Genomic DNA, 54,540 nt, shown 5'->3' with positions numbered 1-54,540 from the left:
TGACGGGAATAACGTGACGGCCTGTTTCAACTGAGGAGTGCGCGATGAAGATGTCCCGGAAGTTGTGTATTGCGGCCGTCGTGGCCGGCATGGGTGGCGTGGCCATGGCCCAGGAGCAGGTGATCCGCATCGGCCACATCGGCCCCGTGTCCGGACCCCAGGCCAATTTCGGCAAGGACAACGAGAACGGCGTGCGCATGGCCATTGACGACCTCAATGCCAAGGGCATGGAGATCGCCGGCAAGAAGGTCAAGTTCCAGCTGGTGGCCGAAGACGATGTGGCCGATCCCAAGCAGGGCACGGCCGCTTCGCAGAAGCTGTGCGACGACAAGGTCGCCGGCGCCGTGGCCTTCCTCAACTCGGGCGTGGCCATTCCCTCGTCCAAGGTCTTCCAGGACTGCGGCATTCCCATGATCACGGGCGCGGCCACCAACCCCGACCTGACCAAGCCCGGCTGGAACACCACCTACCGCGTGATTGCCAATGACAACGCGCTGGGCGCGGCGCTGGCCAAGTACGCGGCCGAAACGCTCAAGCTCAAGACCGTGGCCATCATCGATGACCGCACGGCCTACGGCCAGGGCCTGGCCAATGTGTTCAAGAAGGATGCGGAAAAGCTGGGCGTGAAGGTCGTGGCCTCGGAGTTCACGAACGACAAGGCCACGGACTTCATGGCCATCCTGACCTCGATCAAGGCCAAGAAGCCCGAAGGCATCTTCTACGGCGGCATGTATGGCCAGGCCGGCCCCATGCTGCGCCAGATGGCCCAGTTGGGCATGAACGATGCCAAGTACTTCGGCGGCGACGGCCTGTGCGTGCCCGAGCTGGCCAAGGTGGCCGCCGGCGCCAAGCCGCTGGACAACGTGATCTGCGCCGACGGCGGCGCCTCGCTGGCCAAGATGCCTGGCGGCACGGAATGGAAGAAGCGCTACGACGCCAAGTACCCCGGTCAGTTCCAGGTCTACAGCCCGTACTTCTACGACGCCACCATGATGCTGGCCGACGCCATGAAGCGCGCCAACTCCTGGGACCCCAAGGTCTACATCCCCTTCCTGCAGAAGGCCGACTACTCGGGCGTGACCTCCAAGATCGCTTTCGAGAAGAACGGCGAGATGAAGAACCCTTCGTACACGCTGAGCGTGTTCAAGAACGGCCAGAAGACGGCCCTCGACTGAGAGCCTGTCCTCCCTTCGTTTTCATGCCCGCCTTGTGCGGGCTTTTTTTATCGGCCCGGGACCTCGGCCGGGGCCTGCGCCGGCGCATCGACCACGCCGGGCAACTGCGCCAGATAGGCCTGTAGCGCGGCAATGGCCTGGCGCACCTTGGCGGGCTGGGCCTGGCGCTGCGGGGTGACGGCCCAGATGTCCAGGCCGCCGAAGTCCCAGTCGGGCAGCAGGCGCACCAGGCGTCCTTCGGCCACCGCGTCGGCAACGTCCATGCTGCCCAGCAGGGCCAGGCCCAGGCCGGCCTCGCACATCTGCTGGAGGGACAGTTGGTTGTTGCTGGCCACATGGGGCTGCACCTGCAGGCTGTAGGTCTCGCCCGTGGCCGGGTGGCGTGCCTCGGCCCGCAGGGCCTGGCCCTGGCCTTCGCGCGCAAGGCCCAGCCAGCGCGCGCTGGCCAGCGGTGCCGGGTGGCGCCAGGCCGCGCCGCCGCCGTGCTCCTGTATCCATGCGGGCGAGGCGCACAGCCAGTTGCGCATGGCGCCCAGGCGCCGGGCCGCCCAGCCTGAGTCGGCCAGACGGCCAAAGCGCAGCGCCAGGTCGATGCGGCTTTGGATGAGGTCGATGGGCGCATCGTCCACATCCAGGTGCAGGCGCAGTGCCGGATGCCGGGCCAGCCAGCTGCCCAGGGCCGGCGCGATGTGGCGCGCAAAGCCCACGGTGGCCGACAGGCGCAGTTCGCCGCCGGGCTCGTCGCGCGCGGCGGCCAGCTCGGCCCGCGCCTGGCTGGCGGCCTGTGCCATGGCGGCGCACTGCTGGTAGTAGCGCTCGCCCGTGTCGGTGAGGGCGATCTGCCGGGTGGAGCGGTGCAGCAGGGTGACGCCGCCGTCGCGCTCGAGCTGGCGCACCTGCTGGCTCACGGCCGAGGGGCTCATGCCCAGGGCGCGCGCGGCGGCGCTCATCGATCCGTGCTGCACCACGGCGGCGAAAACGGCCATGCGTTTGTAGTCGTCCATGGGCTGTATTGTGAAGTGGTGCTTCAAGCTGTTGGTGAAAACTGCTGTCTTCCGCAGTGATTGTGAACGGCGTAATCTCAATGCCATCGTGAACAGGCGCCCAGGCGCCGCAAAGGAATGAAGATGAAAGTGGCACTCATTGGCGCAACCGGCTTTGTGGGTTCGGCGGTATTGAAGGAGCTGCTGCAGCGCGGCCACGAGGTCGTGGCCCTGGTGCGCGACCCCGCCAGGCTGGCGGCCCAGCCGCATCTGCACGCCGTGCAGGCCGATGTGCTGGATGCCGCCGCCGTGCAGCGGGCCGTGGCAGGCGCGGACGCCGTGGTCAGCGCCTACAACGCGGGCTGGGGCAATCCCGACATCTATGAGGATTTCATGCGCGGCTCGCGCGCCATCGTGGCGGGCACGAAGGCGGCTGGCGTCAAGCGCTATCTGGTGGTGGGCGGTGCGGGCAGCCTCTACATCGCGCCCGGCAGGCAACTGGTGGACACGCCCGAGTTCCCGGCCGCCATCAAGCCCGGCGCCTCGGCTGCGCGCGATGCCCTCAACGATCTGCAAAAGGAGCAGGGCCTGGACTGGACGATGCTGAGCCCGCCGATTGCCCTGCACCTGGGTGACCATGGCGAGCGCACGGGCCAGTACCGCACGGGCAAGGATGAGCCGTTGATGCAGGCCGACGGCCAGCCCGGCACCATCTCGGCCGCCGATCTGGCCGTGGCCCTGGTGGATGCGCTGGACAAGGGCCTGCACCTGCGCGAGCGCTTTACCGTCGCTTACTGAGCACCGGGGGCTCCCGGCTGGTGCGCAGGCGGCCTCCATGGCATGCTGGTGCCTGTCACGAACAGGCAGGAGCGCCGCCATGATCGACCACACGGGAATCCTCGTATCGGACTTCGACCGCAGCCGGGAGTTTTATGCGCGGGCGCTGGCTCCCCTGGGCTACGAGATCCTGATGGAGCTGTCCGCCGAGCTCACCGGCCACGGCGACACGGCCGGCTTTGGCGAGCCGCCCAAGCCTGATTTCTGGATCACCGGCGGCGAGCCCAACCAGCCGCCCATCCATGTGGCCTTTCGCGTGGACAACCGCAACATGGTCGATGATTTCCACGCGGCCGCCCTGGCCGCAGGCGGGCGCTGCAATGGCGAACCCGGCCTGCGACCGCACTACCACGACGACTATTACGCAGCCTTCGTGCTCGACCCCGACGGCCACAACATCGAGGCCGTCTGCCACCTGCCTCCCGCCTGAGTCTCCCTGGCGGCACTGGGGCCTGCGCGGCAGCTGACATCAGGCGGTCGCATGGCGCAGCACAATATTGCGCTGCAACAAAAAAGGCCCCACGTTCCCCATGCCCCCTTCCGTTTCCGCTGCGGCCGGCTCCGTTTCCGCGTCATCCACACCCACGGCCGCCCAGGCCTGGCTCAGCGTGATCGCGCTGGCGCTGGGCGCCTTCGTCTTCAATACCACCGAGTTCGTGCCCGTGGGCCTGCTCAGCAGCATTGGCGCGAGCTTTGGCATGCCCACCGAGCAGGTCGGGCTGATGCTGACCATCTATGCCTGGATCGTGGCCCTGGCCTCGCTGCCCTTCATGCTGCTCACGCGCAATGTGGAGCGGCGCAAGCTGCTGATGGGCGTGTTCGCGCTGTTCGTGGCCAGCCATGTGCTGTCGGGCGTGGCCTGGAGCTTTGCCTCGCTCATGGTCAGCCGCATCGGCATCGCGCTGTCGCATGCGGTGTTCTGGTCCATCACGGCCTCGCTGGCCGTGCGCGTGGCGCCGCCCGGCAGGAAGGCCGTGGCGCTGAGCCTGCTGGCCACCGGCACCTCCATGGCCATGGTGCTGGGCATTCCGCTGGGCCGGATCGTGGGCGAATGGCTGGGCTGGCGCACGACGTTCCTGGCCGTGGGCGGGGTGGCCGCCATCGTCATGGTGGCCCTGGCCCGGCTGCTGCCGCGCCTGCCCAGCGAGAACGCGGGCAACCTGGCCAGCGTGCCCATGCTGCTGCGCCGTCCGGCGCTGCTGTCCATCTACATCCTGCTGGTGGTCGTGATCACCGGGCAGTTCACGGCCTACAGCTATATCGAGCCCTTCGTGCAGGACATCGCGGGCTTCGAGGGCAAGGTGACCACGGCCGTGCTGCTGCTGTACGGCGGCATGGGCATCGTGGGCAGCGTGATGTTCAGCTGGTGGGGCCTGCGCCATCCGCGCGGCTTTCTGCTGGCCGCCATTGGCGTGCTGTCGGCCAGCCTGCTGATGCTGGTGCCGGCCTCGGGCCATGAGGCCTCGCTCTATGTGATGAGCTCGGTCTGGGGTGTCGCCATGATCTGCTTCGCCCTGGCCATGCAGTCCCAGGTGCTCAAGCTGGCAGCCGACGCCACCGATGTGGGCATGTCCATGTTCTCGGGCATCTTCAACATCGGCATTGGCGGCGGCGCGTTGCTGGGCAGTCAGGTCAGCATGCATGCGGGCATGCAGAACATCGGCTGGATCGGCGGCGGCCTGGTGGCGCTGGGCCTGGCCTGGTGCGTCTGGGCCTTCGTGCGCTGGTCTGCCGGCTTCCAGGCAACGGCGCACTGAAGCGGGTCAGCCGCCGGGTGCCCGCATGGCCTGGGCGTAGCGCTGCGGTGCCAGGCGGGACACCAGTACGCAGACCACGAGCACGGCGGCCATCTGGGCCAGCCAGCCGGCGCCGAATCCGCCCGTGAACTGGTGCAGCCGGGCGATCACATAGGGCGCCAGCGCCGCAATCAGAAAGCCGCCGCCCTGCATCAGTGCGTTGAGCGCACCGGCCTGCGTGGGGTGGGGAAGATGGTCCAGCGCCACCACCATCATCAGCGCGAAGCAGCCACCCAGGCCGATGCCGAGGATGACGATGTTGAGCAGCGGCGCCGCATCAGGCCACCAGGCCAGCGCGGCCAGGCCGATGATCTGGCACAGCAGCGTGAACCCCAGCCATGGCCGCCGGTCGGCTTGGCGCGAAGCCAGCACGGGCAGGCCCAGCGCGGCGCCGGCCTGGGCCACCGACAGCAGGGCCACCAGACCGCCGCTTTGCGCGGGGCTCCAGCCGTGCGTCTGGTAGAAGGGCGCAAGCCAGGCCACCATGGCCGCATAGCCGCCGTTGATGAGGCCGAAGCAGGCCATCAGCATCCAGGTGCGCGGGCGCCGGCGCAGCCAGCCGGTGTCTTGCGTGGCGTTGGCCCCTGCCATGGGCGCCGGAGCCGGCAACGCACGCAGCGCATGCCGCGCCAGCGCCAATGCCAGCAGGGCGGGCGCAGTCCACAGCGCCAGCGCAAGGCGCCAGTCCAGTCCCCATTGCACGGCCAGCGGCGAAACCTGGGCGCCCAGGGCGCCGCCGCCCATGAGCGCGGCCGAGTACAGCCCCATCATCTGGGCCATGCGTGCGGGCGACTGGCGCTTGATCAGGCCCGGCAGCACGCCTTGCACCAGGGCGACGCCAGCGCCGCACAGCGCGGCCGTGGCCAGCAGGGTGGCCGCACTGGAGCCCGCCACGCGCAGCGCACAGCCCAGCGCAATCACCGCCAAGGACCCGACCACGGCGCGGCGCGGACCCAGGCGCCGCAGCGCGGCCGGGGTCAGCCAGGCGCCCACGCCCATCAACGCCATGGGCAGCAGGGTCAGCCAGGACAGCGTGGACAGATCCATGCCGGTGGCGGACTGGATCTGCGGTCCCAGCGGGCCGATGGCCGTGAGAAACGGGCGCAGGTTCAGCGTGACCAGCACGACGGTGGCCAGCCACAGCGCCGTTGGAATGGCGTGTGCCGCGGCAGGGGTCTCGGTGTGCGCAGGCGCAATGGACGACATGGCTTCAGGCCCAGGGGACGTTGCCGTACAGCTGGGCCGCCGTGATGCCCGTGTCCAGCCGCGTCAGGGGCAGCGGTGGCGGCTGCAGCGGCATGCGCAGCCGCTGGTAGGCCCCTTCGCTGGACAGGCCGTAAGGCTGGGCATCCGCGTTGTCGAAGGCGAAGAAGACCTGCTCGGCCCCGGCCATCACCAGCGCCGCCAGGCACATGGGGCAGGGGTGGCCGCTGGCGTAGATGGTGCAGCCGGCCAGGCTGGCGTTGGCCTGGGCGCGCGTGCCCGCGCGCAGCGCCTGCATTTCTGCGTGGGCGCTGGGGTCATGGCTTTGCACGATCTCGTTGACGCCCGTGGACAGGATCTGCCCCTCGCGCGCGAGCAGGGCGCCGAAGGGCCGGCCGCCCCGCAGGCGGTTGTCGTGCGCCAGCTGCACGGCATGGCGCAGCAGGCGGATGTGTTCTTGTTCTTGCATGGGGATGGCTGGGCAATCGGGAGCTGAGGCCGCAGTCTAGGACGGGGGCCATCAATTGGAAAATTAAATGATCAAATGCCAGGCAGTGACAAAGCCACTGAAATTCGCCCAAGCCCCATGCAGCCCTCTTCCATAGACCCCACCCTGCTGCGCAGCTTCTGCGCCGTGGCCGAAACCGGCAGCTTCACGCGCGCGGCGCAGGGCGTGCACCTGACCCAGTCCACGGTCAGCCAGCAGATCCGCAGGCTGGAGGAGCAAATGGGCTGCACGCTGCTGGACCGCAGCGGGCGCCATGTGGAATGCACGCTGGAAGGAGAGCGCCTGCTGGCCTATGCGCAACGCATCCTCGCGCTCATGGACGAGGCCGTGGAGCAGCTGGCAGGCGCCACCGAGGCCGTGCTGCGCATCGGCGTACCAGAGGACTTTGTCGGCAATGCCTTGATGCCCGCCTTGGGCGCGCTGGCGCGCAGCCAGCCGCAGTTGCGCCTGGAGCTGACCAGCGGGCTGTCGCAGGCGATATGGCAGCAGTTCCAGTCCGGCGAGCTGGACCTGGCCATCGTCAAGCAGCGCAGCGGCAGCACGCCCGGCATGGCGCGCTGGCCTGAACCGCTGGCCTGGATAGACAGTGCGCGGCATCCCTGCCACGGGATGGATCCCTTGCCTCTGGTGGTATTTCCGCAGGGCGGCCTGTACCGCAGCGAGATGACGCATGCGCTGGATGCCGCAGGCCGGCGCTGGCGCCTGGCCTATGTGAGCGCCAGCCTGGCCAGCCTGGAAGCCGCTGTGGAGCAGGGCCTGGGCATCAGCCTGCTTCCGCGCCGGCTGGTCCGGCCCGGCCACCGCCTGCTTGACGGCATGGCCGGCTTCGCCCCCGTGCCTGATGTGGAAGTGGCACTGCACGTGCGCGCCCAGTTGTCGGCGCCTGGCCGGCGTCTGGCCGGGCGCCTGTGTGAGGTGTGCGAGGCGTTGCTGGGCGTGTCTTAGTCGAACAGCTCGGCGTGCGTGCCGGCTCGCACGAAAATGATCGATTCGTTGGCGCCCTGGCCATCGAGCCGGTAGATCAGCAGGAAATCGCCCCCCACGTGGCACTCCCTGTGATCGGCCCAGTCGCCGGTGAGGGCATGGTCAAGCCACTGAGGCTCCAGGGGGGCGTCGTTGGCAATCAGCAGCAGCATGGCCTCCTTCAACCGCTTCATGTCATGGCGGCCGGAATGCGACAGCCGGACCCAGTCCTTGGCGAAAGCCTTGGTCCGGTCCGATGCGCGGGGAAGGACTGCGCGCTTACTGCTCGCTGCCTTTTTCGAGGTCATGGAGCAAATCGTCCGCGGTGGCAAAGCGTGCCTTGCGCATGGCGCGTGCCTCCTGCATGGCTGCGCGCGTCTCGGCGTTGGGTGCCCTGAGGTCGAAGGGCAATTGCTGGTCGGCCACCACGCGCATCAGGAAGACACGTACGGCATCCGACACCGTCAAGCCCATGCCGGCCAGGGTTTCGGCGGCCTGTGCCTTGATCTCTTCATCCACGCGCACGTGGATCATGGTGGTGGTTGCCATGGTGTGCTTCTGCAAAAATGGGTGAGATACATTGTATCTCGCAGGGCAGAAGACAGGTAAGCAGGCAGGTTGCTGGGATGTCGCTTGGCGGCTCCCGCCTTCGAGCCCTCCAGTAAAAATCCCCGCCGTGGCGGGGATGGTCAGTGGGTGACGCGCAGGCTCAATCCATCGTCAGGTTCTGCTTTTGCACCACGTCCTTGTAGACCGCCAGTTCGGCCTTGATCTCTTCAAAGAAATGCTCGGGTGTGTCGGCCACGATCAGCGAGCCGGTTTCCTCGATGCGCTTCTTGATGGCGGGGTCCTGCAGCACCTTGCGCGTGGCGGCATTGACCTTGTCCACGATGTCGCGCGGCAGGTTCTTGGGGCCGACGATGCCGTAGTAGGCCATGCGGTTGACGGGGGCCAGGCCCACTTCCTTGAAGGTGGGCACATCGGGCAGCGCTGCCAGACGCTGAGGCGCGGCCACCACGATGGGCACCAGGCGCTTTTCCTTGACGAAGCCCAGGGCCGAGGGCAGGTTGTCGAAGATCAGCGGAACCTGGCCGGCCACGGCGTCGTTCAGCGCGGGGCCGCTGCCACGGTAGGGCACGTGGGTGATGTCGGTGCCCGTGGACAGCTTGAACATCTCCATCATCAGATGGGTGATGCTGCCGTTGCCGGGCGAGGCGTAGGAGTACTTGCCGGGGTTCTTCTTCACCTCGGCCAGGAACTCCTGGTAGTTCTTGCCCGCGAACTTGGGGTGGGCCGCAATGATGTTGGGCGTGGCCGCGATGTTCACGATGGGCGTGAAGTCGGTCAGCACGTTGTAGGGGATCTTGGGATTGATCGCCGGGTTGGTGGCCGTGGTGGACACGGTGGCGATGCCCAGGCTGTAGCCGTCGGGCTGGGCGCGCGCCGTCTCGGCCGCGCCGATGCTGCCGCCGCCTCCGCCCTTGTTCTCGACCACCACGGGCTGGCCCAGGGCGCGGCCCAGCGGCTCGGCCACGATGCGCGCGATCAGGTCGGTGGTGCCGCCGGCCGCGAAGGGCACGAGCAGCTTGATGGGTTTGGCAGGGTAGCCCTGGGCATGGGCTGCGCCCGACAGCGCGAGGGCGCCGAGGATGCCGGCGAGCGCGATGCGAGTGGTGTGAGTCATGGTGTTGTCTCCTTGAATGGATGTTGTGAGCGTTTGTTGTGAGGCACCGACGGGTGGGAAGGCTGGGTTTTTTAAGACATTCGTATGGCGGTGCTTGAGGAAAAAGATTTGGAGGAGGCGGTGTTGCCTGGCGCAGGCGATCAGACCACGCCGCGCGAGCGCAGCGCCTGGATGGCCATGGGCGCCAGGCCCAGCTCGCCCAGCACTTCATCGGTGTGCTGGCCCAGGGAGGGCGGTGCGCTGCGCAGCACGGGCGGGGTGTCGCTCAGCCGCATGGGGCTGGCCACGCCGGCGATGCGCGAGATGCCGTCGCCGGCCTCGCGCGGCAGCTCTACGCGTATGCCGCGTGCGCGCACCTGCGGGTCGTCGAAGGCCTGGGCGATGGTGTTGATGGGGCCGCAGGGCACGGCCTTGTCTTCCAGCAGCGCAATCCATTCGGCCGTGCCGCGTGTCTTCATGAGGGGCACCATCCGCTCCAGCAGCGCCTGGCGATTGCGCACGCGCGCGGTGTTGGTGGCAAAGCGCTCGTCCTGCGCCCAGCCGGCTTCGCCGACGGCGGCGCAAAAGCGCGCGAACTGGCCGTCGTTGCCAATGGCCAGCAGCACGTTGCCGTTGGCCGTGGCGAAGTCCTGGTAGGGCGCCAGGCTGGGGTGGATGTTGCCGGCGCGGCCCGGCGATTCGCCCGTGGCCAGAAAGCCGGCGGCCTGGTTGGCCAGCACGGCCATGCCCACGTCGAGCAGGGCCATGTCGATGTGCTGGCCCCGGCCCGAGGCCTGGCGCGCATGCAGCGCGGCCAGGATGGCATTGCTGGCATACAGGCCCGTGAATACATCGATCACGGCCACGCCCACCTTGAGCGGGCCGCCTCCGGGCGCCTCGTCGGCATGGCCGGTGATGCTCATCAGCCCGCACATGGCCTGCACCATGAGGTCGTAGCCCGCGCGCTCGGCATACGGGCCGGTCTGGCCGAAACCCGTGACCGAGCAATAGATCAGGCGCGGGTTGAGCGCCTTGAGGCTTTCGTAGTCCAGCCCGTACTGCGCCAGGCCACCGACCTTGAAGTTCTCCACCAGCACGTCGGCCCCGGCCGCCATCTGGCGAATCAGCTGCTGCCCATCGGGGGTGGACATGTCGATGGTGACCGAGCGCTTGTTGCGGTTGCAGGCCGTGAAATAACTGGCCTCCTGCGTGGCCTGCCCATCGTCGCGCGGCAGGAACGGAGGCCCCCAGTGGCGCGTGTCATCGCCGGCCACGGGCCGCTCGACCTTGATCACATCGGCGCCCAGGTCGGCCAGTGTCTGCGTGCACCAGGGCCCGGCCAGCACGCGGGAAAGATCAAGCACCTTGATGCCAGCCAATGCGGCCGGCGCGGAGGATGTGGAGGACATGAGAGGGAAGAAATATGAGCGCGCCCGATGCCGCTGGTAGTTCAGCTCAGGGCTTGAGCTTCCATCACCCATAGCGTGTGACATGGGCGTGGAACAGGCCAGGGACGCCGAGCAAGAGCCGCCTCGCGGCGAGGGCGTCGTCCCCCTCCGCGAAGCGAGAAGGGGGAAGGCGCGAAGCGCCTCAGGGGGTCAGTTGGCAAAAGCTGCGATGCCGGTCTGCGCCCGGCCCAGGATCAGCGCATGCACATCGTGCGTGCCTTCGTAGGTGTTGACCACTTCCAGGTTGACCAGGTGGCGGGCCACGCCGAACTCGTCGCTGATGCCGTTGCCACCCATCATGTCGCGCGCCATGCGGGCGATGTCCAGCGACTTGCCGCAGTTGTTGCGCTTGATCAGCGAGGTGATCTCGATCACGTTCTGGTGCTCGTCCTTCATGCGGCCCACGCGCAGCGCGGCCTGCAGGCCCAGGGTGATCTCGGTCTGCATGTCGGCCAGCTTCTTCTGCACCAGCTGGTTGGCAGCCAGGGGGCGGCCGAACTGCTTGCGGTCCAGCGTGTACTGGCGCGCCGTGTGCCAGCAGAACTCGGCTGCGCCCAGGGCGCCCCAGGCAATGCCGAAGCGTGCGCTGTTCAGGCAGGTGAAGGGGCCCTTGAGGCCGCGCACCTCGGGGAAGGCGTTTTCCTCGGGAACGAAGACATCGTCCATCACGATCTCGCCCGTGATGGAGGCGCGCAGGCCCACCTTGCCGTGGATGGCCGGGGCCGACAGGCCCTTCATGCCCTTGTCCAGGATGAAGCCGCGGATCTCGCCCACATGGCCGTCCTCGGTCACTTCCTTGGCCCAGACCACGAACACGTCGGCCACGGGGCTGTTGGTGATCCACATCTTGTTGCCCTTGAGGCGGTAGCCGCCGTCCACCTTGTAGGCGCGGCTGGACATGCTGCCGGGGTCGGAGCCGTGGTCGGGTTCGGTCAGGCCGAAGCAGCCGATGAACTCGCCGCTGGCCAGCTTGGGCAGGTACCTGTTCTTCTGGTCTTCGGTGCCGAATTCATTTATGGGCACCATCACCAGCGAGCTTTGCACGCTGGCCATGGAGCGGTAGCCCGAGTCCACGCGCTCGATCTCGCGCGCCACCAGGCCGTAGCTGACATAGTTCAGGCCCGCGCCGCCGTACTGCGTGGGGATGGTGGGGCCCAGCAGGCCCAGCTCGCCCATCTCGCGGAAGATGCTCACGTCGGACTTTTCGTGGCGGAACATTTCCAGCACGCGGGGTGCCAGCTTCTCCTGGCAGTAGGCATGGGCCGCGTCGCGGATCATGCGCTCGTCTTCACTCAGTTGCTGGTCGAGCTGGAAGGGGTCATCCCATTGGAAGCTGTTGCGGGCCATGGCGTGGTTTCTCCAAAAAACAAAGAGGTCAAGGGCGGGTCGCTGCCATATGCCAAAGCCGGGCAGGCTGTGACCATGGAGCGTTGTTGCGACGCATCTTAGAAGCGGGCCTGCGCGTGGCGCAAACGATGTTTGTTCATCCATGAATGCGTAAAACGCATGTATGAATGGGTTGTTGCGGGTTATTCCCTATGATGTGAGGCTCTGAAGTGCATTGAATTCATGAGATATGCGTAGAGCCCTGCCATCCACCCAAGCCCTTGCCTGCTTCGAGTCGGCCGCCCGCCACATCAGCTACACGCGTGCTGCGCAGGAGCTGTCGCTCACGCAAAGCGCGGTATCGCGCCAGATCATTGCGCTGGAGGAGTTCCTGGGCGTGCAGCTGTTCCGGCGCACGCGCCACGGCGTGCTGCTGACGGAGGCCGGCACGCAGTACGCCCAGCAGGTCTCGCGCTGGCTGCACGGCCTGGAGCGCGACACGCTGGACATCATGGCCCACCAGGGCGAGGGAGGCCCGCTCAACCTGGCGGCCGTGCCCACCTTCGCCACGCGCTGGCTGCTGCCGCGCCTGCCGCAGCTGGCGCGCGAGCATCCCGAGGTCACCGTGCACATCGATGTGCAGACGCGGCCCTTCCTGTTTGCCGATACCGTGTTCGACGCTGCGCTTTATGCAGGCACGCCCGAGCAGGTGGCACGCTGGCCCGGTGTGCAGGCGCAATGGCTGATGGACGAAGAGGTGGTGCCCGTGTGCAGCCCGCAACTGCTGGCCACGGCCCAGGCGCGCGAGCCGGGCCGCGCCTGGCTGCCCGTGGGGGCGGATATCGTGGCCCGGATGCCGCTGCTGCAGCAAAGCACGCGGCCCTACGGCTGGCAGCAGTGGTTCGATGCCATGGGCGTGGCCGCGCCGCGCGCGCTGGATGGCATGCGGCTGGAGCTGTTCTCCATGCTGGCCGTGGCCGCCAGCCAGGGCCTGGGCGTGGCGCTGATGCCGCCCATGCTGATCGAGCAGGAACTGGCGCGCGGCGACCTCATCATTGCCTGCCCCCAGCCGCTGCGCGGCAACCGCGCCTACTACCTGGTCACCCCGGCCCTGGCGCCCGATGCCCAGCCCGCGCCCGCCCTGCGCGTGTTCTCTTCATGGCTGCAGCAGCGCGCCAGGGAGCACCGGCCTGCCTGAAAATTAAGCAGGCCTTGGATTGTTCAAAGATGACAGTCACTTAACTGACTTATCCTTGCTGCTGGCGGCGCTTGTCCACAGGCTTGTGGGGGTGTCTCTGGGGAAAACCCGCAATCGCGCTCAAAACCAGGGCAGCACGGCCAGGCACAGCGGCATGACCACGGCCGTGGCCACGCCGTTCAGGCCCATGGCCAGGGCCGAGAAGGCGCCCATGGTCGGATTCACCTGCAGCGCGCGTGCCGTGCCGATGGCGTGGGCCGTAAGTCCCAGGGCAAAACCCTGCACGGCCGGGTCATCGCTGCGCACCAGGCGGATCAGCAGCGGCGCCATCATCGTGCCCGCAATGCCGGTGATGGCCACGGCCACGGCCGCCAGCGAGGCCGGGCCGCCAAAGCGCTCGGCCATGGGCAGGGCGATGGGAATGGTGGCCGACTTGGGCGCCAGCGCCACCAGCGTCTGCACCGTCGCTCCCAGGCTCCAGCCGATCAGCAGTGCCGACAGCAACGCCACCACGCAGCCCACGGCCAGCGCCACGCTGATGGGCAGCCACAGCGCGCGGATGCGCTCGCGCTGGGCGTACAGCGGAATTGCCAGCGCGACGGTGGCCGGGCCGATCAGCAGTCCCAGCAGCGAGACGCCACTGCGGTAGCTGGCATAGGAGGTGCCCGTGGCCAGCAGCACGCCCACGATGACGACCACAGCCGTGAACACGGGAATCAGGAGCGGATGGTTGCCGCTTCGACGGTACAGCGCCATGGCCGCCAGGTAGACGGCCATGGTCAGCACCAGCCAGGGCAGGTGGGCGGTGGAGGCATTGCCGGACAGCGACTGCCAGGCGCTGTGCCAGTGGGTGGTGAGCGCGCTCATGCCTTGTCTCCCTGGTGGGCAGCCGCTTCCCGGGCGCGCTGGCGCTCCAGGCACCAGCGGAAGGTGAAGGCCGTGGCCAGGAAGGTAATGGCTGCACCCGCCACGCAGGCGATCACGAAGGGCTGCCATTCGCGCGACAGCCGGTCGAACTCCAGCATCACGCCTGCAATGACGGGAATGAACAGCAGCATCATGTTTTGCAGCAGCACGCCGGCGGCCTTCTCCAGCGACTCGGGCAGGCGACCGTGCAGCAGCAGCGCCGCCAGCAGCAGCAGCGTGCCCACGAGCGCTCCCGGAAGCGGCAGCCCCGTGAGCTGGACGATGGCCTCTCCCAGCAACTGGAAGGCGAACAAGGCGGTGATGGCGTACAGCATGAAAACCTGAATCCCTGGAGCAGATGGCAAGAGCGGAGAGCAGAGGGCGGCGGCAAGAGAGCGGGCTGCCCGTTTCCCGGACAGGGCAGTGCCCTGGCACCTGTGGGACGCCGCCGCAAAGCGTGCCATCATCGCCCACATCGCGAAAAAAGGTGCGGACACCGATTGCGCGGCGTCCCGGCCAACGCTATGTTGGGACCCATGCCTTGGGCAGTGCCGGGGCATGAGACTTTGAATAGCGAAGGAGTAGCGATGGCCGAAACCACATATCACGCACCCGTGTACGAGCCGACGGTGGATGAACTCGAAGTGCTCAAGAAGCTGGAAATGGGCGAGCCCGTGTCGCTGGAAAGCGCGGCGCGCGAGCATCTGTCCAAGAGGCTGCGCGAGCGTGGACTGGTCGAAGTGGACAGCAGCCATCAATGGCACATCACGGCGGCGGGCCGTGCCCAGATCCGCCGCTCCGATGCCTGAGGCGCGGCGCGGCAGGTGACCTCAGTTTCAAGGGTTTTCCCTTGGATTCAGGGGCTGCCTGATTTGCAGGCAGCCTAGCTTGCGGCCAGTGAATGCAAGCACTTGGACGCCTCGTTCACTTGCTGTTCACTGAATATCCACAGGGTTGTTCAAGGGTTCTGTGGAGAAAAAAAGCCACCCCAGGGTGGCTTTTTTCATGGGCATCACCAGGCTTTTGCAGCGGGCGCACCGGGCTGGTGCCCGCGCCGGAAATTGGCTGCATGGCGATGGTGCAGATACCGGTTTTCAGAGGGAAGGTGCCGGATTTCGCGCACTGGGCAAGGCTAGGGGGCAGGCCGCGGTGGGGGCGATTCGAGGCGGGCTGGACATGCGCCTGATTGCAGTCCGTTTTCGCCTTGGAGGTGGCTTGATGCCAAAGTTGTACACAGGTTGGGTGGTGTGCGGGTGAAAGCGCGCAGGGGCTATCCCGCCCAAGGCATGAGGACGCAGGATCTGGTCAGGCTGGAGGCCTTGAATTGCAGTGCAGCCGCTGAAAAGGGCTGGTGCAGGAAGGAGGGGTGTGCGGACACTGTGAAGACAGCGGCCGGAAAAGAAATAGCCGAAAAAGCAGCGGACTGCTTTTTCGGCTACGTAATCTCTGGTGCCCGGGGCCGGAATCGAACCGGCACGCCTTGCGGCGGGGGATTTTGAGTCCCCTGCGTCTACCAATTTCACCACCCGGGCTACTTAGCGCAGGGGCGAATTATGGCACAGTGTGAGGCTATGAAAATTTATCCGACCATCGAAGACGCCATCGGCCGCACGCCCCTGGTGGCATTGCAGCGCATCGGTGCGCAGTCTCGCCAGGAACGTGGCAACGTGGTGCTGGGCAAGCTGGAAGGCAACAACCCGGCCGGTTCGGTCAAGGACAGGCCGGCCCTGTCGATGATCCGCCGCGCCGAAGAGCGCGGCGACATCAAGCCCGGCGACACGCTGATCGAGGCCACCTCGGGCAATACCGGCATTGCGCTGGCCATGGCCGCCACGATCAAGGGCTACCGGATGGTGCTGATCATGCCCGAGGACCTGTCCATCGAGCGTGCCCAGACGATGAAGGCCTATGGCGCCGAGCTGATCCTCACGCCCAAGAGCGGCGGCATGGAATACGCGCGCGACCTGGCCGACCAGATGGTGGCCCAGGGCAAGGGCGTGGTGCTCGACCAGTTCGGCAATCCCGACAACCCGCGTATCCACTACGAGACCACCGGCCCCGAGCTGTGGGAGCAGACCGGCGGCGAGATCACCCATTTCGTGAGCGCCATGGGCACCACGGGCACGATCACCGGCGTGGCGAAGTTCCTCAAGGAAAAGAACCCTGCCATCCGCATCGTGGGCGCCCAGCCGGCCGAGGGCTCGCGCATTCCCGGCATCCGCAAGTGGCCCGAGGAATACATGCCCAAGATCTACGACGCCTCGCTGATCGACGAGACCGTGCTCGTGGGCCAGGACGATGCCGAGGACATGGCGCGCCGCCTGGCGCGCGAGGAAGGCATCTTTGCCGGCATCTCGGCTGCCGGCGCCTGCTGGGTGGCCCAGCAGATTGCCGAGCGCGAGAACAACGCCACCATCGTCTTCGTGGTCTGCGACCGCGGCGACCGCTATCTGTCCACGGGCGTCTTCCCCGCCTGACGCAGCGACAGGCCCGCCTTCCGGCGGGCCTTCCTGTTTGCATTGAGCCAGGACAGCAAAAAACCAGGAACAGCCCCATGCACTATGAAACCCGCTATTGCACGCACTGCGCCACCCCCCTGCAGTGGGTGATCCAGGCCGAGGACGGCGGCGATGTATCGCGCCTGCGCTGCCCCGAGTGCGGCTGGACGCACTGGAACAATCCCACGCCCGTGCTGGCCGCCATCGTGGAGCTGGACGGCAAGGTGCTGCTGGCGCGCAATGCGGCCTGGCCCGAGAAGGTCTTCGGGCTGATCACGGGCTTCATGGAGGCCGGCGAGTCGCCCGAGGAGGGCGTGGCGCGCGAGGTGGCGGAGGAAACCGGCCTGAAGGCCGAGTCGCTGGAGCTGATCAGCGTGCATGAGTTCCTGCGCATGAACCAGGTGATCATCGCCTTCCATGTGCGCGCCAGCGGCCAGGTCCGGCTGTCGCCCGAGCTGCTGGAATACCGCCTGCTGGAGCCCGAGAAAGTCCAGGCCTGGCCTTCGGGCACGGGCATGGCGCTGGCCAAGTGGCTGCGCAGCCGGGGGCATGATCCTGTGATCCGTGACTTCTGGAAGCGTGCCGAGCAGGCCCAGGAGGCTGAAGCGAGTCGCGCCGATCAAGACACTGCTGCCGGCCTCAGCCGCGATGCCGCCTAGAATCCCAGGCTCAAGAGGTGCATCCGATGGAAATTCACAAGGAAATCGACACGCGCGGGCTCAACTGCCCGCTGCCCATTCTCAAGGCCAAGAAGGCGCTGGCCGAACTGGACAGCGGCCAGCTGCTCAAGGTGGTGGCCACGGATACCGGATCGCTGCGCGACTTCCAGGCCTTCGCCAAGCAGACCGGCAATGAACTGGTGGAGCAGCAGACCGTGGGCGCGGAGTTCATCCACATCCTGCGCCGGCGCTGAGCGGCTGCACGCGGCTCGCTCCAAAGAAAAAGGCCTGCTTTCGCAGGCCTTTTGCATGGGGCGGGGGCGGCCCAGGGGCCCGGCCTCAGATGCTCAGGCCCTGCAGGTATTCGCGGAAGCTCGCACCCACATCCTCATGCTGCAGCGCCAGCTCCACCGTGGCCTGCAAAAAGCCTTCCTTGCTGCCGCAGTCGTAGCGCTTGCCCTGGTACTGGAAGGCGTAGACGGCTTCATGGGCCATCAGGCGTTCGATGGCGTCGGTCAGCTGGATCTCGCCGCCCACGCCCTTGGGCTGGTTGCGGATCTCCTCGAAGATGGCCGGTGTCAGCACATAGCGGCCGGCCACGCCCATGCGCGAGGGCGCCTTCTCGGGCGCGGGCTTTTCGACGATCTTCTCGATGCGCATCAGCGCGCCGCCGGCCGGCTCGCCGGCCACGATGCCGTAGCGCTTGGTCTGCTCCAGCGGCACTTCCTGCACGGCCAGCAGGGAGCGGCCCTGTTTCTGGAAAGCCGAGGTCATCTGGGCCATCACGCCCGGGCCGCCGGACTCGCCCACCATCAGGTCGTCGGCCAGCAGCACGGCAAAGGGCTCGTTGCCCACCAGCGGCTCGGCGCACAGCACGGCGTGGCCCAGGCCCAGGGAGCGCGGCTGGCGCACGAACAGGCAGTTCATGTCGGCGGGGCTGATGCTGCGCACCAGCTCCAGCATGGCCTGCTTGCCGGCGTTCTCCAGCTCGTTTTCCAGTTCGTAGGCGGTGTCGAAATGGTCCTCGATGGCGCGCTTGCTGCGGCCGGTGACGAAGATCATGTCGCGGATGCCGGCCTCGTAGGCCTCTTCCACGGCGTACTGGATCAGCGGCTTGTCCACCACGGGCAGCATCTCCTTGGGAGAGGCCTTGGTGGCGGGCAGAAAGCGCGTGCCGAGCCCGGCAACGGGAAACACGGCTTTGCGGACACGGGTCTGATTACTCATGAAAATCTTGGGATTCAGGTGATGGAAAAAGCGTGCGGCTTTGCGTCTTCTTCGCTAAGTGTCTCAGCTTTCATTGTGCGACTTGATGCCCTCGGACGATGAAACTGGCGCAGCCCAAGATCAGGGACACCGAGGAAGGGCCTGAGCCGGCCGCGCCGCCCCGCGCCGAGGGTGTCGTCCCCCTCCCGCGAAGCGAGAGAGGGGGAAGCGGCGCAGCCGCTCAGGGGGAGATTCCATGTCAACCCAGGCGGGCGAGTTGTTCCTGGATGCGGATCAGCGTGGCGCCGAAATCGGCCACGCGCTTCTTTTCCTGGTCGATGACGGCCGGGGGTGCCTTGGCCACGAAGGCCTCGTTGCCCAGCTTGGCATTGGCCTTGGTGATCTCGCCTTCCAGGCGTGCGGCCTCCTTGGACAGGCGGGCCTTTTCGGCAGCCACGTCGATCTCCACGAACAGCGCCAGGCGCGCCTCGCCCACCACGCAGACGGGCGCGGCCTGGGCGGCCTCGGCCCAGGCGGCTTCGTCGTCGAACACCTTGACTTCGCTGAGCTTGGCCAGGTTCTGAAGCACGGCGGCGTTGGTGCGCAGGAACTGCGCCTCGTCGGCCGAGCTGGCCACGGCCAGCAGCGGCAGGCGCTGTGCGGGCGACACGCCCATCTCGCCGCGCAGCGTGCGGCAGGCGTCGATCATCTGCTTGATGCGGCCCACGTAGGCGATGGCGGCCTCGTCGATCTTCTCGGGCTGGGCCTCGGGGTAGCGGGCCACGGCCACGGACTCGCCGGGCAGGCCGGCGACCGGAGCGACCTTCTGCCACAGGGCTTCGGTCACGAACGGGATGATGGGGTGGGCCAGGCGCAGGATGGCCTCCAGCGTGCGGATCAGTGTGCGGCGCGTGGCGCGCTGCTGGGCCTCGCTGCCGGTCTGGATCTGCACCTTGGCGATTTCCAGGTACCAGTCGCAGAACTCGTTCCAGACGAAGTCGTACAGCGCGTTGGCCACGTTGTCCAGGCGGAATTCGGCAAAGCCCTTGGCCACTTCGGCCTCGACCTTCTGCAGCTGCGAGGTGATCCAGCGGTCGGGCTGGCTGAACTGCATGTAGCCCGCGAACTCGCCGCCGGCCTGGCATTGCTCCTTGGTGTGGGGCAGCAGGCCGCAGTCATGGCCTTCGCAGTTCATCAGCACGAAGCGGCTGGCGTTCCACAGCTTGTTGCAGAAGTTGCGGTAGCCCTCGCAGCGCTTGCTGTCGAAGTTGATGGAGCGGCCCAGCGAGGCCAGGGCCGCGAAGGTGAAGCGCAGCGCGTCGGCGCCGTAGGCGGGAATGCCCTCGGGGAATTCCTTTTGCGTGTTCTTGCGCACCTGGGGGGCGGTCTCGGGGCGGCGCAGGCCCTGGGTGCGCTTGTCCAGCAGGGTGTCCAGGTCGATGCCGTCGATCAGGTCCACGGGGTCGAGCACGTTGCCCTCGGACTTGCTCATCTTCTTGCCCTGGGCGTCACGCACCAGGCCATGCATGTAGACATGGCGGAAGGGCACGCGGCCCGTGAAGTGCGTGGTCATCATGATCATCCGGGCGACCCAGAAGAAGATGATGTCGTAGCCCGTGACCAGTACCGAGCTGGGCAGGTAGAGGTTGTAGTCATCGTCGGCCGCCTCGGTCTGGTTCGGCCAGCCCATGGTGGAGAACGGCACCAGGGCCGAGGAGTACCAGGTGTCCAGCACGTCCTCGTCGCGCGTGAGCGTCTTGCCGGGGGCCTGGGCCTGGGCTTCTTCCTCGGTGCGGGCCACGTAGACCTTGCCGTCCTCGTCGTACCAGGCCGGAATCTGGTGGCCCCACCACAGCTGGCGCGAGATGCACCAGTCCTGGATGTTGTTCATCCACTGGTTGTAGGTGTTGACCCAGTTCTCGGGCACGAACTGCACCTGGCCGCTGGAGACGGCATCGATGGCCTTCTGTGCGATGGACTTGCCCGTGGCATCGCCTTCGCCCACCTTGTTCATGGCCACGAACCACTGGTCGGTCAGCATGGGCTCGATCACCTGGCCCGTGCGCGTGCAGATGGGCACCATGAGCTTGTGCTTCTTGGTCTCGACCAGCAGGCCGGCCGCGTCCAGGTCGGCCACGATGGCCTTGCGCGCCACGAAGCGGTCCATGCCGCGGTACTTCTCGGGCGCCTCGTCGTTGATGGTGGCCGTCAGCGTCAGCACGCAGATCATCGGCAGGCCGTGGCGCTGGCCCACGGCGTAGTCGTTGTTGTCATGCGCAGGCGTGACCTTGACCACGCCCGTGCCGAACTCGCGGTCCACGTAGTCGTCGGCAATGATGGGGATCTCGCGGCCCACCAGGGGCAGGATCACGGTCTTGCCGATCAGCGCCTGGTAGCGCTCGTCCTCGGGGTGCACCATCAGGGCTGCGTCGCCGAGCATGGTTTCCGGGCGCGTGGTGGCCACCACGAGCTGGCCCGAGCCGTCGGCCAGCGGGTAGGCGATGTGCCACAGCGAGCCGTCCTTTTCCTCGTTCTCGACCTCGAGGTCGGAGACGGCGGACATCAGCTTGGGGTCCCAGTTCACCAGGCGCTTGCCACGGTAGATCAGGCCCTGCTGGTACAGGCGCACGAAGGTCTCGTTGACGATGGAAGACAGCTTGTCGTCCATGGTGAAGTACTCGCGGCTCCAGTCCACGCTGTCGCCCATGCGGCGCATCTGGCCGGTGATGGTGTTGCCGCTCTGGTTCTTCCACTCCCAGACCTTGCTCACGAAGTTCTTGCGCGCCTCGGGAGGCGTCGAGCCCATGTCGTGGCGGCTGGCAATGCCCTGCTCCTGCAGCTGGCGCTCCACCACGATCTGCGTGGCGATGCCCGCGTGGTCGGTGCCGGGCACCCAGACCGTGTTGTGGCCCTTCATGCGGTGGTAGCGCGTGAGGCTGTCCATGATGGTCTGGTTGAACGCATGGCCCATGTGCAGCGTGCCCGTCACATTGGGCGGCGGCAGCTGGATGGAGAACGAGGGCTGGGATGCATCTGCCTGGCCCGTGCCGCGCACGCCGGCTGCGCCGTAGCCGCGCTTTTCCCATTCGGGGCCCCATTGGGCCTCGATGGCTGCGGGTTCAAACGATTTGGACAGGCTGTCGAGGCCTGGCTGGGCAATGGTGTCGCTCATGGCTTGCTTGCGGGGAATTGTGCGAATGGCGTTTGGCAAATGAAAACGGCATCCGTTGAAGGGATGCCGTCTGCATATGCGAAATGGATGACGGTTTGACGGGGATTCTACCGACCCCGTCCGCCTGCCTGTTCGCCGGGTCTTATTCAGGCCGCTGCGTCGGGGACGAACTCGGGCCGGTCGTTGCTCTGGGGCTTGAGCGGCTGGGCGGCCTTGCCTTCGGCGCGTTCCTTGCGCCATTGCTCCTTGCGTGCCGTCCACTCGTTCAGGCGGGCGTGGGCGGTGGTGCTTTCGCGCGCCATCTGCACTTCGTCGGCCAGCTGGGCCGACAGCTCCAGGCGGATGCCGTTGGGATCGAAGAAATAGATGCTCTTGAAGATGTGGTGGTCGGTCACGCCCAGCACCTCGATGCCATGCGCCACCAGGCGGGCCTTGGTGTTCTCCAGTTCCTCGACGGTGTCCACGCGGAAGGCGATGTGGTTGATCCACAGCGGCGTGTTGGGCGAGGGCAGGGCCTTTTCGTCGTCGCCGATGTCGAAGAAGGCGATGAACGACCCATCCTTCAGGCGGAAGAAGAAGTGCGTGTAGGGGCAGTACTCGCCCGTGCTGGGCACGTAGTCGCTCTGGATGATGTGGTAGAGCGGCAGGCCCAGGATGTCCTCGTAGAAGTGGCGGGTCTCCTCGGCATCGCGGGCCTTGTAGGCGTAGTGGTGCAGCTGCTGCACGGCGGCGGGCGGTGGCAGTGTGGACAGGTCGGGACGGGCGCTTGTGTTCATCGAATGTCTCCTTGGTGGATGTCTTGATTCTACTATTCGTAATCAATTTACCTAAATGAAATGTTGCGATGGATGCAGGGATATGCGCGCTGCGGTGTCCGGGCCACCTGCGGTGCCGAGTTACCGCCAGCACTTGACCTTCAAGTCACTTCACGCTTTCTCATCGAGGTCCGATCCCCCCGCTTGCCATGGTCGCCATGGATGCGGCGGCCCTCTGTTCACAACCGTTTTCAAGTCAAGGAACCTCATGAGCGACAGCCATCAGCACGGCGACGTGCGCGCCCTGCCGGAATCCCGTCTCTGGTTTGCCTTCGGATTGACCGGCACCTTCATGGTGGTGGAGATCATCGGCGGCATGGTCACGGGCAGCCTGGCCCTGATCTCCGACGCCATGCACATGCTGACCGACGCGATGGCGCTGCTGCTGGCCCTGGTGGCCATACGCGCCGGCCGCAAGGCAGCCGACCTGCTGCGCACCTACGGCTATGCGCGCTTCGAGATCCTGGCCGCCGCCGTCAATGCGCTGGTGCTGCTGGGAGTGGCCTTCTACATCCTGTATGAGGCCTACCGCCGCCTGTCGGCACCCGCGGAAATCCAGTCCCTGGGCATGATGGCGGTGGCGGCCGCGGGCCTGGTGATCAATCTGATCTCCATGCGCCTGCTGTCGGGCGGCAAGGACGAGAGCCTGAACGTGAAGGGCGCGTACCTGGAGGTATGGGCTGACATGCTGGGCTCGATCGGCGTGCTCGCCGGTGCCGCGCTGATCTGGCTGACGGGCTGGCGGTGGATCGACTCGGCGGTGGCCGTGGGCATCGGCTTCATGGTGTTCCCGCGGACCTGGACCCTGCTGCGCGAGTGCATCAATATCCTGCTGGAAGGCGTGCCCTCCGGGATGAACCTGCAGGCAGTGCGCGAGACGATTGCGGGCACGGCGGGCGTGGCAGCGATCCACGATGTCCACCTGTGGGCGGTCACGCAGAGCAAGCCCATGCTGACCGGCCATGTGGTGCTGCTGCCCGGCGCGGACGGCGAGCAGGTGCGTCGCGATATCGAAGACAGGCTGCAGGCCGGCTTCGACCTGCACCATACGACGCTGCAGATGGAGCGCGAGGACCGCTCCCCGGCAGAGCACATCCACTAGGATGCCAGTCTTCATGGACCACACCCGGAGTGCACCGATGCTTGAGCTTCGACCCAACTGCGAATGCTGCGACAAGGACCTGCCGCCAGAGTCTGCCGAGGCCCGCATCTGCACCTTCGAGTGCACGTTCTGTGCCGGCTGTGCGGATCATGTGCTGCACGGCGCCTGCCCCAACTGCGGTGGCGAGCTGGTGGCCAGGCCGCGCCGGCCGGCGGACAAGCTGGAGCGGTATCCGGCCTCGACGAAGCGGGTGCTCAAGGCCGGTGGCTGCGCTGTACGGGCCTGATCAGAGCACAGGCCTGGCTCTGCGGCCACGGAACGCAGCCTCCACCACCAGCACGGCTGCAAAACCCATCACATAGGCCAGCACATCCCACCAGTCGGCCGTGCTGCCCAGCACGATTCGCAAGGCGCGGTTGGGAATGTGCAACTGGAAGGTCGATGCCAGGAACTGGCCCAGCTCCACCAGCAGGCCCACGCACAGTGCGGCCGATGCCAGCGTCAGCACGCGCGCGGCGATCACGGTCTTGAACACGGCATAGACCCAGGCCACGGCCAACACGTCGCCGAAGAAGCTGCGCACCCAGCCCCAGCGTGCGCCGACGGTGGCCAGCAGCACGAGCAGGACAAACAGGGCCACCGCCCACACCAGGGAAACAGGATCAAAACGCCATCGCATGGCCGCCATCATCGGGCCAAAAGCGGGTCCGGTCAGCGAGCCGGGTGCGCAGTGCCTTGCGCAGCGGTGGCCAGCGGGTGCGCTATCCCGCCATCGCCGTAGCTGCCCACCACCTGGGCGATCACCACCTGGTAGCCCTTGAGCCAGCGCGCCTGCTGCCGCTTGGCCTCGATATGCGCAGGGTGGCGCATCAGCTCTTGCAGCGCCTCCCAGGTCTGCCAGTAGTAGACGTTGGAGACCAGGCCTGTGGCGGGGTTCTCCCAGGCCTCTTCGCCCAGGTAGCCGGGGATGGCGCGGGCGATCTCGGCGATCCGGCCGTCAAGGGCATGGAACTGCGCGTCGTATGCGCCCGGCGCGAAGGTGAAGGTGGAGGTGTACATCGGTGGGTGGCAACCTGTGTGAGGGTGGCTGGCGCTAGATGCGCGGCGCCGCATCCATGGCGCTGGCCAGCGGCTCCTGTCCGCGCTCGCGCAGCGCGCCGATGGCGCCGTCCAGGTCGAGGGCCTGCCGGTTCTGGCTGAGCTTGGCCTTGCCCTCCAGGCGGGTGATGCGGATCTGCAGGCCGACGATGGCCTGCAGCATGCCGTCGATGAATTCACGCGGCGAGTCGGACATCTTCCAGGGCTGGGCCTGCGATGCCTCATGGACCCGGGTGAGCCGGCCGACCAGGCCGCGCACGAATCTCTCGTCGTCATGGATGCTGATTTGCCCGTGCACATGCACGGCCTCGTAGTTCCAGGTGGGCACCAGGCGGTGCGTCTCGTGCTTGCTTGGATACCAGCTGGGCGAGATATAGCCTTCGGCACCACGGAAGACGACTAGCACCTCGGCGCCGTCGCGGCACTGCTGCCAGATGGGATTGGCGCGGGCCACATGGGCGCTCAGCGTGCCCATCTCCCCTGGGTCCGCATCCAGCAGGAACGGCAGGTGGTTGGCGTCCAGCACGCCGTTGGCCTGGGTAACGAGCGTACCCAGGGGGTAGCTGCGGATCAGGCCGTGCAGGCTGTCGGAATCGGTGAGGGAGAAATGGGCGGGCGTGTACATGGAGCTTGGTGCAACGGTGGACCGGCATCGGGGGAAACAGGACTATCCACCATCCCTGGCACAATGAAAAATCCAGTTTCGTGATTTTTTGGAAGACCAGTTGAAGTCCCATTTCGCCGCCGATACCGGGGCTGCGCCCAGCGCCCGCCGCATCCACGAATGGCTGAAATCCCAGATGGCCGACGGCAGCCTGGCCGTGGGCGCGCGCCTGCCTTCCACCCGCGCGCTGGCGCTGGACCTGGGTGTGTCGCGCACCACCGTCACGGCGGCCTACGAGCAGCTTGCGGCCGAGGGCTATCTGGAGACTGCACAGGGCGCCCGGGCGCGCGTGGCAGCTGGCGCGGAGCAGCGCAGCCGCGCGCCCCGCATTGCGGCTGCGGCGCAGGATTGCCGATCCCGCCTGTCTTCCTATGGACGGCGCGTGGATGCGCTGGCGCAGGCCCAGCCCGCTCGCGCCGGGGATGACGGGCCTGCCGTGATCGACTTTCTGTACGGCGCCCTGGCCTTTGATGACTTTCCCACGCTGGCCTGGCGGCGTGCCTACAACCGCGCCATCGTGCAGCGCCAGTCTTCCCTGTCCTACGACGCGCCCGAAGGCGAGCCGGCGCTGCGCATGGCGCTGCAAGGCTATCTGCGAAGGGCGCGGGGGCTTGTCTGTTCGGCCGATCAGATCGTGGTGGTGCAGGGCTCGCAGCAGGCCATCGACCTGTGCGCGCGCGTGCTGGTCGATCCGGGCGAGACCGTGCTGATGGAAGAGCCCTGCTACCTGATGGCGCGCCGCGTGTTCGAGGCCCAGGGCGCATGCCTGCAGGAAATGGCTGTCGATGAACAGGGCCTGGATACCTCGGCGCTGGTCGGGCGCCAGGCGCGTCTGGCCTATGTCACGCCATCGCACCAGTTTCCGCTGGGCGGCGTGCTGCCCATAGGCCGCAGGCAGCAGCTGCTGGCCTGGGCGCGCGCCACGGGTGCCTGGATTCTGGAAGACGACTACGACGGCGAGTTCCGCTACGGGCTGCGCCCCATCGACGCCCTGCAGTCCATTGACGAGGTGGGTTGCGTCATCCATGTCGGCACTTTCTCCAAGGCCTTGTCCCCGCAGATGCGCATGGGCTACCTGGTGCTGCCGCCGTCCCTGGTGCCCATTTTCCGGGAAGCCCGGCGGCTGGCCGACCGGCATGCGCCGCGCCTGGACCAGCTGGTGCTGGCCGCGCTGATCGAGGACGGCAGCTACGAGCGCCATGTGCGCGCCGCCCGCCGCCGCAACGAAGGCCGGCGGGCGGCATTGCTGCAGGCGCTGGAGCGGCACCTGCCGGGCGCGGTGCAGGTCGAAGGTTCGGCCTCGGGCCTGCATGTGGTGGCCTGGGTGCCTGCCGTGCACCAGCGCGATGAGATTGCCCTGATGCGTCTGGCGCGAGAGCGCGGCGTGGGCGTGCGCCCCATCTCGCCGCTCTATGCGGCCGGTGATGCCCATCGCCGCCAGTCCTGCGCCGGGCTGGTCCTGGGCTATGCGAGCCTGCAGCCGCAGGCCATCGAGCAAGGGGTGCTCAGGCTGGCGGGAGTGGTCAGGAGGTGGCAGGCCCGGCCCGCCACGCAAAAAAGCCCGTGACCGGCTTCCGGATCACGGGCTTTGGGTCGCATCGCCCCGAAAGGCACTGCGGCGAATACCGTTTTACTGCTGCTTGACCGCTTCGATGGACATCACCAGGCGCACTTGCTTGGGGAAGCCGTAGTCCACGCCGTAGTTCACGCCGAAGGCGGTGCGGTCGATCACGGCCTCGAAGTCGCCGCCGCAGGTCTCGCGCTTTTGCAGCATGGCGTTGGGGTAGCAGGTGAACTTGTTGGCCTTGATGGTCACGGGCTGGGTCTTGTCCAGGATGGTCAGCTGGCCGGTGACTTCCTTGAGCTTGTCGCCGTCGAAGACGAACTTGTCGGAGACGAACTTGGCCTGGGGGAACTTGGCCACGTTGAAGATGTCGGCGCTCTTGAGATGCTTGTCGAAGGCGGCGGTGCCCGAGCTCAGCGAGTCCATTTCCAGCACGACTTCGACCTTGCCGGCCTTGGCGTCACGGTCGAATTCCACGGTGCCGCTCTTCTTGTCGAAGCGCACGCGGTTGGTCGAGGCACCGTTGTGGTCGATCTCGAACGTGGCGAAGGTGTGCGTCGGGTCGATGGCGTAGGTTGCGGGAGCCGCCTGGGCAGCGGTGGCGAACAGGCCGGCAATGGCCAGGGCAAACACGGAAGTGCGCATGAAAGAACTCCTAGGTTGGGGTTGCACGAAACGGAAAAGAAAACGGCCAATCCTGGGCAAGAGTGCCGCTTACAGCTTGCCCACGCCGGTCAGGGCCAGCTTGAATTGCACCTGGACCTCGTCGGCCACCATGGAGGTATCGCCCCATTCGCCTTCGCCGATCTTGAACTGCAGGCGCTTGAGCGGCAGCGTGCCGGTGGCCGTGGTCGTGGTGCCGGACTGTGCCAGTTGCACGGGAATGCTCACGTTCTGGACCTGGCCCTTGATGCTGAGCTTGCCGTCCACCTGGTACTTGCCGCCGCCCAGCGCCTTGACGGCGGTGGAGTCGAAGACGGCCTGGGGGAATTTGGCGACATTGAACCAATCGGCCTTGGGCAGCTCGGCGTCGGTTTCCTTGGCGCCCATGGTGGCGCTGCCGGTGTCCACGGTGAAGCGGATCTTGCTGGTGTCGGGCTTGGCCGTGTCGAACTGGACCTGGGCGTCGAATTTCTTGAAGTGGCCCTGCAGGGGCACGCCCATCTGCTTGGCCGTGAAGTTCACGGCGCTCTGGGCGGGAACGAGCTTTTGCTCGGCCAGGGCCGCCTGGGAGGTCAGGGCCGCAGCGGCCAGGGCAATGGTGGTCAGCGTGGCGGAAAAGCGCATGGCAGGACTCCTTTGGGGGTCGGGAAACATTCGATAGGGGATGGCTGGGGCGCGCGCAGCGCGGTGCGCAGGCCCTGGCTGGGGGAGAAAACTCAGGCGCGGCCCGGCAGCATGCGGGAGATGAGGCCGTCGCGGTCGATGAACTGGTGCTTGAGGGCGGCGCCCACATGCATGGCGATCAGCGCGACCAGGGCCCAGGCCGCCCAGCCGTGCAGGGGCTTGAGGGTTTCGGCCAGCTCGGGGCTTGCGCTCACGAAGTCGGGCAGGGGCAGCACGCCGAGGAAGACGATGGGAAAGCCGGCCGCCGAGCTGTAGGCCCAGCCCAGCAGGGGCACGGCAAAGAACAGCAGGTACATGGCGTGGTGGGTGCCGTTGTGGGCCCAGTGCTGCCATTGGGGCATGGCGCGGGCCACGGAAGCGGGCAGCTCGGGCGGGCGATGGGTGATGCGCCAGACCAGGCGCAGCAGGCTCAGCGTCAACAGCGTGACGCCCAGCCACTTGTGCCAGTTGTAGAGCTTCAGGCGCGAGGGCGAGAACGGCAGGCCTGTCATGTACCAGCCCAGGGCCAGGGCGGCGATCAGGCCCAGTGCCAGCAGCCAGTGGGCAGCCATGGCCACGCCGTTGTAGCGCGTGGCTTTGGAGGAGGATTTTGCTGGCGCGTTGGCGCGGGCTGAGGACTCTGTCATGGATGGCGGCAGGCTTTGGAACCGTTCAGGGCCCCTGCAAAGGGGCCCTGGATGGCAAGAAAGGGTGCGGTGCGCTCTGCGTGGACTTCGTGCACTGCGGACAACGTGCAGTGTAGGAAGCGGCAAATCCAAAAGAGTTCAGCGGTATTGACGGCTCGATTCAAAAAAGATGAAGGCTCGCCGTGCCGCGCGGAGGGCTCAGGGCCGGGTCGGATCGGCGGGCAGCACGACCACGGCCTGCGCTGCCTGCTTCCAGGCGGCAGCCGCTGCATCGGCATCGCCGCGGTGCTCGGCCATCAGGGCCAGGCGCTGCCAGGCGCGGGTGCGCAGTGCGCTTTCCTGCAGGTGGGGGGCTGCGCGCAGCAACAGCTGCTGGGCCTTGCCCCAGAGCTGGCGCTGCACGCATGCCATGCCGGCCAGGTATTGCAGGCGGGCTTCGCGCGGATGGGCGTTGCTGGCCGCCTCGATGCGAGCCAGCCAGGCGCCGTCCAGGCCGTCCAGGCAGGGCTCCAGCACCTGGACCAGGCGCGGCAGGTGGGATTCGCTGCGCGGGCCTGCGTGGGACAGCAGGCGCTCCCACACGGGCAGCAGCCAGGCACGGGCCTGGGCGGCCTCGCCGCCCAGGGCCATGAGGCGCGATGCGGCCGGCAGCGCAATCTCGGGCATGGCGCGCTCTTCCGTGTCCAGCGACAGCCAGAAGTGCTGCAGCTGCGTGGTGTCGCGTGCCTCGTTGATGCTCTCCAGTACCAGGCCGCGCACCACGCTGGCGGCGGCCGCGGGCGAGAAGGCGCGGTGCTTGGCCAGCAGGCGCGCCGTGTCCAGCGCCGTCGATGTCTGGCCTGCCAGGCGCGATGCCTTCAGGCGGATGCGCAGCGCGATCGTGCGGCGTGCCGCGCCCTGTGGCAGTTCGGCCAGGCGGCGCAGCGCATCAGCTGCGTCGCGGTCGTCCAGGGCCCAGCGCGCGGCGCGCATCTGTGCGCCTTCGCGCATTTCCTGCTCCTGGGCGTTGCCCTGGGCCGGTGCGTTGGCCAGGACCTCACGCCAATGGTGGTCGCGCTGCTGGCGGTCCTGCAGTGCATGGGAGGCATCGGCGGCCACCATGTGGGCGGCGGCGCGCAGCCGCATGCCGTGCGGCACGGCGGCATGGGTCTCGGCCAGGGACTCTTCCATGGCCAGGGCCGCCAGCGCGGACTTGCGTGCGCGCAGGAAGCGGCCGGCCTGCTGGTGCGACAGGGCTTCCAGCAGGCTGTGGTGCATGGCGCGCTCTTTCTGCTGGCTGCGCCAGCGCCGCGCCTGGTGCGGCATCTGCAGCAGCGCGGCCAGCGCGCGCAGCGCGGCATACAGCAGCACGAAGGCCAGCACGATGATGGCAATGGCCAGGTTCAGTGACAGGTCCAGGCGGTAGGGCGCCCAGAACAGGGTCACCGTGCCCTGGTTGGAGCCCGCGAACAAGGCGGCCGCAACGGCCATGCCGAATAAACCGATCAACCACAGTGCAGCGCGCATTCGTCTGTCTCCCGGCTGCTCAGCGGCCTGCGGCCGCTGTTGCCAGCGCCGCCAGGGTTTCCTGCAGCGCAGGCTGTTCGGTGGTGCGCAGATTGGCCTGGATCTGCTGCAGCTGGGCCTGCACGATCTGGGTGCGCCGCGCGGCAGGATCAAAGTACTTGTTCACGGCCATCCCGGAAGCGGCCAGGTCGGCCCGCGCCGCATCCCACTGGCGCGACAGCAGGGCCAGGCGCGAGTTCAGCAGCTTGAGCTTGAGGTTCTCGCGCAGGAAATAGGCCTGTTCCGGCGCCAGCAGGATGGCGTCCGGGTGGTCTATGCGGCTGACGCGCAGCAGGTCCTGGGCTTCTTCGCGCACGGCCGTCCAGCCGCGCTCGCCCCAGGATTGCCACCAGCGCCATTCGGTGGGGCTGCCCTCGATGGGGGCGGGCTCGGGCTGGCGGGCCGCCTGGCCGGCCACGCCGCGATGGCGGCTGGCGCGTGGCTGGGCCACGGCGTTGAGCAGGGGCATCTCGTCGACCAGGCGCACCAGGTCCTCGATGCGCGTGAGCAGGCCGGCGGTGTCGGTCACGCTCATGCGGGCCAGCCGTTCCAGGTCGCGGTCCAGCGCACGCATGACCGGGGCCAGCCGGGGCTGGGCGGCGCGTTCAATGCGCTGGCGGGCGTTCTTGAGCGTGGCCACCAGCGGCTGCAGGCTGCCGGACAGCTCGGCCTGCTGCTGTGCCAGGCGGATGGAGGATTCGATGTCCACCACCAAGTTTTCGTCGCGCGAGCGCGACATGCTTTGCAGGAGTTCGTCGAGCTGCGTGCGCTGCAGAGACAGCTCGGCAATGCGCGCCTCCATGACCGAGGTGCGCGCCGCGCTATCGCGGGCCAGGTCCTGGGCATCGCGCGCCAGGGTGCGGGCCTCGACCGACTGGGAGCCGGACTGCGCGGACTGGCGCGCCAGCTGTTCCTGGATATTGCCCAAGCGCTGCCACAGCATGCCGCAGGCAATGAGCGCCGCGACGGCCACGGCGCCCACGCCGTAGACCAGGGCCGAGGAGCCGCCGCGCAGTTCTGCAGCGGGGCTGCTTTGGGCGGAGCCGGCTGCGAAGGCTGCTGCGGAGGATGCGGGCGTTAGGTCCTGCGGGGTGGGGCGGTCTTGCGCTGCGTCGGAACTCATGGCGACGATTCTATCGACGCAACCACGTCCTCCAGAGCGGGCCGGCATTGCTTGACATCTCCGAATCCCATGTGTCTTGCCTGGGCAGCGATTCGCTCGTGCGTAGCGAGCGCTCGCGCTTTTTGCCACGATTGGGCCGGCAGGAGCTGTTGCAGGTTGGCAACGGATTCGGCGCTGCTGAGCAGCCACAGCGTGCCATCTTCGGCCGCCTGGCGTGCCAGTGCCGTCTGGGCTGCATCCCAGGCAGGCAGTTCGCGCTGGTAGACGGCCAGCATTTCGACCTGGGCACCTGCCTCGCGCAGTCGGGCGGCCAGCCAATCGCGGCCGGCGCCTGCCGTGGCCGGCACGGTCCTGGGCGCTCCTGCCTGGCTGTCGCCGCGCACGATGAGCACGCGGTCGCCCGCATGGATCTGGTCATGCACGCGCTGCCATAGCGTTTCGGATTCGAACTGGGCGGCGTCCGGCGGCGGGCCGTCGATCTGTGCTGGCGCAATGCCCAGGGCCAGCAGCGCCTGGGCGGTGCCGGGGCCGGGCGTCCAGGCGCGGGTGGAGGCCGGAAGCCGTGCGGGGTCGGTGCCGAAGAAATGCTGGACGGCATTGCCGCTGACGAACATCACGGCGCGGTAGCCCGGGCCTTCGCGCAGCGCGTTGCGGGCGGCCTGCAAGGCCTGTTGCGTGGCCGCATCGCGGCAGGGGCCTATGGCCATCAGCGCCAGCGGCTGGGCCGGAAGGCCCCGGGCCTGCAGCGCATCCACCCACGCGGCCGCGTCATGGGCCGGGCGGGTGACGAGTATGCGCGGTGGCATGTGGGCGTGCCGTCTAGAGCTTGGGGGCCGGTTGGGCGCCCGCCGCCTGCAGCAGCGCAGCCACGTGCTGGCCCAGTGCGTCGGCACTGGCGATGTCGGTGACGGTGGCATCGGCGCGCACCTGCACCAGCGGCAGCCGGCCTTCCGGGTCTCCCCAGGCTGCGTCCAGGCGCAGTTGCTGGCCGTCGAAGGTGCCGTGCGCCGCCAGCGGCATGGAGCAACTGCCGCCCATGCAGCGGCTGACGGCGCGCTCGGCGGTCACGGTCAGCCAGGTGGTCTGGTGGGCCAGCGGGGCCAGCGCGTCGATCAGGTCCTGGCGGTCGGCGCGCACCTCGATGCCCAGCGCGCCCTGGCCTGCGGCAGGCAGCATGCCGGCGGGCTCGAACCTGGCGCGGATGCGGTCGGCCAGGCCCAGGCGCATCAGGCCGGCAGCGGCCAGCACGATGGCGTCGTAGTGGCCTTCGTCCAGCTTGCGCAGGCGGGTGTTCACGTTGCCGCGCAGCGGCTCTATCTTCAGGTCGGGGCGCAGGGCCTGCAGCAGTGCCTGGCGGCGCAGGCTCGATGTGCCGACGACGGCGCCCTGCGGCAGCTCGGCCAGCGCGGCGTAGCGATTGGAGACAAAAGCGTCGCGCGGGTCTTCGCGTTCCATCACGCAGGCCAGCACAAAGCCTTCGGGCAGCTCCATGGGCACGTCCTTGAGCGAGTGCACGGCGATGTGGGCGCGTCCTTCTTCCAGCGCCACTTCCAGCTCCTTGACGAACAGGCCCTTGCCGCCCACCTTGGACAGCGTGCGGTCCAGGATCTGGTCGCCCTTGGTGGTCATGCCCAGCAATTCCACTTCATGCCCCCGGGCGCGCAGCAGTGCCTGGACATGCTCGGCCTGCCACAGTGCCAGCTGGCTCTCGCGCGTGGCGATCACGATGGAGTGGGGGATCAGTGGTTTGGTATTCATCAGGAGCCTCGAGGGGAGCGCGGGATGCTAGCATGCTGCGCCGCAGTAAACCCGGCACCAGGACCGAAGCCCAAGCAAACCGATACGCTGACCGATTCCAGGAGATTCGTTGATGGCCACCGCCCCCCGCAAGAGCAATGCGCGAGATGACAGGCGTGATGACAAGCCTGTCCGCAAGACGGACAAGGACCTGCCGCTGATCGAGGACATACGCCTGCTGGGGCGCATTCTGGGCGATGTGATCCGCGAGCAGGAAGGCGTGGCGGCCTTCGAGCTGATCGAGCAGGTGCGCCAGCTGTCGGTGACCTTCCGCCGCGATGCCGACGAGACCGCCGACCGCGCGCTCAAGCGCCTGCTCAAGGGCCTGACCACGGACCAGACGGTGAGCGTGATCCGCGCCTTCACCTATTTCAGCCATCTGGCCAACCTGGCCGAGGACCGCCACCACATCCGCCGCCGCGCCGTGCACGAGCGCGCGGGCAACACGCAGGAAGGCAGCATCGAAGTGGCGCTGGCGCGGCTGCGCTGGGCCGGCATCTCGGCCGGTACCGTGGCGCAGACGCTGGCCAGGAGCTATGTGGCGCCCGTGCTCACGGCCCACCCCACGGAAGTGCAGCGCCAGAGCATCCTGGTGGCCGAGCGCGACATCTCCCAACTGCTGGCCGCGCGCGAGGACATCGTGGCCCGCGCCCAGCTGTACAACAGCGCCAAGGACGCGCTCACCCCGCGCGAACTCGAACGCAACGAGGCCCAACTGCGCGCCCGCGTCAGCCAGCTGTGGCAGACACGCCTGCTGCGCTACTCCAAGCTCACCGTGGCCGACGAGATCGAAAACGCGCTGTCCTACTACGAAGCCACCTTCTTGCGCGAGATTCCCAAGCTGTATGCGCAACTGGAGCAGGAGCTGGGCAACACCCTGCCCGTGCACAGCTTCCTGCGCATGGGCCACTGGATCGGCGGCGACCGCGACGGCAACCCCAATGTCACGGCCCAGAGCCTGGAGCTGGCGCTGTCGCGCCAGGCCGACGTGGCGCTGCGCCACTATCTGCGCGAGGTGCACTACCTGGGCGGCGAGCTGTCGCTGTCCCAGCGCCTGGCCGATGTCACGCCCGAGATGCAGGCGCTGGCAGAGCGCTCGCCCGACACCAACGAGCACCGCTCCGACGAACCCTACCGCCGCGCGCTCACCGGCATCTACGCGCGCCTGGCCGCCACGCTCAAGGTGCTGACCGGCGGCGAGGCCGCGCGCCATGCCGTGGCGCCGCAGAACGCCTATGCCTCGCCCGAGGAGTTCCTGGCCGACCTGCGCGTCATCGACGACTCGCTCAGCCGCAACCATGGCGAGGTGCTGGCGCCCCAGCGCCTGCGTCCGCTGATGCGCGCCGTGCAGGTTTTCGGCTTCCACCTGGCCACCGTGGATCTGCGCCAAAGTTCGGACAAGCATGAGGAGGTGGTGGCCGAGCTGCTGGCCACCGCGCGCCTGGAGCCCGACTATTCGGGCCTGCAGGAAGACGCCAAGTGCGCCCTGCTGGTGCGCCTGCTGGAAGAGGCGCGGCCGCTGCGCGTGGTGGGCGCCGACTATTCCGAGCATGCGCGCGGTGAACTGGCCATCTTCGAGGCCGCGCGCCGCCTGCGCGCGACCCTGGGCGCCGAGGCGATACGCCACTGCATCATCAGCCACACCGAGTCGGTCAGCGACCTGCTGGAAGTGCTGCTGCTGCAAAAGGAGGCGGGGCTGCTGCGCGGCACGCTGGACGACGGCGCCGTCTGCGACGTGATCGTCGTGCCGCTGTTCGAGACCATCGGCGACCTGCGCAGCGCCGCGCCCATCATGCGGCGCTACTTCCAGCTGCCCGGCGTGGCGGCCATGGTGCAGCGCAGCGGCGGCGAGCAGGACATCATGCTGGGCTACAGCGACAGCAACAAGGATGGCGGCATCTTCACCAGCAACTGGGAGCTGTACCGCGCCGAGATCTCGCTGGTCGAGCTGTTCGACGATCTGGCCGACAGCCATGGCATCAGCCTGCGCATGTTCCATGGCCGCGGTGGCACGGTGGGCCGTGGCGGCGGCCCCAGCTACCAGGCCATCCTGGCGCAGCCCCCGGGCACCGTGCGCGGCCAGATCCGGCTGACCGAGCAGGGCGAGGTCATCGCCTCCAAGTACGCCAACCCCGAGATCGGCCGGCGCAACCTGGAGACCCTGGTGGCCGCCACGCTGGAGGCCACGCTGCTGCAGCCGACCAAGCCGGCCACGCGCGCCTTCCTGGATGCGGCGGCGTTTCTGTCCGAGGCCAGCATGGGTGCCTACCGCGCCCTGGTGTACGAGACCCCCGGCTTCACCAGCTACTTCTTCAGCAGCACACCCATCCGCGAGATTGCCGAGCTGAACATCGGATCGCGCCCGGCCTCGCGCAAGCCCTCGCAGAAGATCGAGGACCTGCGCGCCATTCCCTGGGGCTTCAGCTGGGGCCAGTGCCGGCTCACGCTGCCGGGCTGGTACGGCTTCGGCGCGGCGGTGCAGGCCTTCATCGGGCAGCCGGGCAAGGATGGCAAGGCCCAGCTGGCCCTGCTGCAGAAGATGTACCGCCAGTGGCCGTTCTTCCGCACCCTGCTGTCCAACATGGACATGGTGCTGGCCAAGAGCGACCTGAACCTGGCCTCGCGCTATGCCGACCTGGTGCCGGACGCACGCCTGCGCCGCCGCATCTTCAGCGCCATCGAGGCCGAGTGGCACAGCACCGTCGATGCGCTGGCGCGCATCACGGGCGACAAGCAGCGCCTGGCCCACAACGAGGCGCTGGCGCGCTCCATACGCCACCGCTTTCCCTACATCGATCCGCTGCACCATCTGCAGGTGGAGCTGGTGCGCCGCTGGCGCGGCGGCCAGACCGATGAGCGCATCAAGACCGGCATCCACCTGTCGATCAATGGCATTGCGGCCGGCGTGCGCAATACCGGCTGATCGAGGGCGCGAGCGGGCCGGGAGGCCCCTCGCGCCGCCATGCGCAGGGCGCCGGCCGGCCGCCGTGTAGGATGTGCTTCGGACAGGGGCGCATGACTCCTGCCGGGAAGTGAAGGGTGGGAGCTTATGGGCAACAAGACGCCATGGCCGGGGTTCCCGGACATGCAACTGTTCCTGACGCAGCGCCTGGCCAGGCTGGCCGGTGCCAACTCCATGCGGGCCATACGCGAAGGCCTGCTCTGGCTGGTCCCATGCCTGCTGGTCTCGGCCCTGTTTCTCATACTGTCGGCGCTGGCGCAGATGTCCGGCCAGCCCGAGCCCGTGGTGCAGCTTCTTGCGGGCCTGCATGCGCAAATCGGCAGCATCCTGCCGTTGCTGGTGGCCGCCTCCATCGGCTACATGCTCTCCATACGCCACAGGCTGCCGCGCCTGCCGGTGACCTTTCTGTGCTTTGCCCATGTGCAGATGGCCATCTTCCTGCTGCGCGAGCATCCGCGCGCGGCGGCCACGCTGGTGCTGTTCATCGCCATAGCCTCGCCCCTGATCACCGTGCCGCTGATGGCCAGGCTCAGCGCCATGCGCTGGACGCGCATTGCGCGCACGGGCTTTGTGGGCGAGAACGTACGCGAGGTGATGAACCTGGTCGTGCCCGGCTCCATCGTCGCGCTGCTGCTGGTGGTGCTGCTGCTGGGCCTGCAGCAGGTGCTGCCCGATATCACCCAGGCCGAACTGCCGCTGGCCATCGCCACCCCCGAGAGCCCCTATCGCAGCGGGCTGACGCTGACGCTGCTCAATTCCGTGCTCTGGTTCTTTGGCGTGCAGGGCTACTACGCCATGCAACCCTTCTTCCAGGTGCTGGACCAGGCCGTGCTGGCCAACGCCGCCGCCGTGGCCAAGGGGCTGGTGGCGCCCTGGGCGCTCAACGGCGGCCTGATGGGATCCTTCGTCTTCATCGGCGGCTCGGGGGCCACGCTGTCACTGGCGCTGGCCGTGCTGCTGTTTTGCAAGGGGCGCGGCCTGCGCATGCTGGCGCTGGCCGCGTTGCCCATCTCCCTGCTCAACGTCAACGAGATCCTGCTGTTCGGCCTGCCGGTCATCCTGAACCTGCGCCTGCTCGTGCCTTTTCTGGCGGTGCCCGCCATCAACCTGGTCGTGGCCGTCACGGTGGTGCAGGCCGGCTGGGTGGCTCCGGCCTCGATGGTGCTGCCCCTGACCGCGCCCGTGGTCTTCAATGCCTACGTGAGCACGGGCGGCGACATGGGCGCCGTGGTGCTGCAACTGGCGCTGACGGTGTTGGGGGCGCTGGTCTATGCGCCTTATGTGCGCTCCATCGACCGGCTGGGCCAGGACGATGGCGCCATCGTGCTGCGCGCGCTGGACACCACGTTCTCCCGGCTGCCCGAGGAGGCAGGCCTGGTCACGCGCGATCCGCTGGTGCTGGCGCACGAGACCCAGGCCCGGCGCGAGACCATGCTGTCCCATATCCGCCGCATCAGCGAGTACGAATTCCACCTGGAATTCCAGCCCCAGGTCTCGCACCGCAGCGGCTTGTGCCTGGGCTGCGAGGCCCTGTTGCGCGCCCACGATTCGCAGGGCAGGCTGCAGCAGCCCGGCGGCTTTCTGCGCTGGCTGGGTGATGCCGGCCTGATGCGCGAGGTCGATCTGTGGGTGGCGGGCGCTGCCGTGCGCCAATGCCGGCTGTGGCGCCAGCACGGTTTTTCCCTGCCGATCAGCATCAATGTCACGGGCGCCACGCTGACATCGCCCGAGTACTGCTCGCGCCTGCTGATGCTGCTGGCGCAGGCCAGGGGCCAGGTGGGCGTGGAGATCACGGAGGAAGCGCTGGTGGGCGATGTGGAGGCGATCCGCAAGGCCATAGGCCAGATCCACGCGCTGGGCGCCAAGGTGGCCATAGACGACTTCGGCACCGGCTTCTCGTCCATGAGCTACCTGCACCAGTTCGACGTGGATGCCATCAAGATCGACCGCAGCTTCGTCGTGGCCAGCGGTCATGCCAAGGGCGCGCTGGTGCTGGACGGCCTGCTGCGCTTTTGCGAGGCGCTGCAGCTGAACGTGGTGGCCGAAGGCGTGGAGACCCAGGCGCAGCTGCAGGCCCTGGGCTTCGAGGGCGAGCTGCTGGTGCAGGGCTGGTACTTCAGCCGGGCCCTGCCGGGAGAGCAGTTGCCGCAGTTCGCCAGCGACTGCGCCGCCAGGGCAGGCGGCGAGACGGTCTGAATCCGTGCTGGTGCATCGCTGCGGCGATGCAGGGGCTCAATGCAGCATCAGGGAGCCGGCGCTCTTGCTCTTGCCGGCACGTGCGGGCGGATTGCACAGGCCGCACTGGTAGTGGCGCTCGTTCTCGTAGGGCTCGGTCACGAACTGGCCCTTGCACACGGAGCACTGGGTGCGGGTCAGCATCTGCGCATCGACAAACTTCACCAGGCGCCATGCGCGTGTGAAGGACAGCAGCGCCTCCAGCTCGGCGGCCTGGATCTGCTCGGTATAGAGACGGTAGGCCTTGGTCAGTTGTTCAACGGCATCCAGCTCGGCGCCCTTGGACAGGTATTCGTAGATATTCAGGAACAGCGAACTGTGGATGTTCTCCTGCCAGGTCAGGAACCAGTCGGTCGAGAACGGCAGCTGGCCCTTGGATGGCGACTTGCCGGCGATCTCCTTGTACAGGCGGATCAGGCGCTCGTAGGACAGCGTGGTCTCGGATTCGAGCACCTGCATGCGTGCACCCATCTCGATGAGCATGGCGGCACGCTCGATCTGCTTGGACTCGTTCAGGACACTTTTGACGGCGGTGGACATGGCGGGCTCCAGAGTTCTTCGGGCGGATCAGAGGACTTCGGAAACGCGGCTGGCCATCAGGATGTTGGCGTGCAGAGTATTGGTCGCACCGTTGCCGATCTTGTTGCTGCTGTGGTTGGTCAGCAAGCTCCAGACCATTTCGTCGTCCACGCGGAAGCTGGCGAGCAGGGTATTGCGCGAGGCCAGCTTCAGCACCTGGGCTGCCGACAGCGCGGCCAGCAGGTCGCAGGATTCTTCGTTCAGTCCCAGGCGGAACACCGCTTCCGCCTTGTCCTGGCGGATCAGGGTCTGGGCCAGCATCAGGTAAGTGAGGTTGGCTTCGCGGATTTCGGCAAGCAGCTGTTCATTGTTCATAGGACCATCCTTTGCATCTCGGCAGCCGCAACACCGGGGTAGAAACAAGATGTTCAACCTGTTGCGATCTGTTGGGATGGATTGTGGAGGAGGGTCCCTGGCCGTTGAAGTCGGGGCAGGTCTGCGCCGGATGTCTGGTTGTGAGACGGCGTTTGTAAGATTTACCTTACACCTGTAGCAAGGTTTGGATGACTCGATTTCGCCCGGCCTCTGCCGTCCGGGGGCCTGGGAGCAGGCCGCTGCAGTGGTGTTGTTGCATGTCGGCCTTTTGACACAGTGCTGTCATTGTGCAGCCTCCCAGGGGCGGGCATAAGCCGAATTAGCCGCGCTCCACCGGCCTCTTCGGGTCACTGCACCACTCGCTCCAGCTGCCCGCGAAAAGCCGTGCCGGCGGCAGTCCTGCAATGCGCATGGCCAGCAGGTTGGGCAGGGCGCTCACGCCGCTGCCGCACTGGTGGACCACGCTGGCCGGATCGCGGCCGGCCAGCAGCCGGTCGAACTCGGCGCGCAGCAGGGCGGTGGGCTTGAAGCGGCCGTCGGCCGCAATGTTTTCGGTGAAGGGCCTGTTCAGTGCGCCCGGGATATGGCCGGCCACGGGGTCCAGCGGCTCGACTTCGCCGCGATAGCGTGCCGGCGCGCGCGCATCGACCACGGTCTGGCCTGCGCTGCCCAGTGCATCGAGCACCTGCTGTGCCGTCACCAGCTGCTGCAGCGGCTCGTGCAGCTCGAAGTTGGACTGAAAGCGCGCGCTTTCCTCGCCCGATGCCACAGGCTGGCCTGCGGCCTGCCAGGCCTGGAGACCTCCGTCGAGCACGGCCACATCGCCATGTCCGGCCCACTGCAGCATCCACCACAGGCGCCCGCAGTAGTTGGCACCGTTGCGGTCATAGACCACGGCCTGCATGTCGTTGGAAAAACCGATCTCCGACAGCCACATGGCAAACAGCTCGCGGCTGGGCAGCGGGTGGCGGCCGCCCGAGGCTGCCTGCTCGCTGGCCGCCACGCTGCCATGTGCGCCGGGCACGCCGTGTTTTGCGCTGAGGTCATGGTCCAGGTCGGCGAAGACGGCGCCGGGAATATGCGCCTGCAGGTACTGCGCCTTGCCGGCCGTGGGTTGGGCCAGGTCGAAGCTGCAGTCAAAGACCATCAGCGGACGGCCGCCGGACTGCAGCGCGGCCAGTTCCTGGACGGAGATCAGGGTCTGGTAGGAGGAGGTGTTGGATGTCATGGATGCGGAACTCCGAAAGCCAGCGCAGGCGGCGGTGCGCCTGCGGCAAAAGGTCCGATCCATTATGCGACGGCCCCAGGCGGGCCGTCGCCGTCAGCCGCGTGAACGCAGGGCCGTGGCCAGTGCGCCGCTGGCCACGATCAGCACGATGCCGGCCCAGCCGATCAGCGGCACGCTTTCGCCGAACAGCGCCAGGCTCAGCAGGGCGGCAAAGACGATGCCCGAGTACTGCAGATTGGCCACCACCAGGGTATTGCGGCTGTTGCCGGCCGAAGCGTAGGCCGCCGTCATGCAGACCTGGGCCACGGCAGCCAGCACGCCCACGGGCAGCAGCCACAGCGCGCGCCAGCCCGGCCAGGCGGACACGCCCGTGAAGCACATGGCCAGGGCGCCGGCCACGGCCGAGCCCAGTGCGAAGTAGAAGACCACGCGCGCCTCGGGCTCGCCCATGCGCGACAGCGTGGCCACCTGCATATAGGCCATGGCGGCGAACACCCCGCCGATCAGGCCGCCCGCGCTGGCCACGAATTCCTGCGGCGCCGCGCTGGGGCGCAGCACCAGGATCACGCCCACGAAGCCCAGGGCCACGGTGGCGACCAGGCTCCAGGGAAACGGCGGCAGTGCGCGCAGCGCATGCGATTCGGGCTGGCGGCGCAGCTGGTGGCGCAGCAGCAGGCCCTGGCCGATCAGAAACACCGCCATCCAGATGCTGCTCATGGAGTTGAAGGTGGCGGCCGTAGCCAGCGGCAGGTGGCCGATGGAGTAGAACCAGGCGCCCATGGAAGTCACGCCCACGAAGCTGCGCCAGGCATGCTCGCGCGGGTAGCGCGTGGCCAGCGAAATGCCCTGGTGGCGCGCCAGCCACCACAGCGCCACCATGCTGACCAGCCCGCGGTAGAAGACGATCTCCGCCGCGTTGAAATCCTGGGAGGCGAACTTCACACACACACTCATGACCGCAAAGACGAATGCGGCCGCCACCATCCACAGGGCTTGCATATTAATGACCGGATAGAGCCGCACAAGGACCGCGGCGCTGGACGAGAAAAGGGTTGGATTTTGTTTTTGGCGCATGCCGCCTGGCTGTCTACGGCCCGGGGCCGCGGCAGGGGCACGCGCAAGGCACTGTATTGCATAAGCCAAGACATTGGGTCTGCCTCGGGATGCATTGCAGTCGCCAGCCCTGCCCATTGGGCACACCAGGGCGCTTGCATTCAGAAGAGCTGTGCGGCGGGCCTGCCGCTCGATGAAGGCGGCCCGATGCAGGAGGCCCAATGCAGACGGCCCGCACGAATGCGGGCCGTCGGAAGAGCCGGAGCCGATCAGCGTGCGGGGACTGCGTCGCCCATCACGCCGCGATACCACTCATGGAAGTGCTGCATGCCGTCTTCCATGGGGCTCTGGTAGGGGCCGACCTCGTTGTCGCCGCGCTCGTACAGCGCCCTGCGGCCGGCGTCCATGCGCTCGCCGATCTCGTCGTCCTCGATGCAGGTCTCCATGTAGGCGGCCTTTTGCGCCTGCACGAATTCGGGCTCGAAGGCGGCGATCTCTTCGGGGTAGTAGAACTCGACCACGTTCAGTGTCCGGTCCACGGCCAGCGGGTGCAGGGTCGAGACCGTGAGCACGTGCGGATACCACTCCACCATGATGTGCGGGTAGTAGGTCAGCCAGATCGCTCCGCGTTCGGGCAGCTCGCCGTTGCGGTAGGCCAGCAGCACGTCGTGCCACTTCCTGTACGTGTCCGAGCCGGGCCGGGCAAAGCCGGGCGCCACGCCCACGGTCTGCACCGAGTACTCCCTGGAAAACTCCCACTGCAGGTCATCGCAGGTCACGAAGTTGCCCAGGCCCGGATGGAACGGGCCCACGTGGTAGTCCTCGAGGTAGACCTCGATGAAGGTCTTCCAGTTGTAGTTGCACTCGTGCATCTCGACATGGTCGAGCACGAAGCCCTCGAAGCTCAGCTGCTCGCGCAGCTTCATGCCGGCGAGGTCGGCCTCGATGTCGCGGCCGTTGTCCTCGAACAGCAGGCCGTTCCACTCGCGCAGCCGGTAGTTGTTCAGGTTCAGGCAGGGATCGTGGCTGAAGTGCGGTGCGCCCAGCAGCTCGCCGCTGGTGCTGTAGGTCCAGCGGTGCAGCGGGCAGACGATGTTGCCCCCCGCATGGCCCTTGCCTTCGGTCATCAGGTTGCCCCTGCCCTTGAGCATCACGGCCTGGCGGTGGCGGCAGACGTTGGAGATCAGCTCCACCTGCCCCCTGGCGTTGCGCACCAGCGCACGGCCTTCCTTTTCCTGGGGCAGGGCGTAGTAGTCGCCTATCTCGGGAACGGCCAGTTGGTGGCCCACGTAGCGCGGGCCGCGTTGAAAGATGGTCTCCAACTCACGCTGGAACAGCGCAGGGTCGAAGTAGCTGGAAACTGGTAGTTGGCTTGCGGCCTGCTGCAGTTGAAGACTTAAATCAGACATGGATGACCTGACCTAAAGACTCCCCACAGGGAGGGTGCGCGTGCGCACGGGATTGGAAAAAGCAAAACCGGCCGTTCCTGGACATGGAGACAGGCTTCACGACTTGAAAACAAGCGGCGCCCGAGGCGTCCTGTCTTGTCGGTGAGCCCGACCGCATGCCTAGGCAAGGGGCCGGTTTGGCGGGGAATGGGATTATAGCCCGTGGGGTTATTTCCGGATGCCCGGTACGTGTATTGCAAGCGGCCGATGGCGCCTGTCAAGGGCTGTCCGGTTATTGGCGGCGCGGTCGCGGAGGGACGCCTAGAATCGTCGGTTCCCCACAACGCACTGCCAACGCCACATGCCCAAGGCTGCCCCCAAGGCTCCCGCCGAGCCCACCAGTTACGAATCCGCGCTGCAGGAGCTGGAGCAGCTCATCGCGCAGATCGAGTCGGGCCAGCTGCCTCTGGAGCAGATGCTGGCCGGCTACCAGCGCGCGGCGCAGCTGCTCGGCTACTGCCGTGGCCAGCTCGACGCGGTGCAGGAGCAGGTCAAGGTGCTAGACGAGGGGACCCTGGCCCCTTGGAGCCAGGATTGAAGATTGCCATGAGTGCCCTGATGACTTCCGCTTCCGATGTTTCCCAGGCGCCGGGCCTTGGCGCGCTGGATTTTCCCTGCTGGATGAACGACCGCCTGGCGCGCACCGAAAGCGCGCTGTCCCAATGGGTGGGCGTGGATGCGCCGGCCGGCCTGGGCGAAGCCATGCGATACGCCGTGCTCGATGGCGGCAAGCGCCTGCGCCCGCTGCTGGTCTGGGCTGCGGCCGAGGCCGTGGCCGGCCTGCCGTCGGCCGCCGTGCGTGCCGGCTGCGCCGTGGAACTGATCCATGCCTATTCGCTGGTGCACGACGACATGCCCTGCATGGACAACGACGTGCTGCGCCGTGGCAAGCCCACGGTCCATGTGCAGTTCGGCGAGGCCTCGGCCCTGCTGGCCGGCGATGCGCTGCAGGCACTGGCCTTCGAGCTGCTCGTGCCCGCGCCCGACGAGGCTGACGGCATGCCCGATGCGCTGCAGGCGCGGCTGTGCCGGCTGCTGGGCCGTGCCGCAGGCGCGCAGGGCATGGCCGGTGGCCAGGCCATCGACCTGGCCAGCGTGGGCCTGCAACTGAGCGAGGCCCAACTGCGCGAGATGCACCGCCTCAAGACCGGCGCCCTGCTGCATGCCAGCGTGCTCATGGGCGCAGCCTGCAAGGAGGGCGTGGATGCCCAGGCCTGGCAGGCGCTGTCCGACTACGGGCAGGCGCTGGGCGTGGCCTTCCAGGTGGTGGATGACATCCTCGACGTGGTGGCCGACTCGGCCACCCTGGGCAAGACGGCCGGCAAGGACGCGGCCAACGACAAGCCGACCTATGTCTCGCTGCTGGGCCTGGACCAGGCCCGCGCCCATGCCGACGAGCTGTGCGCCCTGGCGCACGCGGCGCTGGCGCGCAGCGGCCTGCCGGACACGCGGGCCCTGGCGGCACTGGCCGACATGGTCGTGAGCCGCACTCACTGACAATGAAGCACCCCCTGAGTCGCTTCGCGCCTTCCCCCTCTCTACCCGCTTCGCGGGGGAGGGGGACGACACCCTCGCTGCGGGGCGGCCCTTGCTCGGTGTCCCTTGGTGGGGGCGCGCTACTTGCAAGGGTGGCGTTCGATGCCACAGGCAACTGATACGAAAATATGGGCGATGGTCTTGCGGCCATCAAGATATCTAGCATGACCACGAACACCTACTCCCTGCTGCAGACCATCGACGATCCCGCGGATCTGAGGCGTCTGTCGCGTGCCGAACTCAAGACCCTGGCCCAGCAGCTGCGTGCCTATGTGCTCGACAGCGTCTCCAAGACCGGCGGGCATCTGAGTTCCAACCTGGGCACGGTGGAGCTGACGGTGGCGCTGCATGCGGTGTTCGACACGCCCTACGACCGCGTGGTCTGGGACGTGGGCCACCAGACCTATCCGCACAAGATCCTCACGGGCCGGCGCGAGCGCATGGCGTCGCTGCGCCAGTTCGGCGGCCTGTCGGGCTTTCCGCAGCGCGCCGAGAGCGAGTACGACACCTTCGGCACGGCCCACTCCTCCACCAGCATCTCGGCCGCCCTGGGCATGGCCCTGGCCGCCAAGCAAAAGGGCGAGGACCGCCGCGCCATCGCCGTCATCGGCGACGGCGCCATGACGGCCGGCATGGCCTTCGAGGCGCTGAACAACGCCGGCGTGACCGATGCCAACCTGCTGGTCATCCTCAACGACAACGACATGAGCATCAGCCCGCCCGTGGGCGCGCTCAACCGCTACCTGGCCCAGCTCATGAGCGGGCAGTTCTATGCCAAGGCGCGCGACATGGGCAAGAGCGTGCTCAAGCAGGTGCCGCCGCTGCTGGAGCTGGCCAAGCGGCTGGAGCAACAGGCCAAGGGCATGGTCGTGCCGGCCACGCTGTTCGAGAACTTCGGCTTCAACTACATCGGCCCCATCGACGGGCATGACCTGGACTCGCTGATCCCCACGCTGGAGAACATCAAGAGCCTCAAGGGCCCGCAGTTCCTGCATGTGGTCACGAAGAAGGGCCAGGGCTACAAGCTGGCCGAGGCCGACCCCGTGGCCTACCACGGCCCCGGCAAGTTCGACCCCAGCGTGGGCCTGGTCAAGCCGGCCACGCCCCCGAAGCAGACCTTCACCCAGGTCTTCGGCCAGTGGCTGTGCGACATGGCGGACAAGGACCAGCGCCTGGTGGGTATCACCCCCGCCATGCGCGAGGGCTCGGGCATGGTGGAATTCCACAAGCGCTTTCCGGGCCGCTACTACGACGTGGGCATTGCCGAGCAGCATGCCGTCACCTTCGCGGCCGGCATGGCCTGCGAGGGGCTCAAGCCCGTGGTCGCCATCTACTCGACCTTCCTGCAGCGCGCCTACGACCAGCTGATCCATGACGTGGCGCTGCAAAAGCTGCCCGTGGTCTTTGCGCTGGACCGTGCGGGCCTGGTCGGCGCCGACGGCGCCACGCATGCCGGTGCCTACGACATCGCCTTCGTGCGCTGCGTTCCCCACATGAGCATGGCCTGCCCGGCCGACGAGCGCGAATGCCGCCAACTGCTCACCACCGCCTACGAGCAGGACCATCCGGTGGCCGTGCGCTACCCGCGTGGGGCGGGCGTGGGCGTGGCCCCGCTGGAGAGCCTGCAGGGGCTGCCCTTCGGCAAGGGCGAGGTGCGCCGCGAATCGGCGGCGAAGAAGGTCGCCATCCTGGCCTTCGGTACCCTGCTGTATCCCGCGCTGACCGCAGCCGAGGCGCTGGACGCCACCGTGGTCAACATGCGCTGGGCCAAGCCGCTGGACGAGGAACTGCTGCGCCAGGTGGCCTCCACGCACGAGCTCATCGTCACCGTGGAAGAGGGCTGCATCATGGGTGGCGCAGGCAGCGCCGTGGCCGAGTCGCTGCAGGCTGCCGGCATTACGCGACAGCTGCTGCAGCTGGGCCTGCCCGACGAGTTCATCGAGCACGGCGATCCCGCCAGGCTGCTGGCCCTGCAGGGGCTGGACGCGGCCGGCATCGAGGCGTCGGTGCGCGCCCACCTGGCGCCCGAGCGCGCCGTGGCCTGAAGATGGGACGGGCCTGTGCCCCGCGATGGGGCGCATCGCGCATGCCGAGCAGGACTACGCGGGGGAAAACCCCGTCCGCGCTTGCTTTGCGGCGTTTTTAGAATCGATACCACCTGATACAGTGTGAATGCACGTGCGAACGTGCGTTTTTTTTGCCGCCGGGCCCCCAAGGCAGAAGCGGCCCCTCGGAGGGGCAGCGGACCTTGCGCAGCAAGGGGTGGTGGTGGCTTTTTCTGACTGACAACACATCGCGGAGAGACATTCATGGACCGTCGTTCGATCATCAAACATGCGGGAATCGCCGGCGTGCTGGCTGTGGGAGCCGCACCCGCAGTCCACGCCCAGGAGGCGGTCCGCTGGCGTTTGGCCGCGAGCTTTCCCAAGTCGCTGGACACCATCTTCGGCTCGGCCGAAATGTTCTCCAAGACGCTCAAGGCGATGTCGGGCGGCAAGTTCGAAGTCTCGGTGCATGCGGCCGGTGAGCTGATGCCCGCCTTCGGCGTGGTCGACGGCATCCAGAACGGCACCATCGAGATGGCGCTGACGGCGCCCTACTACTTCACCGGCAAGGACTACATCTTCGCCTTCGGCTGCGCCGTGCCCTTCGGCCTGACGGCGCGCCAGATGGATGCATGGATGGAGCACGGCGGCGGCCGCAAGCTCATGGACGAGTTCTATGCCCAGTACAACATCAAGAGCCAGAGCGCAGGCAACACGGGCACCCAGATGGGCGGCTGGTTCCGCAAGGAGATCAAGTCGGTGGCCGATCTCAAGGGGCTGAAGATGCGCCTGGGCGGCGGCCTGTTCGGCGACGCCATGCTCAAGCTCGGCGTGGTCGCGCAGAACATGCCCGTGGGCGAGGTCTACCAGGCGCTTGAAAAGGGCACGCTGGATGCCGTGGAATTCGTGGGTCCGTACGACGACCAGAAGCTGGGCTTCAACAAGGTCGCTCCCTACTACTACTACCCCGGCTGGTGGGAAGGCGGCGCCGAGCTGGAGTTCTTCATCAACACCAAGGCGTATGCGGCCCTGTCGCCCGAGTACAAGGCCATGGTCGATGCGGCCTGCAACGTGGCGGCACGCGACATGACGGCCAAGTACGACGCCAACAACCCCGTGGCGCTCAAGAAGCTGGTGGCCGACAAGACCCAGCTCAAGGCCTTCCCCAAGGACTTCATGGATGCCGGCTACAAGGCCGTCATGGAGATCATGGCCGAGCATGACGCCAAGTCGCCCATGTTCAAGAAGATCAACCAGAGCCTGCGCACCTTCCAGCGCGACCAGCTGCTGTGGGAGCGCTTCTCGGAGTTCCGCTACAACAGCTACATGACCACGGCCAAGCTGTAAGCAGGTCTGCAGCCAGCAGCACGCACAAGGACGGTCCATGCCTTCCACGCCTGCAGGCCAAGCCCGCGTCCCCTCTGCGAAATGCAGCGGGGACGGCGGGCTTTTTTGTTCCGATGATGTATGTGGGCCGAGCTGCCAAGAGCAGTCCGGCCTTTTTTGAATGCTCTCAAGCAGAGCGAATCAGGAGGAGACAGAGATGGACAGAAGAAAAGCACTCAAGCACGCCGGTCTGGCCGGCGTATTGACTGCCGCAGCGGCGCCAGCCGTTCATGCGCAGGCGGCGGTGCGCTGGCGCCTGGCGTCCAGCTTTCCGCGTTCGCTGGACACCATCTACGGCTCTGCCGAGGTGTTTTCCAAGGCGATCAAGGAAATGTCGGGCGGCAAGTTCGAGGTGTCGGTGCATGCGGCCGGCGAGCTGATGCCCGCCTTCGGCGTGGTCGATGGCGTGCAAAACGGCACGGTGGAGATCGCGCACACGGCGCCCTACTACTTCTTCGGCAAGAACGAGGCCTTTGCCATCGGCGGCGCCATTCCGTTCGGCATGAACTCGCGCCAGCTCACGGCCTGGAACGTGGACGGCAACGGCGGCAAGCTGATGCGCGAGTTCTATGCCGAATACGGCATCGTCAACTTCCTGGGCGGCAACACCGGCGCCCAGATGGGAGGCTGGTTCCGCAAGGAGGTCAAGACGACCGAGGACATCAAGGGCCTGAAGTTCCGCATCGGCGGCTTCGCGGGCCGGATCATCGAGCGCATGGGCGGCGTGCCCCAGAACATCCCGGGTGGCGAAATCTACCAGGCGCTGGAAAAGGGCACCATCGATGCGGCCGAATGGATCGGCCCCTATGACGACCTCAAGCTGGGCTTCAACAAGGTCGCGCCGTTCTACTACTACCCCGGCTGGTGGGAAGGCAGCCTGAACCTCGAGTTCTACGTGAACCAGAAGGCGCTGGCCGCGCTGACGCCCGAGCAGCGCGCCATGGTGCAGGCCGCCTCGCACGAGGCCCATGTGGTCACCCAGGCCCGCTATGACGCGCGCAATCCCGGCGCGCTCAAGCAACTGGTGGCCAGCAAGGCCAAGGTGCTGGCCTTCCCGCAGACCGTGCTCGATGCCTCCTACAAGACCACCATGGCGGTCTATGCGGAGCTGGCCGAGAAAAACCCTGCATGGAAGAAGATCTACAGCGACTACCGCAACTTCCAGCGCGACGAGGTGCTGTGGTTCCGCTTCGCCGAGGCGCGCTACGACGCCTTCATGTCGGCGCAGAAGCTGTGAAGTCGCGGCGCCCTCGGGCGTCATGCGCGAAAGAAAGCCGGGCACTGCCCGGCTTTTTTCATGCGCGCAGGGGACCGGCGCACGCCGGGGTCCGAACGAAAAAAGGCCCCGCGGTTGCGGGGCCTTTGCTGTCCTTGAGGGAGCCTGCGATCAGCTGCCGGACTTGCTCTCGCCCGGCGTGGCCGGCTGCTCGCGCTGCAGCTGGTCCTGCAGCGCCTTGAGCGCATCGTCCTCACCGCCCGCCGGGGCCGAGGGCTCGCCAGGGGTGCCCTCGGGTGCGGGGGGCTGGTTCGCGCCGTCGCCGTTGAACATGGGGTCGTTGAAGTCGATGGCCTCGGGCATGGATGCCTCCATCTCCTGGCGCACCTTGTCCAGGTCGTACTCCACCTTCTTGTCCAGCCCGCTGGAGACGATGCCGGGGAAGATGATGATCAGGGCCACCATGACCAGCTGGATCAGCAGGAAGGGGATGGCGCCCGCATAGATCTGCATGGTTGTCACGGGCTCGGTCATCTTCTTGGTGACCTTGTCCACGTAGGCCTTGGCCGGGGCCACGCTGCGCAGGAAGAACAGCGCGAAGCCGAAGGGCGGGTGCATGAACGAGGTCTGCATGTTCACGGCCAGCAGCACGCCGAACCAGACCAGGTCGATGCCCAGCTTGTCGGCCACGGGGGCCAGCAGCGGCACGACGATGAAGGACAGCTCGAAGAAGTCCAGGAAGAAGGCCAGCACGAAGATCATGATGTTGACCACGATCAGGAAGCCGATCTCGCCGCCGGGCAGGGACACCAGCAGCTCCTCCACCCACTTGGGGCCGTCCACGCCCTGGAAGGTCAGGCCGAACATGGTCGCGCCGATCAGGATGAACATCACGAAGCACGACAGCTTGGTGGTGGACATCAGCGCCTGCTTGAGCAGGTCCATGCTCAGGCGGCCGCGCACGAAGGCCATGACGGCCGCGCCCAGTGCGCCCATGGCGCCGCCTTCGGTGGGGGTTGCCACGCCCAGGAAGATGGTGCCCAGCACCAGGAAGATCAGCAGCAGCGGCGGGATCAGCACGAAGGTCACGCGCTCGGCCATGCGGCTGAGCAGGTGCAGGCCCGTGAGCTTGTTGAACATGGCGGCGATGAAGGCCAGGGCCACGCCGAAGCACATGGACACCACGATGGTCTCGTCCAGAGCGACCTTCTCCACCACATCGCCGGACCACCAGGTGTGCAGCTGGGGCATGTACTGGGCGACCACCATCGAGGCCGCCACGCACAGCACGGTCAGCACCAGGGTGGAGGGCAGGCCGGAGTTGCCATTGGGCTCGCGCAGCGTGCGCGCCTCGGGCGGCAGGGCGGGCACCATGGCGGGCTTGAAGATGGCCAGCACGACGATGAACAGCGCATAGAAGCCCGTCAGCATCAGGCCCGGCAGGAAGGCGCCCTTGTACATGTCGCCCACGCTGCGGCCCAGCTGGTCGGCCAGCACGATCAGCACCAGGGACGGCGGAATGATCTGCGCCAGCGTGCCCGAGGCCGCGATCACGCCCGAGGCGACCCGGCGGTCATAGCCGTAGCGCATCATGATGGGCAGGGAGATCAGGCCCATGGAGATCACCGATGCCGCGACCACGCCCGTGGTCGCGGCCAGCAGCGCGCCCACGAAGATCACCGCAAAGGCCACGCCGCCGCGCACGGGGCCGAAGAGCTGGCCCACGGTCTCCAGCAGGTCCTCGGCCATGCCGCTTCGCTCCAGTATCAGCCCCATGAGGGTGAAGAACGGTATGGCCAGCATCGTCTCGTTCTGCATGATGCCGAAGATGCGCAGCGGAAGGGCCTGCAGCAGGGCTTCGGGCAGCACGCCCAGTTCGATGCCGACAAAGGCGAAGAACAGTCCGCAGGCGCCCAGGCTGAATGCCACGGGAAATCCCACGAGCAGGAAAAGTATCAGCCCCGCGAACATGATCGGGGCCAGGTTGTGGATCACGAATTCCATGATGTCTGTTTCCCCGATCAGGCGCCTTGCCCGCTTTTGTCCTTGGCTCCTGCCAGCCCGCGCAGGGCTTCGGCCAGGTCTTGCTCTGCGGTCTTCTCGCCCTTCTTGGCCGTGGGATCGTCGATCAGGCCCTTCAGGAAGGCGATGCGCTTGATCAGCTCCGACATGCCCTGCAGCAGCAGCAGCCCGAAGCCCAGGGGAATCATCAGGTAGACGGGCCAGCGCACCAGGCCGCCTGCATTGCCCGACATCTCGCCGGTCTGGATGGCCTGGATCACGAACGGCGTGCCGAACCACAGGATGGCCAGCGCCATGGGGGTCAGGAAAAAGACGAAGCCGAAGATGTCGATCCAGATCTGCGTGCGCTTGGACAGGCGGCTGGCGATCACATCCACCTTCACGTGCTCGCCCTGCAGCAGCGTGTAGCCGGCGGCCAGCAGGAAGGAGGCGGCGAACAGGTACCACTGCACTTCGAGGTAGGCGTTCGAGCTGGTGTGCAACACCTTGCGCACGATGGCATTGATGCCGCTGATGACCGTCGAGGCCAGGATCAGCCAGATAAGGCATCGCCCGACCAGGCTGTTGAGCCAGTCGACCCCTCTTGAGAATTTGAGCAAAGCCTGCATGGTGTCTCCAAAAAGTAGGCTGTATTGGGTCCGTCGCCGTACGCCGGCCTGTAGGCCGGCGCGCAGCGCTCTTGTCGGCGCATGGACCAAAGCCGTCGATTCTACGGAGACCCGAACGCCGCAGGCGGCCTGCTCCCCCTAAAAGAAATCCGTGTGAACCCGAGGAAACGTCCCGTTCAGGTTGTCGCGCGGGGCCTGCGGGCGCCCAGTTTTCGGTACATCGTGGCCCGGCTGATGCCCAGCGCGCGGGCGGCCCGGGTCACATTGCCCTGGGCATCCTGCAGGGCCTGCTCGATCAGCACGCCCTCGCTGGCGCGCAGCGGGCTGGCCTGGGCGGCGGCAGCGAGTGCCGCCGTGCCCAGCGCAGGCAGCAACTGGCGCAGCTGGGGCCCGGGCTGCACCAGTGCCTGCAGCCGCAGGCCCGACCACAGCGGCAGGCGCAGCGGTTCGTTGGGGCGCTGGCGCGCATGCTCCACCAGCGCCGTCCAGGGCATGGCCAGCAGTTCGCTGCAGTGCAGCGGCTGGCCCGGCTGCGCCAGCGGCTGGGGCACCAGCTGGCGCGCCAGGGTATTGCTGCCCGCCACATGCCCTTCGGCGTCCACGGCCAGCAGGCCTTCGCCCTCCTGACCCAGAGGCCCGCCGGGCCAGTTCAGGTGCAGCAGCAGCGCGTGGGGCAGGGCGCGCAGCAGCCGGTCCTCGATGGCGCGGGCGCAGCGCAGCGCCAGGTGCATCAGCTCGGGCCGCTCGGGCACGTCCACGCCCGTGATGTCCAGCATGCCCAGGCAGCGGCCGTCCGGGGCGTACAGCGGTGCGCCCGCGCAGCTGTAGTGGCGGTTGGCCTCGAAGAAATGCTCGGCCCGGTGCAGCCAGACGGGGCCGTGCTCGGCCAGGGCCGCACCGATGGCGGTGGTGCCCACGCCCTGCTCGGACAGGTCCACGCCCACACGGGCGATGGCCTGCACGCGGATGTCGCTGCGGTCCAGCGGCCCCTGCACGTCCAGCACGGTGCCGTGCGCATCGGTCAGCAGGCTGAAGTAGCGCATGGCGCCCACGGCGCCCACCAGCTGGGTCATCACGGGGTGCGCCGCCTGCAGCAGCGCCTCGTGGCCGTCACGTGCCTGGCGCAGCGCATGCGGCCCCAGCGCTTCGTAGACCACGCGCTCGCCCGGGCGGCGGCCTGCCGCCAGGCAGCGCTGCCAGGAGCGCCACAGCCAGGGCGCGATGCCGGCAGGGGGGGCGGGCAGAGTGGCAGGCGGCATGCCGGCCAGCGCCTGCTCGCCGAAGGCCAGGCTGCGGGCCCGGGCGATCTGCGCGTGGCGCGGATCGGCGGGGCAGGGCTGCGCGGCGTCGGGGCTCAGGGCGAACATGGGGCGGGGACTCCTGTGGCTGGCTGGCAAGGGATTGCGAACGGGCTGGCAGGCGGGCACGGTCGAAGCCGGGGGCGCAGGCGCAAGCGGTGCGGGCTGCGGCTGCGGTGACGACTGTGTCATTTTGAGAATATCCGCGCCGCCCGGCGCGGGCTTGCGGGTCAACCCTAGAACGGGCGCCTGCGGGCAGGGCGACCATGGCAGGCGAGGTTTCCGGCGTTCCCCCACGTTCCAGATCACCGCCGAACACAGGCAGGAGACAGCACGATGAATGTCCAGCTCACCGTCAACGGGCGCGCGCAGCGCATCGACGTTCCACCCAACACCTTGCTCGTGCATGCGCTGCGAGAGCACCTGCGCCTGACCGGCACGCATGTGGGCTGCGACACCAGCCAGTGCGGGGCCTGTACCGTCATCGTCGACGGCCACGCCGTCAAGTCCTGCGCCATGCTGGCCGTGCAGGCCGAGGGCTGCGAGGTGCGCACCATCGAAGGGCTGGCGGATATCGACGGCGGCCTGCATCCCATGCAGGCGGCCTTCAAGGAGTGCCACGGCCTGCAATGCGGCTTTTGCACGCCGGGCATGGTCATGAGCGCCGTGGACCTGTGCCAGCGCCAGCCGTGCGCGGGCGATCGCGAGATCCGCGAGGCGCTGGAGGGCAACCTGTGCCGCTGCACGGGCTACCAGAACATCGTGGCCGCCGTGAAAAAGGGCAGCCAGGCCATGGCAGGGCCTGCGGCCTGAGCGCCGCAGGTCACCACAAGGAGACAGCCATGGGTGCATCCGACTTTTCCAAGCTCCCCCACATCGGCGAGCCCGTCAAGCGCAAGGAGGACTACCGCTTCCTCACGGGCGCGGGCCAGTACACCGACGACATCGCGCTGGCCGCCCAGGCCCATGCGGTGTTCGTGCGCTCGCCGCACGCGCATGCGCGTGTGCGCTCCGTGTCCACCGACGCGGCCAGGGCCGCGCCCGGCGTCATCGGCGTGCTCACGGGCGCCGACGTGGCGGCCGACAAGATCAACGGCCTGCCCTGCGGCTGGCTGATCACCAGCACCAACGGCGAGCCCATGAAGGAGCCGCCGCATCCCATCCTGGCGCTGGACACCGTGCGCTACGTGGGCGACCAGGTCGCCATGGTCGTGGCCGAGACGCTGGAGCAGGCGCGCGACGCGGCCGAGCTGGTGGAGGTGGACTACGACCCGCTGCCCGCCGTGGTGCTGGTGGCCGACGCGGCGGCCGGCAGCGTGCCCGGCGCGGTGGTGCACGACATCGCCCCCGACAACCACTGCTACAAATGGGCCATCGGCGACAAGGC

General features: G+C 67.4%; 53 protein-coding genes and 1 tRNA gene (1 of these 54 running past the window's edge). 22 read left to right on the top strand and 32 right to left on the bottom strand.

What is annotated here, in order from left to right; translation table 11 throughout:
• The first annotated feature begins 44 nt into the window (after positions 1–44).
• The gene (locus tag ACF8O7_RS08755) at positions 45–1,175 is read left to right on the top strand and encodes a branched-chain amino acid ABC transporter substrate-binding protein (RefSeq protein ID WP_016448968.1); all 1,131 of its coding nucleotides are present in this window, start codon (positions 45–47) and stop codon (positions 1,173–1,175) included.
• A gap of 47 nt (positions 1,176–1,222) precedes the next feature.
• Here the strand turns inward: ACF8O7_RS08755 and ACF8O7_RS08750 are convergent, their stop codons facing one another.
• Positions 1,223–2,179 carry a LysR family transcriptional regulator gene (locus ACF8O7_RS08750; protein WP_016448967.1) on the bottom strand — a complete coding sequence of 319 codons (957 nt, stop codon included), beginning with the start codon at positions 2,177–2,179 and terminating at the stop codon, positions 1,223–1,225.
• 123 nt (positions 2,180–2,302) lie between these two features.
• Here ACF8O7_RS08750 and ACF8O7_RS08745 point away from each other — a divergent pair, with 123 nt between their 5' ends.
• The 3 genes from ACF8O7_RS08745 (at position 2,303) to ACF8O7_RS08735 (ending at position 4,752) form a co-directional block, all read left to right on the top strand.
• A complete protein-coding gene (locus tag ACF8O7_RS08745) occupies positions 2,303–2,956 on the top strand; it encodes an NAD(P)-dependent oxidoreductase (protein WP_016448966.1) in 654 nt (217 codons plus the stop codon).
• A gap of 79 nt (positions 2,957–3,035) precedes the next feature.
• Positions 3,036–3,425 (top strand): VOC family protein, encoded by a 390-nt coding sequence (locus ACF8O7_RS08740; protein ID WP_016448965.1) that lies wholly within the window; start codon positions 3,036–3,038, stop codon positions 3,423–3,425.
• Between the two features lie 100 nt (positions 3,426–3,525).
• On the top strand, positions 3,526–4,752 hold the full coding sequence (locus tag ACF8O7_RS08735) for a sugar transporter (RefSeq protein WP_016452582.1): 1,227 nt from the start codon (positions 3,526–3,528) through the stop codon (positions 4,750–4,752).
• A gap of 6 nt (positions 4,753–4,758) precedes the next feature.
• Here the strand turns inward: ACF8O7_RS08735 and ACF8O7_RS08730 are convergent, their stop codons facing one another.
• Together ACF8O7_RS08730 and ACF8O7_RS08725 are read right to left on the bottom strand one after the other, a co-directional pair.
• Positions 4,759–5,997 carry a cyanate transporter gene (locus tag ACF8O7_RS08730; protein ID WP_126312439.1) on the bottom strand — a complete coding sequence of 413 codons (1,239 nt, stop codon included), beginning with the start codon at positions 5,995–5,997 and terminating at the stop codon, positions 4,759–4,761.
• A gap of 4 nt (positions 5,998–6,001) precedes the next feature.
• Positions 6,002–6,463: a nucleoside deaminase gene (locus ACF8O7_RS08725; protein WP_016448962.1), complete on the bottom strand. Its 462-nt coding sequence runs from the start codon at positions 6,461–6,463 to the stop codon at positions 6,002–6,004.
• Between the two features lie 117 nt (positions 6,464–6,580).
• Here ACF8O7_RS08725 and ACF8O7_RS08720 point away from each other — a divergent pair, with 117 nt between their 5' ends.
• Positions 6,581–7,447: a LysR family transcriptional regulator gene (locus ACF8O7_RS08720; RefSeq protein WP_126312440.1), complete on the top strand. Its 867-nt coding sequence runs from the start codon at positions 6,581–6,583 to the stop codon at positions 7,445–7,447.
• Here ACF8O7_RS08720 and ACF8O7_RS08715 read toward each other — a convergent pair.
• The 5 genes from ACF8O7_RS08715 to ACF8O7_RS08695 all read right to left on the bottom strand — a co-directional run bounded on the left by ACF8O7_RS08715 (position 7,444) and on the right by ACF8O7_RS08695 (position 11,923).
• Entirely contained in the window at positions 7,444–7,773 is a 330-nt protein-coding gene (locus ACF8O7_RS08715) for a type II toxin-antitoxin system YafQ family toxin (RefSeq protein WP_026062230.1), read from the bottom strand. The genes ACF8O7_RS08720 and ACF8O7_RS08715 overlap by 4 nt on opposite strands.
• On the bottom strand, positions 7,745–8,014 hold the full coding sequence (locus ACF8O7_RS08710) for a type II toxin-antitoxin system RelB/DinJ family antitoxin (RefSeq protein ID WP_061288290.1): 270 nt from the start codon (positions 8,012–8,014) through the stop codon (positions 7,745–7,747). Before ACF8O7_RS08710 ends, ACF8O7_RS08715 begins: the two co-directional genes overlap by 29 nt.
• Positions 8,015–8,174: 160 nt before the next feature.
• Positions 8,175–9,149, bottom strand: a complete 975-nt coding sequence (locus ACF8O7_RS08705) for a tripartite tricarboxylate transporter substrate binding protein BugE (protein ID WP_017405624.1) — start codon at positions 9,147–9,149, stop codon at positions 8,175–8,177.
• Between the two features lie 140 nt (positions 9,150–9,289).
• Positions 9,290–10,537, bottom strand: coding sequence for a CaiB/BaiF CoA-transferase family protein (locus ACF8O7_RS08700; protein WP_209800893.1), 1,248 nt, complete (start codon positions 10,535–10,537; stop codon positions 9,290–9,292).
• Between the two features lie 189 nt (positions 10,538–10,726).
• On the bottom strand, positions 10,727–11,923 hold the full coding sequence (locus tag ACF8O7_RS08695; protein WP_209800895.1) for an acyl-CoA dehydrogenase: 1,197 nt from the start codon (positions 11,921–11,923) through the stop codon (positions 10,727–10,729).
• A 229-nt stretch (positions 11,924–12,152) separates the two neighbouring features.
• On the opposite strand from ACF8O7_RS08695, the gene ACF8O7_RS08690 reads away from it, so the two are divergent.
• Positions 12,153–13,100: a LysR substrate-binding domain-containing protein gene (locus tag ACF8O7_RS08690; RefSeq protein WP_012204131.1), complete on the top strand. Its 948-nt coding sequence runs from the start codon at positions 12,153–12,155 to the stop codon at positions 13,098–13,100.
• A 120-nt stretch (positions 13,101–13,220) separates the two neighbouring features.
• Here ACF8O7_RS08690 and ACF8O7_RS08685 read toward each other — a convergent pair whose 3' ends face one another.
• Positions 13,221–13,967 carry an LrgB family protein gene (locus ACF8O7_RS08685; RefSeq protein ID WP_047217793.1) on the bottom strand — a complete coding sequence of 249 codons (747 nt, stop codon included), beginning with the start codon at positions 13,965–13,967 and terminating at the stop codon, positions 13,221–13,223.
• The gene (locus ACF8O7_RS08680; RefSeq protein ID WP_392443131.1) at positions 13,964–14,341 is read right to left on the bottom strand and encodes a CidA/LrgA family protein; all 378 of its coding nucleotides are present in this window, start codon (positions 14,339–14,341) and stop codon (positions 13,964–13,966) included. Before ACF8O7_RS08680 ends, ACF8O7_RS08685 begins: the two co-directional genes overlap by 4 nt.
• 252 nt (positions 14,342–14,593) lie before the next feature.
• On the opposite strand from ACF8O7_RS08680, the gene ACF8O7_RS08675 reads away from it, so the two are divergent.
• Positions 14,594–14,815, top strand: a complete 222-nt coding sequence (locus tag ACF8O7_RS08675; protein ID WP_016452574.1) for a hypothetical protein — start codon at positions 14,594–14,596, stop codon at positions 14,813–14,815.
• Positions 14,816–15,453: 638 nt separating this feature from the next.
• Here ACF8O7_RS08675 and ACF8O7_RS08670 read toward each other — a convergent pair.
• Positions 15,454–15,538, bottom strand: a tRNA-Leu gene (locus tag ACF8O7_RS08670).
• 39 nt (positions 15,539–15,577) lie between these two features.
• Here ACF8O7_RS08670 and cysM point away from each other — a divergent pair.
• The 3 genes from cysM to ACF8O7_RS08655 all read left to right on the top strand — a co-directional run bounded on the left by cysM (position 15,578) and on the right by ACF8O7_RS08655 (position 17,417).
• Positions 15,578–16,483: a cysteine synthase CysM gene (cysM, locus tag ACF8O7_RS08665; protein ID WP_017407070.1), complete on the top strand. Its 906-nt coding sequence runs from the start codon at positions 15,578–15,580 to the stop codon at positions 16,481–16,483.
• A 77-nt stretch (positions 16,484–16,560) separates the two neighbouring features.
• Entirely contained in the window at positions 16,561–17,163 is a 603-nt protein-coding gene (locus tag ACF8O7_RS08660) for an NUDIX domain-containing protein (RefSeq protein WP_016452506.1), read from the top strand.
• A 26-nt stretch (positions 17,164–17,189) separates the two neighbouring features.
• Entirely contained in the window at positions 17,190–17,417 is a 228-nt protein-coding gene (locus tag ACF8O7_RS08655; protein ID WP_012204137.1) for a sulfurtransferase TusA family protein, read from the top strand.
• An 85-nt stretch (positions 17,418–17,502) separates the two neighbouring features.
• On the opposite strand, the gene galU is transcribed toward ACF8O7_RS08655, so the two are convergent.
• The 3 genes from galU to ACF8O7_RS08640 form a co-directional block, all read right to left on the bottom strand.
• Positions 17,503–18,390, bottom strand: a complete 888-nt coding sequence (gene galU / locus ACF8O7_RS08650; RefSeq protein ID WP_252653067.1) for a UTP--glucose-1-phosphate uridylyltransferase GalU — start codon at positions 18,388–18,390, stop codon at positions 17,503–17,505.
• A gap of 238 nt (positions 18,391–18,628) precedes the next feature.
• Positions 18,629–21,541, bottom strand: a complete 2,913-nt coding sequence (locus ACF8O7_RS08645; protein WP_016448952.1) for a valine--tRNA ligase — start codon at positions 21,539–21,541, stop codon at positions 18,629–18,631.
• A gap of 146 nt (positions 21,542–21,687) precedes the next feature.
• A complete protein-coding gene (locus ACF8O7_RS08640) occupies positions 21,688–22,317 on the bottom strand; it encodes a VOC family protein (protein WP_012204140.1) in 630 nt (209 codons plus the stop codon).
• A 247-nt stretch (positions 22,318–22,564) separates the two neighbouring features.
• On the opposite strand from ACF8O7_RS08640, the gene ACF8O7_RS08635 reads away from it, so the two are divergent.
• Positions 22,565–23,458, top strand: coding sequence for a cation diffusion facilitator family transporter (locus ACF8O7_RS08635; protein WP_043790489.1), 894 nt, complete (start codon positions 22,565–22,567; stop codon positions 23,456–23,458).
• Between the two features lie 37 nt (positions 23,459–23,495).
• Positions 23,496–23,744 (top strand): DUF1272 domain-containing protein, encoded by a 249-nt coding sequence (locus tag ACF8O7_RS08630; RefSeq protein WP_012204142.1) that lies wholly within the window; start codon positions 23,496–23,498, stop codon positions 23,742–23,744.
• Here the strand turns inward: ACF8O7_RS08630 and ACF8O7_RS08625 are convergent, their stop codons facing one another.
• From ACF8O7_RS08625 to ACF8O7_RS08615, 3 genes are read right to left on the bottom strand one after another with little or no spacing between them, the layout of a single operon-like run.
• Positions 23,745–24,149 (bottom strand): DUF2809 domain-containing protein, encoded by a 405-nt coding sequence (locus ACF8O7_RS08625; protein ID WP_016448949.1) that lies wholly within the window; start codon positions 24,147–24,149, stop codon positions 23,745–23,747.
• A 20-nt stretch (positions 24,150–24,169) separates the two neighbouring features.
• Entirely contained in the window at positions 24,170–24,517 is a 348-nt protein-coding gene (locus ACF8O7_RS08620; protein WP_017407075.1) for an antibiotic biosynthesis monooxygenase, read from the bottom strand.
• A 34-nt stretch (positions 24,518–24,551) separates the two neighbouring features.
• Positions 24,552–25,181, bottom strand: a complete 630-nt coding sequence (locus tag ACF8O7_RS08615) for an FMN-binding negative transcriptional regulator (RefSeq protein WP_126311792.1) — start codon at positions 25,179–25,181, stop codon at positions 24,552–24,554.
• A 100-nt stretch (positions 25,182–25,281) separates the two neighbouring features.
• On the opposite strand from ACF8O7_RS08615, the gene ACF8O7_RS08610 reads away from it, so the two are divergent.
• Positions 25,282–26,787, top strand: a complete 1,506-nt coding sequence (locus ACF8O7_RS08610) for a PLP-dependent aminotransferase family protein (protein WP_392443127.1) — start codon at positions 25,282–25,284, stop codon at positions 26,785–26,787.
• A 63-nt stretch (positions 26,788–26,850) separates the two neighbouring features.
• On the opposite strand, the gene ACF8O7_RS08605 is transcribed toward ACF8O7_RS08610, so the two are convergent.
• From ACF8O7_RS08605 to hemC, 7 genes are all read right to left on the bottom strand, one after another.
• On the bottom strand, positions 26,851–27,429 hold the full coding sequence (locus ACF8O7_RS08605; protein WP_016448945.1) for a YceI family protein: 579 nt from the start codon (positions 27,427–27,429) through the stop codon (positions 26,851–26,853).
• A 69-nt stretch (positions 27,430–27,498) separates the two neighbouring features.
• Positions 27,499–28,071 carry a YceI family protein gene (locus ACF8O7_RS08600; RefSeq protein WP_016448944.1) on the bottom strand — a complete coding sequence of 191 codons (573 nt, stop codon included), beginning with the start codon at positions 28,069–28,071 and terminating at the stop codon, positions 27,499–27,501.
• A 92-nt stretch (positions 28,072–28,163) separates the two neighbouring features.
• Entirely contained in the window at positions 28,164–28,757 is a 594-nt protein-coding gene (locus ACF8O7_RS08595) for a cytochrome b (RefSeq protein WP_046986499.1), read from the bottom strand.
• 198 nt (positions 28,758–28,955) lie between these two features.
• A complete protein-coding gene (locus ACF8O7_RS08590) occupies positions 28,956–30,263 on the bottom strand; it encodes a heme biosynthesis HemY N-terminal domain-containing protein (protein WP_133072810.1) in 1,308 nt (435 codons plus the stop codon).
• 19 nt (positions 30,264–30,282) lie between these two features.
• Entirely contained in the window at positions 30,283–31,425 is a 1,143-nt protein-coding gene (locus tag ACF8O7_RS08585) for a uroporphyrinogen-III C-methyltransferase (RefSeq protein WP_034348890.1), read from the bottom strand.
• On the bottom strand, positions 31,422–32,231 hold the full coding sequence (locus tag ACF8O7_RS08580) for a uroporphyrinogen-III synthase (RefSeq protein ID WP_392443123.1): 810 nt from the start codon (positions 32,229–32,231) through the stop codon (positions 31,422–31,424). Before ACF8O7_RS08580 ends, ACF8O7_RS08585 begins: the two co-directional genes overlap by 4 nt.
• Before the next feature lie 13 nt (positions 32,232–32,244).
• The gene (gene hemC, locus ACF8O7_RS08575) at positions 32,245–33,183 is read right to left on the bottom strand and encodes a hydroxymethylbilane synthase (protein WP_392443121.1); all 939 of its coding nucleotides are present in this window, start codon (positions 33,181–33,183) and stop codon (positions 32,245–32,247) included.
• A 112-nt stretch (positions 33,184–33,295) separates the two neighbouring features.
• On the opposite strand from hemC, the gene ppc reads away from it, so the two are divergent.
• Together ppc and ACF8O7_RS08565 are read left to right on the top strand one after the other, a co-directional pair.
• Positions 33,296–36,145: a phosphoenolpyruvate carboxylase gene (gene ppc / locus ACF8O7_RS08570; protein WP_017406380.1), complete on the top strand. Its 2,850-nt coding sequence runs from the start codon at positions 33,296–33,298 to the stop codon at positions 36,143–36,145.
• A gap of 126 nt (positions 36,146–36,271) precedes the next feature.
• Positions 36,272–38,380: an EAL domain-containing protein gene (locus ACF8O7_RS08565; RefSeq protein ID WP_016448937.1), complete on the top strand. Its 2,109-nt coding sequence runs from the start codon at positions 36,272–36,274 to the stop codon at positions 38,378–38,380.
• Between the two features lie 36 nt (positions 38,381–38,416).
• Here ACF8O7_RS08565 and flhC read toward each other — a convergent pair whose 3' ends face one another.
• From flhC to ACF8O7_RS08540, 5 genes are all read right to left on the bottom strand, one after another.
• Positions 38,417–38,959 carry a flagellar transcriptional regulator FlhC gene (gene flhC, locus ACF8O7_RS08560; RefSeq protein WP_016448936.1) on the bottom strand — a complete coding sequence of 181 codons (543 nt, stop codon included), beginning with the start codon at positions 38,957–38,959 and terminating at the stop codon, positions 38,417–38,419.
• Between the two features lie 27 nt (positions 38,960–38,986).
• Positions 38,987–39,313, bottom strand: a complete 327-nt coding sequence (gene flhD, locus ACF8O7_RS08555) for a flagellar transcriptional regulator FlhD (protein ID WP_012204159.1) — start codon at positions 39,311–39,313, stop codon at positions 38,987–38,989.
• Between the two features lie 319 nt (positions 39,314–39,632).
• Entirely contained in the window at positions 39,633–40,541 is a 909-nt protein-coding gene (locus ACF8O7_RS08550) for a sulfurtransferase (protein ID WP_392443119.1), read from the bottom strand.
• 93 nt (positions 40,542–40,634) lie between these two features.
• Positions 40,635–41,540 carry a DMT family transporter gene (locus tag ACF8O7_RS08545; protein WP_016452492.1) on the bottom strand — a complete coding sequence of 302 codons (906 nt, stop codon included), beginning with the start codon at positions 41,538–41,540 and terminating at the stop codon, positions 40,635–40,637.
• Between the two features lie 323 nt (positions 41,541–41,863).
• On the bottom strand, positions 41,864–43,003 hold the full coding sequence (locus ACF8O7_RS08540; protein ID WP_016448933.1) for an aromatic ring-hydroxylating dioxygenase subunit alpha: 1,140 nt from the start codon (positions 43,001–43,003) through the stop codon (positions 41,864–41,866).
• Between the two features lie 340 nt (positions 43,004–43,343).
• Here ACF8O7_RS08540 and xseB point away from each other — a divergent pair, with 340 nt between their 5' ends.
• The 5 genes from xseB (at position 43,344) to ACF8O7_RS08515 (ending at position 49,246) form a co-directional block, all read left to right on the top strand.
• Complete coding sequence (gene xseB / locus ACF8O7_RS08535; RefSeq protein ID WP_016448932.1) at positions 43,344–43,580, top strand: exodeoxyribonuclease VII small subunit; 237 nt, start codon at positions 43,344–43,346, stop codon at positions 43,578–43,580.
• A gap of 8 nt (positions 43,581–43,588) precedes the next feature.
• Positions 43,589–44,539 (top strand): polyprenyl synthetase family protein, encoded by a 951-nt coding sequence (locus tag ACF8O7_RS08530; protein ID WP_016452491.1) that lies wholly within the window; start codon positions 43,589–43,591, stop codon positions 44,537–44,539.
• A 203-nt stretch (positions 44,540–44,742) separates the two neighbouring features.
• Positions 44,743–46,623 carry a 1-deoxy-D-xylulose-5-phosphate synthase gene (dxs, locus tag ACF8O7_RS08525; RefSeq protein WP_017405740.1) on the top strand — a complete coding sequence of 627 codons (1,881 nt, stop codon included), beginning with the start codon at positions 44,743–44,745 and terminating at the stop codon, positions 46,621–46,623.
• A 264-nt stretch (positions 46,624–46,887) separates the two neighbouring features.
• Positions 46,888–47,970, top strand: a complete 1,083-nt coding sequence (locus tag ACF8O7_RS08520; RefSeq protein WP_016452489.1) for a TRAP transporter substrate-binding protein — start codon at positions 46,888–46,890, stop codon at positions 47,968–47,970.
• A 196-nt stretch (positions 47,971–48,166) separates the two neighbouring features.
• Positions 48,167–49,246 carry a TRAP transporter substrate-binding protein gene (locus tag ACF8O7_RS08515; protein ID WP_016448928.1) on the top strand — a complete coding sequence of 360 codons (1,080 nt, stop codon included), beginning with the start codon at positions 48,167–48,169 and terminating at the stop codon, positions 49,244–49,246.
• 150 nt (positions 49,247–49,396) lie between these two features.
• Here the strand turns inward: ACF8O7_RS08515 and ACF8O7_RS08510 are convergent, their stop codons facing one another.
• The 3 genes from ACF8O7_RS08510 to ACF8O7_RS08500 all read right to left on the bottom strand — a co-directional run bounded on the left by ACF8O7_RS08510 (position 49,397) and on the right by ACF8O7_RS08500 (position 53,222).
• Positions 49,397–51,229, bottom strand: coding sequence for a TRAP transporter large permease subunit (locus tag ACF8O7_RS08510; protein WP_016448927.1), 1,833 nt, complete (start codon positions 51,227–51,229; stop codon positions 49,397–49,399).
• Between the two features lie 17 nt (positions 51,230–51,246).
• On the bottom strand, positions 51,247–51,855 hold the full coding sequence (locus ACF8O7_RS08505) for a TRAP transporter small permease subunit (RefSeq protein ID WP_016448926.1): 609 nt from the start codon (positions 51,853–51,855) through the stop codon (positions 51,247–51,249).
• Between the two features lie 176 nt (positions 51,856–52,031).
• Positions 52,032–53,222 carry a helix-turn-helix domain-containing protein gene (locus tag ACF8O7_RS08500; RefSeq protein ID WP_016448925.1) on the bottom strand — a complete coding sequence of 397 codons (1,191 nt, stop codon included), beginning with the start codon at positions 53,220–53,222 and terminating at the stop codon, positions 52,032–52,034.
• Positions 53,223–53,489: 267 nt separating this feature from the next.
• On the opposite strand from ACF8O7_RS08500, the gene ACF8O7_RS08495 reads away from it, so the two are divergent.
• Positions 53,490–53,966 (top strand): (2Fe-2S)-binding protein, encoded by a 477-nt coding sequence (locus tag ACF8O7_RS08495; protein WP_013803615.1) that lies wholly within the window; start codon positions 53,490–53,492, stop codon positions 53,964–53,966.
• Between the two features lie 29 nt (positions 53,967–53,995).
• On the top strand, positions 53,996–54,540 hold the 5' end (the start) of the coding sequence (locus ACF8O7_RS08490; RefSeq protein WP_046988109.1) for a xanthine dehydrogenase family protein molybdopterin-binding subunit. 1,846 nt of this gene lie beyond the right edge of the window; the window shows 545 of its 2,391 coding nt (coding positions 1–545); its start codon is at positions 53,996–53,998; the stop codon falls past the right edge of the window.

The organism is Delftia sp. WSY_16, from assembly GCF_043104415.1.
GTDB lineage: Bacteria > Pseudomonadota > Gammaproteobacteria > Burkholderiales > Burkholderiaceae_C > Comamonas > Comamonas tsuruhatensis.
This window is presented reverse-complemented; position numbering and strand designations above follow the sequence as displayed.

Coding starts and splice junctions, on each gene's coding strand:
- ACF8O7_RS08755 (WP_016448968.1), top strand. CDS start 45: ATGAAGATGTCCCGGAAGTTGTGTATTGCGGCCGTCGTGGCCGGCATG.
- ACF8O7_RS08750 (WP_016448967.1), bottom strand. CDS start 2,179: ATGGACGACTACAAACGCATGGCCGTTTTCGCCGCCGTGGTGCAGCAC.
- ACF8O7_RS08745 (WP_016448966.1), top strand. CDS start 2,303: ATGAAAGTGGCACTCATTGGCGCAACCGGCTTTGTGGGTTCGGCGGTA.
- ACF8O7_RS08740 (WP_016448965.1), top strand. CDS start 3,036: ATGATCGACCACACGGGAATCCTCGTATCGGACTTCGACCGCAGCCGG.
- ACF8O7_RS08735 (WP_016452582.1), top strand. CDS start 3,526: ATGCCCCCTTCCGTTTCCGCTGCGGCCGGCTCCGTTTCCGCGTCATCC.
- ACF8O7_RS08730 (WP_126312439.1), bottom strand. CDS start 5,997: ATGTCGTCCATTGCGCCTGCGCACACCGAGACCCCTGCCGCGGCACAC.
- ACF8O7_RS08725 (WP_016448962.1), bottom strand. CDS start 6,463: ATGCAAGAACAAGAACACATCCGCCTGCTGCGCCATGCCGTGCAGCTG.
- ACF8O7_RS08720 (WP_126312440.1), top strand. CDS start 6,581: ATGCAGCCCTCTTCCATAGACCCCACCCTGCTGCGCAGCTTCTGCGCC.
- ACF8O7_RS08715 (WP_026062230.1), bottom strand. CDS start 7,773: ATGACCTCGAAAAAGGCAGCGAGCAGTAAGCGCGCAGTCCTTCCCCGC.
- ACF8O7_RS08710 (WP_061288290.1), bottom strand. CDS start 8,014: ATGGCAACCACCACCATGATCCACGTGCGCGTGGATGAAGAGATCAAG.
- ACF8O7_RS08705 (WP_017405624.1), bottom strand. CDS start 9,149: ATGACTCACACCACTCGCATCGCGCTCGCCGGCATCCTCGGCGCCCTC.
- ACF8O7_RS08700 (WP_209800893.1), bottom strand. CDS start 10,537: ATGTCCTCCACATCCTCCGCGCCGGCCGCATTGGCTGGCATCAAGGTG.
- ACF8O7_RS08695 (WP_209800895.1), bottom strand. CDS start 11,923: ATGGCCCGCAACAGCTTCCAATGGGATGACCCCTTCCAGCTCGACCAG.
- ACF8O7_RS08690 (WP_012204131.1), top strand. CDS start 12,153: ATGCGTAGAGCCCTGCCATCCACCCAAGCCCTTGCCTGCTTCGAGTCG.
- ACF8O7_RS08685 (WP_047217793.1), bottom strand. CDS start 13,967: ATGAGCGCGCTCACCACCCACTGGCACAGCGCCTGGCAGTCGCTGTCC.
- ACF8O7_RS08680 (WP_392443131.1), bottom strand. CDS start 14,341: ATGCTGTACGCCATCACCGCCTTGTTCGCCTTCCAGTTGCTGGGAGAG.
- ACF8O7_RS08675 (WP_016452574.1), top strand. CDS start 14,594: ATGGCCGAAACCACATATCACGCACCCGTGTACGAGCCGACGGTGGAT.
- cysM (WP_017407070.1), top strand. CDS start 15,578: ATGAAAATTTATCCGACCATCGAAGACGCCATCGGCCGCACGCCCCTG.
- ACF8O7_RS08660 (WP_016452506.1), top strand. CDS start 16,561: ATGCACTATGAAACCCGCTATTGCACGCACTGCGCCACCCCCCTGCAG.
- ACF8O7_RS08655 (WP_012204137.1), top strand. CDS start 17,190: ATGGAAATTCACAAGGAAATCGACACGCGCGGGCTCAACTGCCCGCTG.
- galU (WP_252653067.1), bottom strand. CDS start 18,390: ATGAGTAATCAGACCCGTGTCCGCAAAGCCGTGTTTCCCGTTGCCGGG.
- ACF8O7_RS08645 (WP_016448952.1), bottom strand. CDS start 21,541: ATGAGCGACACCATTGCCCAGCCAGGCCTCGACAGCCTGTCCAAATCG.
- ACF8O7_RS08640 (WP_012204140.1), bottom strand. CDS start 22,317: ATGAACACAAGCGCCCGTCCCGACCTGTCCACACTGCCACCGCCCGCC.
- ACF8O7_RS08635 (WP_043790489.1), top strand. CDS start 22,565: ATGAGCGACAGCCATCAGCACGGCGACGTGCGCGCCCTGCCGGAATCC.
- ACF8O7_RS08630 (WP_012204142.1), top strand. CDS start 23,496: ATGCTTGAGCTTCGACCCAACTGCGAATGCTGCGACAAGGACCTGCCG.
- ACF8O7_RS08625 (WP_016448949.1), bottom strand. CDS start 24,149: ATGATGGCGGCCATGCGATGGCGTTTTGATCCTGTTTCCCTGGTGTGG.
- ACF8O7_RS08620 (WP_017407075.1), bottom strand. CDS start 24,517: ATGTACACCTCCACCTTCACCTTCGCGCCGGGCGCATACGACGCGCAG.
- ACF8O7_RS08615 (WP_126311792.1), bottom strand. CDS start 25,181: ATGTACACGCCCGCCCATTTCTCCCTCACCGATTCCGACAGCCTGCAC.
- ACF8O7_RS08605 (WP_016448945.1), bottom strand. CDS start 27,429: ATGCGCACTTCCGTGTTTGCCCTGGCCATTGCCGGCCTGTTCGCCACC.
- ACF8O7_RS08600 (WP_016448944.1), bottom strand. CDS start 28,071: ATGCGCTTTTCCGCCACGCTGACCACCATTGCCCTGGCCGCTGCGGCC.
- ACF8O7_RS08595 (WP_046986499.1), bottom strand. CDS start 28,757: ATGACAGAGTCCTCAGCCCGCGCCAACGCGCCAGCAAAATCCTCCTCC.
- ACF8O7_RS08590 (WP_133072810.1), bottom strand. CDS start 30,263: ATGCGCGCTGCACTGTGGTTGATCGGTTTATTCGGCATGGCCGTTGCG.
- ACF8O7_RS08585 (WP_034348890.1), bottom strand. CDS start 31,425: ATGAGTTCCGACGCAGCGCAAGACCGCCCCACCCCGCAGGACCTAACG.
- ACF8O7_RS08580 (WP_392443123.1), bottom strand. CDS start 32,231: ATGCCACCGCGCATACTCGTCACCCGCCCGGCCCATGACGCGGCCGCG.
- hemC (WP_392443121.1), bottom strand. CDS start 33,183: ATGAATACCAAACCACTGATCCCCCACTCCATCGTGATCGCCACGCGC.
- ppc (WP_017406380.1), top strand. CDS start 33,296: ATGGCCACCGCCCCCCGCAAGAGCAATGCGCGAGATGACAGGCGTGAT.
- ACF8O7_RS08565 (WP_016448937.1), top strand. CDS start 36,272: ATGGGCAACAAGACGCCATGGCCGGGGTTCCCGGACATGCAACTGTTC.
- flhC (WP_016448936.1), bottom strand. CDS start 38,959: ATGTCCACCGCCGTCAAAAGTGTCCTGAACGAGTCCAAGCAGATCGAG.
- flhD (WP_012204159.1), bottom strand. CDS start 39,313: ATGAACAATGAACAGCTGCTTGCCGAAATCCGCGAAGCCAACCTCACT.
- ACF8O7_RS08550 (WP_392443119.1), bottom strand. CDS start 40,541: ATGACATCCAACACCTCCTCCTACCAGACCCTGATCTCCGTCCAGGAA.
- ACF8O7_RS08545 (WP_016452492.1), bottom strand. CDS start 41,540: ATGCAAGCCCTGTGGATGGTGGCGGCCGCATTCGTCTTTGCGGTCATG.
- ACF8O7_RS08540 (WP_016448933.1), bottom strand. CDS start 43,003: ATGTCTGATTTAAGTCTTCAACTGCAGCAGGCCGCAAGCCAACTACCA.
- xseB (WP_016448932.1), top strand. CDS start 43,344: ATGCCCAAGGCTGCCCCCAAGGCTCCCGCCGAGCCCACCAGTTACGAA.
- ACF8O7_RS08530 (WP_016452491.1), top strand. CDS start 43,589: ATGAGTGCCCTGATGACTTCCGCTTCCGATGTTTCCCAGGCGCCGGGC.
- dxs (WP_017405740.1), top strand. CDS start 44,743: ATGACCACGAACACCTACTCCCTGCTGCAGACCATCGACGATCCCGCG.
- ACF8O7_RS08520 (WP_016452489.1), top strand. CDS start 46,888: ATGGACCGTCGTTCGATCATCAAACATGCGGGAATCGCCGGCGTGCTG.
- ACF8O7_RS08515 (WP_016448928.1), top strand. CDS start 48,167: ATGGACAGAAGAAAAGCACTCAAGCACGCCGGTCTGGCCGGCGTATTG.
- ACF8O7_RS08510 (WP_016448927.1), bottom strand. CDS start 51,229: ATGGAATTCGTGATCCACAACCTGGCCCCGATCATGTTCGCGGGGCTG.
- ACF8O7_RS08505 (WP_016448926.1), bottom strand. CDS start 51,855: ATGCAGGCTTTGCTCAAATTCTCAAGAGGGGTCGACTGGCTCAACAGC.
- ACF8O7_RS08500 (WP_016448925.1), bottom strand. CDS start 53,222: ATGTTCGCCCTGAGCCCCGACGCCGCGCAGCCCTGCCCCGCCGATCCG.
- ACF8O7_RS08495 (WP_013803615.1), top strand. CDS start 53,490: ATGAATGTCCAGCTCACCGTCAACGGGCGCGCGCAGCGCATCGACGTT.